The 56180-nt window shown below is 66.5% G+C and carries 52 protein-coding genes (2 of these 52 running past the window's edge); 29 read left to right on the plus strand and 23 right to left on the minus strand.

The window, feature by feature from the left end:
• Positions 1-560, minus strand: partial view of a hydantoinase B/oxoprolinase family protein gene (locus AC1DE3_RS13660; protein ID WP_476797027.1) — the 5' end (the start) only. The gene continues 3289 nt to the left of window position 1, outside the view; 560 of the gene's 3849 nt are visible here — the first part of the coding sequence; its start codon is at positions 558-560; its stop codon lies off the left edge, out of view.
• Complete coding sequence (locus AC1DE3_RS13665; protein ID WP_476852443.1) at positions 557-1342, minus strand: IclR family transcriptional regulator; 786 nt, start codon at positions 1340-1342, stop codon at positions 557-559. The genes AC1DE3_RS13660 and AC1DE3_RS13665 overlap by 4 nt, the downstream gene beginning before the upstream one ends.
• A gap of 203 nt (positions 1343-1545) precedes the next feature.
• Between AC1DE3_RS13665 and AC1DE3_RS13670 the strand changes: the two genes are divergently transcribed.
• A complete protein-coding gene (locus AC1DE3_RS13670; protein WP_476797029.1) occupies positions 1546-2514 on the plus strand; it encodes an ornithine cyclodeaminase family protein in 969 nt (322 codons plus the stop codon).
• Positions 2515-2516: 2 nt separating this feature from the next.
• On the opposite strand, the gene AC1DE3_RS13675 is transcribed toward AC1DE3_RS13670, so the two are convergent.
• The gene (locus AC1DE3_RS13675) at positions 2517-2945 is read right to left on the minus strand and encodes a DUF1810 domain-containing protein (protein WP_476797030.1); all 429 of its coding nucleotides are present in this window, start codon (positions 2943-2945) and stop codon (positions 2517-2519) included.
• Between the two features lie 131 nt (positions 2946-3076).
• Between AC1DE3_RS13675 and AC1DE3_RS13680 the strand changes: the two genes are divergently transcribed.
• Positions 3077-4114 (plus strand): DmpA family aminopeptidase, encoded by a 1038-nt coding sequence (locus tag AC1DE3_RS13680; RefSeq protein WP_476797031.1) that lies wholly within the window; start codon positions 3077-3079, stop codon positions 4112-4114.
• Positions 4115-4248: 134 nt separating this feature from the next.
• On the opposite strand, the gene AC1DE3_RS13685 is transcribed toward AC1DE3_RS13680, so the two are convergent.
• Together AC1DE3_RS13685 and AC1DE3_RS13690 are read right to left on the minus strand one after the other, a co-directional pair.
• A complete protein-coding gene (locus AC1DE3_RS13685; protein ID WP_476797032.1) occupies positions 4249-5499 on the minus strand; it encodes an aminopeptidase in 1251 nt (416 codons plus the stop codon).
• Between the two features lie 107 nt (positions 5500-5606).
• Entirely contained in the window at positions 5607-6497 is an 891-nt protein-coding gene (locus AC1DE3_RS13690) for a GntR family transcriptional regulator (RefSeq protein WP_476797033.1), read from the minus strand.
• Positions 6498-6579: 82 nt separating this feature from the next.
• Between AC1DE3_RS13690 and AC1DE3_RS13695 the strand changes: the two genes are divergently transcribed.
• The 3 genes from AC1DE3_RS13695 (at position 6580) to AC1DE3_RS13705 (ending at position 11124) form a co-directional block, all read left to right on the plus strand.
• Entirely contained in the window at positions 6580-7722 is a 1143-nt protein-coding gene (locus tag AC1DE3_RS13695; protein WP_441511613.1) for a C45 family autoproteolytic acyltransferase/hydolase, read from the plus strand.
• Between the two features lie 213 nt (positions 7723-7935).
• Positions 7936-9489 (plus strand): ABC transporter substrate-binding protein, encoded by a 1554-nt coding sequence (locus AC1DE3_RS13700; RefSeq protein ID WP_476797035.1) that lies wholly within the window; start codon positions 7936-7938, stop codon positions 9487-9489.
• A 93-nt stretch (positions 9490-9582) separates the two neighbouring features.
• On the plus strand, positions 9583-11124 hold the full coding sequence (locus AC1DE3_RS13705; protein ID WP_476797036.1) for an ABC transporter substrate-binding protein: 1542 nt from the start codon (positions 9583-9585) through the stop codon (positions 11122-11124).
• A 19-nt stretch (positions 11125-11143) separates the two neighbouring features.
• Here the strand turns inward: AC1DE3_RS13705 and AC1DE3_RS13710 are convergent, their stop codons facing one another.
• The gene (locus AC1DE3_RS13710) at positions 11144-11809 is read right to left on the minus strand and encodes a GntR family transcriptional regulator (protein WP_441511610.1); all 666 of its coding nucleotides are present in this window, start codon (positions 11807-11809) and stop codon (positions 11144-11146) included.
• Positions 11810-11916: 107 nt separating this feature from the next.
• Here AC1DE3_RS13710 and AC1DE3_RS13715 point away from each other — a divergent pair, with 107 nt between their 5' ends.
• Genes AC1DE3_RS13715 through AC1DE3_RS13735 form a run of 5 tightly spaced genes read left to right on the plus strand, consistent with a single transcriptional unit; the run spans position 11917 to position 17961 of the window.
• Positions 11917-12801 carry an alpha/beta hydrolase family protein gene (locus AC1DE3_RS13715; RefSeq protein WP_476779593.1) on the plus strand — a complete coding sequence of 295 codons (885 nt, stop codon included), beginning with the start codon at positions 11917-11919 and terminating at the stop codon, positions 12799-12801.
• A 29-nt stretch (positions 12802-12830) separates the two neighbouring features.
• Positions 12831-14372 (plus strand): ABC transporter substrate-binding protein, encoded by a 1542-nt coding sequence (locus tag AC1DE3_RS13720; RefSeq protein ID WP_476852444.1) that lies wholly within the window; start codon positions 12831-12833, stop codon positions 14370-14372.
• Between the two features lie 60 nt (positions 14373-14432).
• Positions 14433-15377 carry an ABC transporter permease gene (locus AC1DE3_RS13725; protein ID WP_476779595.1) on the plus strand — a complete coding sequence of 315 codons (945 nt, stop codon included), beginning with the start codon at positions 14433-14435 and terminating at the stop codon, positions 15375-15377.
• 50 nt (positions 15378-15427) lie between these two features.
• The gene (locus tag AC1DE3_RS13730) at positions 15428-16246 is read left to right on the plus strand and encodes an ABC transporter permease (protein WP_441511862.1); all 819 of its coding nucleotides are present in this window, start codon (positions 15428-15430) and stop codon (positions 16244-16246) included.
• Positions 16243-17961 (plus strand): ABC transporter ATP-binding protein, encoded by a 1719-nt coding sequence (locus AC1DE3_RS13735; protein WP_476797038.1) that lies wholly within the window; start codon positions 16243-16245, stop codon positions 17959-17961. Before AC1DE3_RS13730 ends, AC1DE3_RS13735 begins: the two co-directional genes overlap by 4 nt.
• 105 nt (positions 17962-18066) lie before the next feature.
• On the opposite strand, the gene AC1DE3_RS13740 is transcribed toward AC1DE3_RS13735, so the two are convergent.
• Genes AC1DE3_RS13740 through AC1DE3_RS13750 form a run of 3 tightly spaced genes read right to left on the minus strand, consistent with a single transcriptional unit; the run spans position 18067 to position 21066 of the window.
• Entirely contained in the window at positions 18067-19260 is a 1194-nt protein-coding gene (locus AC1DE3_RS13740; RefSeq protein WP_476779597.1) for an extracellular solute-binding protein, read from the minus strand.
• 31 nt (positions 19261-19291) lie between these two features.
• Positions 19292-20326 (minus strand): N-acetylglucosamine-6-phosphate deacetylase, encoded by a 1035-nt coding sequence (locus tag AC1DE3_RS13745; protein WP_476797039.1) that lies wholly within the window; start codon positions 20324-20326, stop codon positions 19292-19294.
• A gap of 2 nt (positions 20327-20328) precedes the next feature.
• Entirely contained in the window at positions 20329-21066 is a 738-nt protein-coding gene (locus AC1DE3_RS13750) for a glucosamine-6-phosphate deaminase (protein ID WP_476797040.1), read from the minus strand.
• Positions 21067-21191: 125 nt separating this feature from the next.
• Between AC1DE3_RS13750 and AC1DE3_RS13755 the strand changes: the two genes are divergently transcribed.
• The 11 genes from AC1DE3_RS13755 (at position 21192) to AC1DE3_RS13805 (ending at position 32760) form a co-directional block, all read left to right on the plus strand.
• Positions 21192-22376, plus strand: coding sequence for an ROK family transcriptional regulator (locus AC1DE3_RS13755; protein WP_476797041.1), 1185 nt, complete (start codon positions 21192-21194; stop codon positions 22374-22376).
• A 149-nt stretch (positions 22377-22525) separates the two neighbouring features.
• Positions 22526-23701: an extracellular solute-binding protein gene (locus AC1DE3_RS13760; protein ID WP_476779601.1), complete on the plus strand. Its 1176-nt coding sequence runs from the start codon at positions 22526-22528 to the stop codon at positions 23699-23701.
• Positions 23702-23703: 2 nt separating this feature from the next.
• Positions 23704-24726, plus strand: coding sequence for a Gfo/Idh/MocA family protein (locus AC1DE3_RS13765; protein ID WP_476797042.1), 1023 nt, complete (start codon positions 23704-23706; stop codon positions 24724-24726).
• A gap of 12 nt (positions 24727-24738) precedes the next feature.
• Positions 24739-25749, plus strand: coding sequence for a Gfo/Idh/MocA family protein (locus tag AC1DE3_RS13770; protein WP_476797043.1), 1011 nt, complete (start codon positions 24739-24741; stop codon positions 25747-25749).
• 167 nt (positions 25750-25916) lie between these two features.
• Positions 25917-27443, plus strand: a complete 1527-nt coding sequence (locus tag AC1DE3_RS13775; protein WP_476852445.1) for a xylulokinase — start codon at positions 25917-25919, stop codon at positions 27441-27443.
• Between the two features lie 12 nt (positions 27444-27455).
• A complete protein-coding gene (locus AC1DE3_RS13780) occupies positions 27456-28268 on the plus strand; it encodes an SDR family NAD(P)-dependent oxidoreductase (protein ID WP_476797045.1) in 813 nt (270 codons plus the stop codon).
• A 1-nt stretch (position 28269) separates the two neighbouring features.
• Entirely contained in the window at positions 28270-29226 is a 957-nt protein-coding gene (locus AC1DE3_RS13785; RefSeq protein ID WP_441511596.1) for an ABC transporter permease, read from the plus strand.
• A gap of 32 nt (positions 29227-29258) precedes the next feature.
• Positions 29259-30221 (plus strand): sugar ABC transporter substrate-binding protein, encoded by a 963-nt coding sequence (locus AC1DE3_RS13790; protein ID WP_476797046.1) that lies wholly within the window; start codon positions 29259-29261, stop codon positions 30219-30221.
• A 159-nt stretch (positions 30222-30380) separates the two neighbouring features.
• Complete coding sequence (locus tag AC1DE3_RS13795) at positions 30381-31145, plus strand: ATP-binding cassette domain-containing protein (RefSeq protein ID WP_476797047.1); 765 nt, start codon at positions 30381-30383, stop codon at positions 31143-31145.
• Between the two features lie 152 nt (positions 31146-31297).
• A complete protein-coding gene (locus AC1DE3_RS13800; RefSeq protein ID WP_476797048.1) occupies positions 31298-32227 on the plus strand; it encodes a nucleoside hydrolase in 930 nt (309 codons plus the stop codon).
• An 11-nt stretch (positions 32228-32238) separates the two neighbouring features.
• Positions 32239-32760 carry a hypothetical protein gene (locus AC1DE3_RS13805; RefSeq protein ID WP_476797049.1) on the plus strand — a complete coding sequence of 174 codons (522 nt, stop codon included), beginning with the start codon at positions 32239-32241 and terminating at the stop codon, positions 32758-32760.
• A 27-nt stretch (positions 32761-32787) separates the two neighbouring features.
• On the opposite strand, the gene AC1DE3_RS13810 is transcribed toward AC1DE3_RS13805, so the two are convergent.
• A complete protein-coding gene (locus tag AC1DE3_RS13810; protein WP_441511591.1) occupies positions 32788-34608 on the minus strand; it encodes an ABC transporter ATP-binding protein in 1821 nt (606 codons plus the stop codon).
• Between the two features lie 120 nt (positions 34609-34728).
• On the opposite strand from AC1DE3_RS13810, the gene AC1DE3_RS13815 reads away from it, so the two are divergent.
• Together AC1DE3_RS13815 and AC1DE3_RS13820 are read left to right on the plus strand one after the other, a co-directional pair.
• The gene (locus AC1DE3_RS13815; RefSeq protein WP_441511590.1) at positions 34729-35865 is read left to right on the plus strand and encodes a DSD1 family PLP-dependent enzyme; all 1137 of its coding nucleotides are present in this window, start codon (positions 34729-34731) and stop codon (positions 35863-35865) included.
• A 66-nt stretch (positions 35866-35931) separates the two neighbouring features.
• Positions 35932-36708 (plus strand): hypothetical protein, encoded by a 777-nt coding sequence (locus AC1DE3_RS13820; protein ID WP_476797050.1) that lies wholly within the window; start codon positions 35932-35934, stop codon positions 36706-36708.
• A 133-nt stretch (positions 36709-36841) separates the two neighbouring features.
• On the opposite strand, the gene obgE is transcribed toward AC1DE3_RS13820, so the two are convergent.
• Together obgE and AC1DE3_RS13830 are read right to left on the minus strand one after the other, a co-directional pair.
• The gene (obgE, locus tag AC1DE3_RS13825) at positions 36842-37885 is read right to left on the minus strand and encodes a GTPase ObgE (protein ID WP_476852446.1); all 1044 of its coding nucleotides are present in this window, start codon (positions 37883-37885) and stop codon (positions 36842-36844) included.
• A gap of 147 nt (positions 37886-38032) precedes the next feature.
• Positions 38033-38899: a LysR family transcriptional regulator gene (locus AC1DE3_RS13830; protein ID WP_441511587.1), complete on the minus strand. Its 867-nt coding sequence runs from the start codon at positions 38897-38899 to the stop codon at positions 38033-38035.
• Positions 38900-39065: 166 nt separating this feature from the next.
• On the opposite strand from AC1DE3_RS13830, the gene AC1DE3_RS13835 reads away from it, so the two are divergent.
• Positions 39066-39968 (plus strand): DMT family transporter, encoded by a 903-nt coding sequence (locus AC1DE3_RS13835; protein ID WP_476797051.1) that lies wholly within the window; start codon positions 39066-39068, stop codon positions 39966-39968.
• 9 nt (positions 39969-39977) lie between these two features.
• On the opposite strand, the gene AC1DE3_RS13840 is transcribed toward AC1DE3_RS13835, so the two are convergent.
• Positions 39978-40535, minus strand: coding sequence for a dihydrofolate reductase family protein (locus AC1DE3_RS13840; RefSeq protein WP_476797052.1), 558 nt, complete (start codon positions 40533-40535; stop codon positions 39978-39980).
• 98 nt (positions 40536-40633) lie between these two features.
• Between AC1DE3_RS13840 and AC1DE3_RS13845 the strand changes: the two genes are divergently transcribed.
• The 3 genes from AC1DE3_RS13845 (at position 40634) to AC1DE3_RS13855 (ending at position 42989) form a co-directional block, all read left to right on the plus strand.
• On the plus strand, positions 40634-41137 hold the full coding sequence (locus tag AC1DE3_RS13845) for a winged helix-turn-helix transcriptional regulator (protein WP_476852447.1): 504 nt from the start codon (positions 40634-40636) through the stop codon (positions 41135-41137).
• 68 nt (positions 41138-41205) lie between these two features.
• Complete coding sequence (locus AC1DE3_RS13850; RefSeq protein WP_476852448.1) at positions 41206-42327, plus strand: hypothetical protein; 1122 nt, start codon at positions 41206-41208, stop codon at positions 42325-42327.
• 83 nt (positions 42328-42410) lie between these two features.
• Complete coding sequence (locus AC1DE3_RS13855; protein ID WP_476797055.1) at positions 42411-42989, plus strand: hypothetical protein; 579 nt, start codon at positions 42411-42413, stop codon at positions 42987-42989.
• 4 nt (positions 42990-42993) lie between these two features.
• Here the strand turns inward: AC1DE3_RS13855 and AC1DE3_RS13860 are convergent, their stop codons facing one another.
• From AC1DE3_RS13860 to AC1DE3_RS13870, 3 genes are all read right to left on the minus strand, one after another.
• Complete coding sequence (locus AC1DE3_RS13860) at positions 42994-46215, minus strand: efflux RND transporter permease subunit (RefSeq protein WP_476797056.1); 3222 nt, start codon at positions 46213-46215, stop codon at positions 42994-42996.
• Positions 46216-46226: 11 nt separating this feature from the next.
• The gene (locus AC1DE3_RS13865) at positions 46227-47414 is read right to left on the minus strand and encodes an efflux RND transporter periplasmic adaptor subunit (protein ID WP_476797057.1); all 1188 of its coding nucleotides are present in this window, start codon (positions 47412-47414) and stop codon (positions 46227-46229) included.
• Between the two features lie 76 nt (positions 47415-47490).
• Complete coding sequence (locus tag AC1DE3_RS13870; protein WP_441511579.1) at positions 47491-48129, minus strand: TetR/AcrR family transcriptional regulator; 639 nt, start codon at positions 48127-48129, stop codon at positions 47491-47493.
• 247 nt (positions 48130-48376) lie between these two features.
• Between AC1DE3_RS13870 and AC1DE3_RS13875 the strand changes: the two genes are divergently transcribed.
• Together AC1DE3_RS13875 and AC1DE3_RS13880 are read left to right on the plus strand one after the other, a co-directional pair.
• Positions 48377-49180 carry a glutamine amidotransferase gene (locus AC1DE3_RS13875; protein WP_476797058.1) on the plus strand — a complete coding sequence of 268 codons (804 nt, stop codon included), beginning with the start codon at positions 48377-48379 and terminating at the stop codon, positions 49178-49180.
• Positions 49177-50418 (plus strand): NAD(P)/FAD-dependent oxidoreductase, encoded by a 1242-nt coding sequence (locus tag AC1DE3_RS13880; RefSeq protein WP_476797059.1) that lies wholly within the window; start codon positions 49177-49179, stop codon positions 50416-50418. The genes AC1DE3_RS13875 and AC1DE3_RS13880 overlap by 4 nt, the downstream gene beginning before the upstream one ends.
• Positions 50419-50685: 267 nt before the next feature.
• Here the strand turns inward: AC1DE3_RS13880 and AC1DE3_RS13885 are convergent, their stop codons facing one another.
• From AC1DE3_RS13885 to AC1DE3_RS13915, 7 genes are all read right to left on the minus strand, one after another.
• Positions 50686-51483, minus strand: coding sequence for a succinate dehydrogenase iron-sulfur subunit (locus tag AC1DE3_RS13885; RefSeq protein WP_476797060.1), 798 nt, complete (start codon positions 51481-51483; stop codon positions 50686-50688).
• A gap of 1 nt (position 51484) precedes the next feature.
• Entirely contained in the window at positions 51485-51730 is a 246-nt protein-coding gene (locus tag AC1DE3_RS13890) for a hypothetical protein (protein WP_476797061.1), read from the minus strand.
• A gap of 32 nt (positions 51731-51762) precedes the next feature.
• Positions 51763-53595 (minus strand): succinate dehydrogenase flavoprotein subunit, encoded by a 1833-nt coding sequence (sdhA, locus tag AC1DE3_RS13895; RefSeq protein ID WP_476797062.1) that lies wholly within the window; start codon positions 53593-53595, stop codon positions 51763-51765.
• Positions 53596-53599: 4 nt separating this feature from the next.
• Entirely contained in the window at positions 53600-53992 is a 393-nt protein-coding gene (gene sdhD, locus AC1DE3_RS13900; RefSeq protein WP_476852449.1) for a succinate dehydrogenase, hydrophobic membrane anchor protein, read from the minus strand.
• A gap of 11 nt (positions 53993-54003) precedes the next feature.
• Positions 54004-54405, minus strand: coding sequence for a succinate dehydrogenase, cytochrome b556 subunit (sdhC, locus tag AC1DE3_RS13905; RefSeq protein ID WP_476797063.1), 402 nt, complete (start codon positions 54403-54405; stop codon positions 54004-54006).
• A gap of 151 nt (positions 54406-54556) precedes the next feature.
• On the minus strand, positions 54557-55618 hold the full coding sequence (locus AC1DE3_RS13910) for a MaoC family dehydratase (protein ID WP_476797064.1): 1062 nt from the start codon (positions 55616-55618) through the stop codon (positions 54557-54559).
• A 93-nt stretch (positions 55619-55711) separates the two neighbouring features.
• On the minus strand, positions 55712-56180 hold the 3' portion of the coding sequence (locus AC1DE3_RS13915) for a threonine/serine dehydratase (RefSeq protein ID WP_476797101.1). It continues 485 nt past the right edge of the window; 469 of the gene's 954 nt are visible here — the last part of the coding sequence; its start codon lies beyond the right edge, outside the window; the stop codon is at positions 55712-55714.

Consider the following 56180-nt stretch of genomic DNA (forward strand, 5'->3'; position numbering starts at 1 on the left):
TCCGGGCAGGTCTCGCGGACGATGCGGCCGGCTTCCTGCTCATGCGCCGGATTGCGGTAGCTGTTGAGGAAGCAGATCGCGATCGCCTCGCAGCCAGCAGCTTCGAGCTCGCGGGCGGCCTTGCGCACCGCTTCCGCATCGAGCGCAGTCACGACCTTGCCGTCGCGGTCGATGCGCTCGGCCACTTCGAGGCGATGCTCGCGGGAGACCAGCGGGTCGGGGAAGGTTAGGAACAGGTCGTAGATGTCGTAGCGCTGCTCGGTCCCCATTTCGAGGATGTCGCGGAAGCCCTTGGTGGTGATCAGGCCGAGCTTGGAGCCCTTGCGCTCGATCACGGCGTTGGTGACCAGCGTCGTGCCGTGGACGATGTCGCCGACATCGGCGAGCGTGATCCCGGCCATATCGACGAGCTCGCCGAGGCCGATCAGCGCGGCTTCGGAGGGATCGTGCGGCGTGGTCAGGCGCTTGTGCAGCCGGACCGAGCGCTCCTGCGAGTCGTAGAGGATGAAATCGGTGAAGGTGCCGCCGATGTCGAAGCCGATGCGCCAACGATTGCTCATGGAGCGGTCTCCGYGATGGGAAGGTTCAAGGGAAAGAAGCGCTTGTCCTGGGTCAGGGCCGCGATCTCGGCGCCGCCCTCCCCCAGCGAACGGATGATGGCGAGGCGCTCGGCCGGCTCCACCGTGGCGGCTGGGAAGGAGATGCAGATCGCCACCTCGTCGCCGCTGACGGGATCGCCGACGGCGACCGAGATGGCTCGCACGCCGCGCACCGCCTCGTCATGGGATTCGGCAAAGCCCGCGCTGCGGACGACCGCGAGGCGCGCCAGAAGCTCGTCCATGGTCTGCGGTGCGGTCTCTGAGGGCGCGGTGAAGCCGGCCGGATAAAGCGCGCGAACCTCGTCGTCCGAGAGCCGAGCGAGCAGGGCGCGGCCGGTGCTGGAGGCGAAGGCGGGGATGCGGTCGCCGATCGCGGTGACGACGCGCAGCGCATGGCTGCCGGGATGGGCGGTGACGCCGACGATCTCGTTGCCGCGCCGGACGCTGATATAGCCGGTATGGCCGATCTGATCGGAGATTCTGCCGACCACAGCATCGGCGCGGTCGATCAGCGAGGCCGCGAAACGATAGAGATGCCCGACCTGATTGAGCAGCAGCGAAGGGCGATAGCGCTTGCTGTCGCCGACGGTTTCCAGCAGCCCCTCGTCCCGCATCGCCCGCAGCAGCCGCGAGGCGTTGCTCTTCGGCATGCCCAGCAGCGACACGAGATCGGTCACCGTCACATCGTGACGCGTGCTGGAGAAGCAACGAAGCACATCCACGGCCGACGACAGGATGGACATCGGGATCGGTCCTAAAAGTTCCATTAAACGGAACTTGAGTTGCAATAAAAGGAACGATACGCCGGTTAATGAAGATGTCAATCCTGTGATCCCGCCCGATCGCAACGCGCTCGGCCGTCTCGACGCCGGCCAAGCTCGGCTGTATCCCCCCGTTTACGCGGGTTTTTCCCGCCGCCGCGCCTTGCCGTTACGGAGCTCTCGGGATGAGCGAAACCCTGCTTTATCTGTCGCGCGAGAACGTCCGGGCGCTGTCGATCCCGGCGGCCGCGGCGCGCGAGGCCGTCCTCCAGGGATTTCGCGACCATGGCGCCGGCCTGAACCGCAGCCTGCCGAAGAGCACGCTGACGCTCGGCCCCGGCCATGGCTTCCAGGCGATGACAGCCGCCTCCTCGGCGCAGGGGATCGCCACGGTGAAATGGGTGGCGATGGCGCCCGTCGCTGCCGGCTCACCGCTGCCGGCCGTGAGCGCGCTGATCTGCGTCAGCGACTATGAGACCGGCCAGCCACTCGCCGTCCTCGACGGCGACGAGATCACGCTGATCCGCACCGCGGCGATCAGCGCCGCCGCGGCATCGCTACTGGCACCCGCTGCGCCGCAGACCATCGGCTTCGTCGGCTGCGGCCTGCAGGCCCACGCCCATCTCGCCGCCTTCCGCGATCTCTATCCCGGCCTGACCCACGCGCTGATGCTCAGCCGCAGCCGCTCCTCCGCCGAACGCCTCGCCGAAGCGGCACGCGCAGCCGGGCTCGCCACCGAAATCCTCGACGAACCTGATGCGCTGCTCGCCTGCAGCGACATCGTGATCTCGATGGTGCCGGGCGCGGCGGGCATGACGCCCTTCCTCGATGCGCAGCGCCTTAAGCCGACCGCCCTGGCAGTAGCAGTCGACACCGGCCGCAGCTGGAAGCCGGAGACGCTGCCGGCCTTCGACCTGCTCGCAACCGACAGCCTCGAACAATCGCGCGCGCCCTACGGCGCCGACGGCACCCCCGTCACGACCGTCGCCTTCCAGCACGATTTGATCGGATTGGCCGCTGCACCGCAGCCGAACTCGGCGGTGGGGCGCTCCCTCTTCGCCTTCCGCGGCGTCGCCTTCGCCGACCTCGCCCTCGCCCATCTCGCCGTCGCGCAAGCCCGCGCGCAGGGGCTCGGGACGGTGCTGCCGCGCTGAAGCTAGGTCTTGCCAAGCAGTTCCAAGGTGCGTGGATCGGGACCGTCGAAGAAGCGGCTCAGCACCGCGCGATAGGCGTTGGCGCCGTCCCCGCTCGCGGCATCGAACAGCGTCATCGAGGAGCACAGCTTCCTGTCGTCGGGCGAGCCGAAGATCGCGTTTGCACTGCGTCCCTCATGCGCAAGCACCGCCTCCACGATCGCTGCGAGCCTCGGCCCCAGAACCGGATGTGCCAGATAGGCCCGCGCCTCGTCGAGCGAGCCGATGCCGTAGAACTCCGAATTCGGGGACAGGCCGAGCCCGCGCATCTGCGGAAACACGAACCAGATCCAGTGGCTGCGCTTGCGCCCGGCCTTCACCTCGGCGAGCGCATCGTCCCAGACGGGCTCTTGCGCATCGAGAAAGCGCTGCAGATGGAACGGATCGGACATCGGCGCACTCCCTGCTTCGCCATCTCAAACGCGCGGACTGCCCTGCCGTTCATTCCGCCCCGCGCCTGACGCGCTTGAGCCGGCACGCGCCCATGCTATTCCCGCCGAACGATCCATCGAGACCCGGCACCATGACCCAGCGCCTGCGCGATTTCGGCCTTTCCTGCGGCATCATGCAGCCGGGCCCGCTCAATGCCATCACCGACGTGGCGGGGGTGAAGCTCGGGCACTGCACCCTGCGCGACGGCGACATCCTGACCGGCTTCACGGCGCTGTTGCCGCATGACGGCAACCTCTTCCGCCGCAAGATGCGCGCGGCGGTCGAAATCATCAACGGCTTCGGCAAGAGCGCGGGGTTGATGCAACTCGCCGAACTCGGCCAGATCGAGACGCCCCTCCTGCTCGGCAACACGCTGAGCGTCGGCACCGGATTCGACGCGCTGGTGACGCGCGCGCTCGCCGACAATCCCGACATCGGCCGCGAGACCGGCACGGTCAACCCGATCGTGCTCGAATGCAATGACGGCTATCTCTCGGACATCCGCGCCCGCGCGCTGACGCAGGTGCATGCCTTCGCCGCGCTCGACGCTGCCACTTCAGGCCCAGTCGCGGAAGGCGCGGTCGGCGCCGGCACGGGCATGAGTGCCTTCGGCTTCAAGGGCGGCATCGGCACAGCCTCGCGGTGCTTCGATCTCGACAGCGCCGATTACACGCTCGGCGTGCTCGCGCTGGCGAATTTCGGCAATGCGGGCGATCTCGTCCTGCCCGACGGGCGCCGCCCCGTCCCGCCGGAGGCCAAGCCGCAGAGCGAGCGCGGCTCCGTCATCCTCGTCATCGCGACCGACGTGCCACTGGAATCGCGGCAGCTGCAACGGGTCGCGCGGCGTGGCGGCGCCGGTCTCGCCCGGCTCGGCGCCTTCTGGGGCAATGGCAGCGGCGACATCGCGGTCGCCTTCTCGACGGCTGATCCGATCGACCACGATCAGCCGAACGATCTCGTGCCGCTTCGCGCCCTCAACGAGAACCGCATCGACACGCTCTTCCGCGCAGCCACTGAAGCGACGCAGGAAGCCGTGCTCAACGCGATGGCCGCCGCCCCCGCCACGACCGGTCGTGACGGTCAGCATCGCCCGTCGCTCGGGGATTGGCTCAGGACGAACCCGGCCTGACGAGGAAACACACCGTCATGCTCGCCCTTGTGGCGAGCATCCACGTCTTGAACACCGCATTCCACGAAGGGAGACGTGGATGGTTGGGACAAGCCCGACCATGACGGAAGGTGCGTCGGCTAGACGTTCGCGCTTCAGGCCCACTCGCCCTTGCGGAACACCGGCACGCGCCGGCCGTCAGCATGCACACCGTCGATATCGACCTCGCCGGAACCAATCATCCAGTCGATATGGATCAGGCTCTTGTTGCCGCCTTGCGCCGCGATCTGCTCCGGCGTGAGGTTCGCGCCGTCGACGAAGCATTTCGAATAGCACTGGCCGAGCGCGATGTGGCAGGAGGCGTTCTCGTCGAAGAGGGTGTTGTAGAACAGGATGCCGCTCTTCGAGATCGGCGAGGAATGCGGCACCAGCGCCACCTCGCCGAGACGGCGCGCGCCCTCGTCCGTGTCGAGCACCTTGTTCAGGACCGCCTCGCCGCGCGAAGCCTTGGCCTCTGCGATCCGGCCGCCCTCGAAGCGCACCTGGATGCCGTCGATCAGCGAGCCCTGATAGGAGAGCGGCTTGGTGCTCGAGACATGACCCTCGATGCGGCGCGCATGCGGGGTGGTGAAGACCTCCTCGGTCGGGATGTTCGGGTTGCAGACGACGCCGTTCTTGGCCGGCGAGGCGCCGCCCTGCCAGTCATGGCCGTCAGCGAGCCCGACGACGAGATCGGTGCCCGGCCCGGTGAAGTGCAGAGAAGCGAAGCGCTGGCCGTTCAGCCAGTCGCGGCGGGTCCGCAGTGCCGCGTTGTGCGCCGCCCAGGCGGCCACCGGATCGGCCTCGTTGATGCGCGAAGCGGCGAAGATCGCCTCCGCCAACTTGCCGACCGCCACCTCCTCGGCATCATCCGGGAAAACCTGCTTCGCCCAGGCCGCGCTGGGATAGGCCAGGATGTTCCAGTTGATGTCGAAGCCGGCGATCTTCTCCAGCGCCGGCTGATAGGCGACGGAATTCGCCTTGCTGGCGCGCCCGACCTTGGCCGGGTCTTCGTTCGCCAGCAGCATCGGATTGTCGCCGACCACGGCGAGCCGCGCGGTGTTGGCGGAGAAGGCCTTGGCGACGCCCTCATAGAGCCAGGCCGGCGCCTTGTCGAAGCTCGCATCCGGCGCATAGCGATAGCGCGCGAGCGTGATCTCCTCGTCGGCAAGCATCGGCGTCACGATGCCGGCGCCGGCCTTGTAGGCGTGCTCGGCGATGCGCCGGACCAGCGGTAGCGCCGCGACCGGCGCGGTCAGGAACAGGTCCTGCCCCGGTTGCAGATTGAGGCCGACGCGGATGGCGACCTCGGCCAGCTTGTCGAGCTTCGCGGGATCGATGGCTTGCGGGCGCTGGTGAACAGTCATGGCACTCGACCTGTCGGATTCGGGATATCGGCCATTGCGGGCCCAAATCGCGGCCGGGTCAACCGCCTCGGCGGCAGGGCAGCCATCTCGGGCCCGGACAGGCTGGCTCACTCGGCCTCATCGACCTGTCGCGTCCCCAGCTTGAGCTTACTGGCCCGGAACAAGTGGCTCCGCATCAAGGCTGAGGCGACTTCGTTCTCTCCTGCTTCCAGATGGTCGAGCATGGCCAAATGCTCCGTGCAATTCACCTGCACGCGCTCGAAACCGAGACCCCAGTCATAGTTCGAGAGGCGCCGGAGCTGGTTCTGGCGACGCACGGCAGAGTGGAAGTAGCGATTGCCCGTCGCCCCGGCCAAGCCTTCATGGAAAGCGGCATTCATCTCGTAGAACGCGATGCTCGAAGACTCGCGCCACGGGCTTTGCAGATATTCGAGATGGCGCGCCCGCATCTCGGCGATCCAGCCGGGCTCGAGGTGAAAGCCCGGTTCGAGCATGCACATCGGCTCGATGACCAGACGGAAGCGATAGCTCTCGTCGCGCAGACGCTTGTCGCGCGGCTCGTGCAGGAAGCGCCAGCCATAGCCCGGCTTGCGCTCGACCATGTCGAGATCGGCGAGGCGCGCAAGCAGCTTCTGCGCCTCGGGCCGGCCAAGTTCATAGCGCCGCATCACTTCGAGTTCCGAAACCTCGTCGGGCAGCAGCCCGTTCTCGCGCTCATGCGCCAGCCGGATCATGGCGAGGTCGATCGCCTCCGGCGGCAGAGCGCTATCGCTCGCGGCCGGCAGCTTCACGATCTCGATGCCCTTGTTGAGATGACGGCGAACGATGCCCTGCTCGGCGAGATGGTCAAGCGCTGCGCGCACTGGCGTGCGCGAGACGCCGAGGCGGCGGGCCGTCGCATTCTCGTTCAGCCAGGCGCCCGCGCCGAGCGCATCATCCCGCACCAGTTGCAGGATGCGCCCGGCAATCTCCTGCTGCAACCGGGTCGGAACGGTCATCGGAAAGCCCTTGCTTGTTTTAGTTGACGATGAAATACATTACAGATCAATGTCACGCCAGCATATCGGAAAGTTGCGCGCCATGGTCCAGCCCTGCCCCTTCGTCGACGTTTCGGGCTCGCCCTATGAGCGCGGCCGCCAGCACGGCGCGGCCGTGCCTCAGCGCGTGAAGCGCTCGATCGAGCTCTATGGCGGCCAGCTTGGCGACCTCGGCTACGACGCCAAGGCCAAATCCGCCCTGATCGGCGAGTTCGCCAGCGAGATCGAGGCCTTCGGCGCGCATTACATCGAAGAGATGCGTGGCATCGCCGACGGCGCCGGCGTCGCGCTCGAAGACATCATCATGGTCAACGCCCGCACCGAGGTCATCGCCAAGGCGCGGATGGTCAAGAACAAGCCGGTCGAGGCAACCGAAGAACTCGACGATGGCTGCACCGGCGCCATCATCCTGCCCGAGCGCAGCGCCTCGGGCGAGCTTATCCACGGCCAGAACTGGGACTGGCGTGCCGAATGCGCGGAGACCGCGATCGTGCTGCGTGTGCGCCGCGACGACGGTCCGGATTTCCTGACCTTCGTCGAGGCCGGCGGCCTCGCCCGCTGCGGCATGAACGCGGCCGGCATCTCGATCACCGCCAACTATCTCGAATGCGAGCGCGACTTCACCCAGACCGGCGTGCCGCTCGCCCTGATCCGCCGCAAGGTGCTGGAGCAGGAGCACCTCGCCTTCGCGATCAAGGCCGTGGCCGCGACGCCGAAGGCCTGCTCCAACAACATGATGCTCTCGACCGTGAAGGGCTTCGGCATCGACTTCGAATGCGCCCCGGACGAGGCGTTTCCGATCTATCCGGAAGACGGCATGATCGTGCACGCCAACCACTGGGTCGGGCAGGTCGCGCTGACCAAGGTGAAGAACACCAGCATTCCGCGCGTGCCTGAGAGCTTCTACCGCGACTGGCGGGTGAAGAAGCTGCTCGACGAGGCCGGCCGAAAGCTGACGGTCGACGATCTCAAGCAGGCTCTCTTCGACGATTTCCTCTCGCCCTATTCGGTCTGCCGGCCGGCCCGCCCGAACGAGCAGGGCAACCTCTCGGCGACCGTCGCGATGGTGATCATGCAGCCCGCCAAGGGGATCATGGAGGTCGCACCGCTGCCGGCCGAGAACCGCGTCTTCACCCGCTACAGCCTGACCGAGGAGCCCGTCCTGCTCGCCGAAGCGGCGGAATAAACAGACGACAAAGGCTGCTTGGAAGCCCACTCAGCCCTCATCCTGAGGAGCCATTCCCGAGGGAACGGCGTCTCGAAGGATGGTCCAGGAGACTCGGGAGATATCTGGAACTCCCTTCGAGACGGCCCTGACGGGCCTCTTCAGGATGAGGTCTCACATTGAAGAACGGCCTCCGGGCACCGCGTCACAACCGAATAAAAACAGGGGAACATGATGCGTCGAACCACTACCACCGCCCTCGCCGCCGCGCTGTTGTGCGGCGGCTTGGTCCAGGCCGCCGAGGCCAGCACGCTCAAGATTCAGCTGCGCGCCGACATCCGCTCGATCAATCCCGGCGTCAATCGCGACGCCAATACTGACGGCGTCGTCGTTCAGATGGTCGAGGGCCTCGTCGCCTATGGCGAGGACGCGCTGCCCAAGCCCTTGCTGGCCGAGAAGGTCGAGATCTCGCCGGACGGCAAGAACTACACCTTCACGCTGCGCCCGGGCGTGAAGTTCCACAACGGCGCCCCCCTGACCGCAGCCGATGTGCTGTGGAGCTGGAATCGCTACATGGACCCGAAGACCGACTGGCGCTGCCTCTCGGAGTTCGACGGGCGCGGCCAGGTCAAGGTCGAGAAGGTCTCGGCGCCGAACGAGAAGACCGTTGTCTTCGAGCTCGACAAGCCCAGCGCGCTCTTTCTTTCCGCGCTCGCCCGCACCGATTGCGCCATGACCGGCATCATCCACAAAGACTCGGTCAAGACCGATGGCAGCTTCGACAAGCCGATCGGCACCGGCCCGTTCAAATTCGGCGAATGGAAGCGCGGCGAGTACATCAAGCTCGAGCGCTTCGCCGACTACGCCTCGCTGCCCGGCAAGATCGACGGATTGACCGGGGCCAAGAAGCCGCTGGTCGACGAAGTCCACTTCCTCATCATCCCCGACAACGCGACCGCCAAGGCAGCGCTGCTGCGCGGCGACATCGACATCGTTCCCGACATCGCCAATACCGACATCGCCGAGCTGAAGAAGAACGACAAGGTCAAGACCTCCGTCGTCACCAGCATGGGCCTGGTCGGCCTGATCATCCAGACGCGCGACCCGCTGCTGCAGAACGTCAAGCTGCGGCAGGCGATCGCCGCCGCGGTCGACACCAAGGAGCTGGTCGCCGCCGTCAGTGACGGCATCGGCACGCCCAACAACTCGATCGTCCCGGCGCTCTCCGCCTATTACGGCCCGGTGCAGAAGCAGGGTTGGAAATACGACCCGGCCGCCGCCAAGAAGCTCATCGCGGAAGCCGGCTACAAGGGCGAGAAGATCGTGATGCTCGCCAACAAGCGCTATCCCGAGAGCTTCGATGCCGCCGTGGTCGCCCAGCAGATGCTGCAGGCGGTCGGACTCAACGTCGAGATCGAAGTCCTGGAATGGGCGACGCAGCTCGACCGCTACAGCAAGGGCAACTACCAGATCCAGGCCTTCCCCTATTCCGGCCGCATGGACCCCGCGCTGAGCTACGAGTCGATGACCGGGCCGAAGGACAAGCAGCCGCGCAAGCTCTGGGACAATCCCGAAATCCAGGCGTTGCTCGACAAGTCGATGGTGGTGAACGACCGCTCCGGGCGTCAGGCGATCTTCGACGAGTTGCACAAGCGCTTCCTCGGCGAGGTGCCGATGGTGATGCTCTATAACGGCATCGTCGGCGGAGCGATGGGCGCCAAGACCAAGGGCTATGTCTCGACCGTCAGCTCGCTGCCGCGGGCCTGGGAAGTCACGGTCGACGAATAGCGATCGAACCGCTCCATCTTCGGGATCTCCCGCGACATCGAGGCATGCCCGCACAGGGCGTGCCCTGACGGCATAACGGCAAGGGGAACGAGAATGATCCGCATTTCGGCGCCTGCTCTCGCACTCGCGCTCATCGGCGGCGCGGTCCAGGCGCAGACGATCAATGTCGCGCTCAACGCCGACATCCGCTCGACCAATCCGGGCGTCAACCGCGACGACAACACCGACGCCGTGGTGCTGCACATGGTCGAGGGCCTGGTCGGGTATCGCGAGAATGGCGCCGTCGCGCCGCTGCTCGCCGAGAAGATCGAGATCTCGCCCGACGGGCTGACCTACACCTTCCACCTGCGCAAGGGCGTGAAGTTTCACAACGGCGCCGAGATGACCTCAGCCGACGCGCTGTGGAGCTGGAACCGCTACATGGACCCGAAGACGGACTGGCGCTGCAAGCCTGAATTCGACGGCCGCCTCGGCCTCAAAGTCACCGAAGCGACCGCCCCGGATGCCAGCACCTTCGTGATGAAGCTGGAGAAGCCGAGCGCGCTCTTCCTCGACACCATGGCCCGCACGGACTGCGCGATGGTCGCGATCATCAACAAGGACTCCGTCAAGGCCGATGGCGGCTGGGACAAGCCGATCGGCACCGGACCGTTCCAGCTCGCAGACTGGCGCCGCGGCGAATTCGTCCTGCTCAAGCGCTTCGACAGTTACGTCTCGCCTGTTGGAGACAAGCGCGACGGCTATGTCGGCTCCAAGCGCCCGCTTGCGCAGGAGGTCAAGTTCCTCGCGATCGCCGATGGCGCGACCGTCAAGGCCGGCCTGATGTCGGGAGCGCTGGATGTCGCCGACGTTCCGGACGAGGACGTGCCGGAGATGAAGAAGAGCGGCCTGCAGGTGCTGACCGCGCCGAGCGCCACCAAACACACGATCCTGCTCCAGACCCGCGACCCGGTTCTGAGCGATGTGCGCATGCGCCAGGCGATCGTCTCCGCACTCGATCTCGACGAGATTGTCGGCGCCGCCTCGAGCGGCCTCGGCAAGACCAACAACTCGGCGGTCTACATCACCTCGCCCTTCTATGACGAGGTCCAGAAGAGACGCTACAGCCACGACCTCGCCCGCACCAGGAAGCTACTCGCCGAAGCCGGCTACAAGGGTGAGACGATCAGGCTGATCGCCAACAAGCGCTCGACCGTGCCAAGCTATCCCGTCGCGATCATGGCGCAGGCGATGCTGCAGGCCGCCGGTATCAAGGCCGAGATCGAGATCCTCGAATGGGCGACGCAGCTCGACCGGTTCTCGAAGGGCAACTACCAGATGATGTCCTTCAGCTATTCCGCCCGCATCGACCCCGCCCAGAGCTACAATCAGTTCTCCGGCCCGAAGGACAAACTGCCCTCGAAGGTCTGGGACAATGCACAGGCCAACGCCCTCATCGAGAAGGCGACGCTGGTCAATGACGAGGCCGAGCGGAAGAAGATCTTCGACCAGTTGCATGTGATGATGCTGGCCGATGCGCCGCTGGTCTTCCTCTACAACCAGGTCGATACGGCGGTGGTCTCCAAGCGCCTGCAGGGCTTTTCCCCCTGGGTCGCCTCCAAGCCGCGCCTCTGGGAGGTCGGCATCGCCAAGTGAACCTTGCGGGGCGAGGCGATCAGCCCGGCGCCGCTGCCGCCAGCCCGCGTGTGCCGCCCGTCAATATGTGGTCCGCGATCACCTTGGCGAGGCGCGGCGCATCCCCGGCCTTCAGGGCCTCGATCATCGCATAGTGCTCGCGGTCGCTGCGCAGGAGCGATTCATGCGAGCTCCAGACCGTCATCTGCGTGCCGCGCTCGCGGTCGCGCAGCCCCCAGATCATCTCCTCCAGCACGGCATTGCCGCAGAAGGAATAGAGCAGTTGATGGAAGGCACGGTTGATCTCGCTCTGCTCGGTGCGGCTGCCGGTGAGCACAACGGCGGAGAATCGTTCCGCGGCCTCGGTCAAGCGCGCGACCGCCGCCGTGTCGATACGCGCGGCGATGCCGTCCGCCGCCGCCGTCTCCAGAACGATCCGCGTTGCCTGGATCTCCCTGTAGGTCTTCATATCGACTTCGGCGACGCGATAGCCCCGGTTGGGGACATGCTCGATCGTCTTCCGCACGGCGAGCTCGTCGAGCGCGCTGCGCACGTCGAAGCGCGTCGCCTGGAAGCGTTCCTCCAGGTCGATTTGGCGCAGCCACTCGCCCGGCCGGAATGCGCGCAGCCGGATCGCCTGCGCGATCTCGTTGGCGAGGATGGCCCGCCGGGTGCCGGCGTTTTCGCGTTTCCGCTGGGATGTCATGGTTGGCTCTCTAGCAGGATTCGGGCGGCGCGACAGAAGTTGGTTGCGAAGCCAACCATAACATGCAACAAAATTGGCGCCAATAATTTCGCCAGAGGAGAGAGCCCGTGAGCGCCGTGGCAGAACAGACCGCTAAGCCGGAAATCGAGGCGGCCGCGCGCGCCAAGGCGCTTTACGAATACGGTCCGACCTCGATCTACGCCGCGAAGCACGATCCGCGCTTCCCCTATTGCCTCTATGTCCCGCCGAGCCTCGGCGAAGGCGGCGAAAAGCCCGAGCTGATCGTCGCGATGCACGGCACCGGTCGCGGCTTCACCGGCTATCGCGACGCCTTCTCCGCCTTCGCGCGCTGGAACAACTGCATCATCCTGGCGCCGCTCTTCCCGATCGGCGTGATGGGCGACGGCTATCGCGACGGCTTCAAATACATGCGCGAGGGCAAGCTCCGTTACGACCATGTGCTGCTCGCCATCGTCGAGGAGGTTTCCGAGCGCTATGGCATCGCCTTCGACCGCTTCGGCCTTTTCGGCTATTCCGGCGGCGGGCACTTCGCCCACCGCTTCCTGATGCTCCAGCCGAACAAGCTCTGGGGCGTCTCGATCGGCGCGCCGGGTTCGGTGACCTTGCTCGATCCGACCCGCGACTGGTGGGTCGGCACGCGCGACTTCGCCACACTCTTCGGCCAGGAACTCGACATCCCCGCAATGCAGAAGGTCGCGGTCCAGATGGTCGTCGGCGCCGCCGATCTCGAGACCTGGGAGATCACCCATAAGCCGGGCGGCCGCAACTGGATGCCCGACGCCAACCATGCCGGCGCCACCCGCCCCGAGAGGCTGGCCAAGCTGCGCGACAACTTCGCGGAGAACGGCATCGCCGCGCGCCTCGACCTCGTGCCGAACACGCCACATGACGGGGTCAAGGTCGTGCCGGTCGTCGAGGATTTCTTCGCCGGCGAACTCCGCCGTATCCGCGCCGCCCGCAAGGCCGGCTGAACGATCACAACGACAACAGGGGAACCATCATGAAGCGCCTCCTTGTCTCCGCCGCTACGCTCGCCCTCTCGGCCGGCGCCCTGCAGGCCCAGACGCTGACCGCCGTGCTCAATGCCGACATCCGCTCAACCAACCCCGGTGTGAACCGGGACGGCAATACCGACGCGGTCGTGCTGCATATCGTCGAGGGCCTCGTCGGCTATGCCGAGGACGGCTCGGTCGGCCCGCTTCTGGCCGAGAAGGTCGACCTCTCGCCCGACGGCAAGACCTATACCTTCCGCCTGCGCAACGGCGTGAAGTTCCACAACGGTGCCACGATGACCTCGGCCGATGTGCTGTGGAGCTGGAACCGCTACATGGACCCGAAGACCGATTGGCGCTGCCTGTCCGATTTCGACGGGCGCAACGGCCTCAAGGTCGTCTCGGCCACGGCCCCGGATGCCAACACCTTCGTCATGGAGCTCAACGCGCCGAACGGCCTCTTCCTCGACACGCTGGCCCGGGCAGATTGCGGCGGCACGGCCGTGATCCACAAGGATTCGGTGAAGGCCGACGGCAACTGGGACAAGCCGATCGGCACCGGCCCCTTCATGCTCGGCGAATGGAAGCGCGCCCAGTCGGTCCAACTCCTCGCTTTCGACCAGTACACCTCGCCGAAGGGCGACAAGCGCGACGGCTATATCGGCTCGAAGCGGCCGCTGGTGAAGGAAGCGCGCTTCATGGTCATCCCCGACGCGGCGACAGTGAAGGCGGGTTTGCTTGCAGGTTCGCTCGACATGGCGCTGATGCCGGAATCCGATGTGCCCGACCTCAAGGGCGCACCCAACGTCGCGCTCGCAATCGCGCCTAACCCGGTCCGGCACAGCCTCATCATCCAGACCCGTGATCCGGTGATGAAGAACCAGGCCCTGCGCCAGGCGATCGCCGCCGCGATCGACTTCCCCGAACTCGTCGCCAACGTCTCCAACGGCCTCGGCAAGCCCAACAACTCGCCGGTCTACACGACCTCGAAATACTATGGCGACGTCGAGAAGCAGGGCTTCAAATACGATCCCGCCGCGGCCAAGGCCCTGCTCCAGAAGGCCGGCTACAAGGGTGAGAAGATCGTCATCCTCGCCAACAAGCGCTCCAGCGTGCCGAGCTTCAACACCGCCGTCATCGCCCAGGCAATGATGCAGGCAGTGGGCATCGACGCCGAGATCGAAGTGCTGGAATGGGCGACGCAGCTCGACCGCTACAACAAGGGCAACTACCAGATGCAGGCCTTTTCCTATTCGAGCCGCTTCGACCCCGCTCTCGGATTCGAGCAGATCGCCGGCCCGAAGGACAAGCAGCCGCGCAAGGTCTGGGAAGACCCGGAAGCGCTCGCCCTGATCGACAAGTCGATGGTTGTGACCGACCCGGCCGAGCGCCAAAAGCTCTTCGATGAGCTGCACAAGCGCTTCATCGACCAGGTGCCGACCATCTTCACCCATAACGACCTCGACATCATCGCCCATTCCAAGCGCCTGACCGGTGTGACGCCGTGGGCGTCGCAGCTGCGGCTCTGGGAGGTTGGCGTCGCCAAGTAAGGGGGCGCCTCCGGCCCTGGCTTTGGCCGGGGCCGGTATTGAGGCTTGGGAGGGCCTTCGATGTTTCGTTTCGCGCTGACGCGGATCGCAATGGCGTTGCCGACGCTGCTGATCGTAGCAGTCTCGGTCTTCGTCCTGATCCGCCTGATCCCTGGCGACCCCGCGCAGCTAATGCTGGGTGATCTGGCGACGCCGGCAAGCCTCGCCGATCTGCGGGCCCGGCTCGGCCTCGACCAGAGCCTGCCGGCGCAGTTCGGCATCTGGTTCGGCAAGGTGCTGACCGGCGATTTCGGCCAGTCGATCTCGTCGCAGCAGGCGGTTCTGCCGCTGATCCTGCAGCGCTTCGCCGTCAGCGCCCAGATCGTGCTCGTCGCGGTGCTGCTGGCGAGCCTCGTCGCGGTGCCGGCCGGCGTGATCGCCGCCTGGAAGCAGGATACCCCGGTTGATCTCGGCCTCGTCGCCACCGCGACGCTGCTGCTCTCGATCCCCACTTTCTGGCTCGGCCTGCTGCTGCTGCTGTTCTTCGGCCTCAAGCTCGAATGGCTGCCGGTCGTCGGCTATGTCTCGATCGCCGAGAACCCCTGGGCCGGCATCCTCTATCTGATCATGCCGATCATGACGCTGTTCCTGCACGAGATCGGCGTGATCCTGCGCATGGCCCGCGCCTCGACGCTCGAGGTGCTCCGGCTCGACTACATCACCCATGCCCGCGCCAAGGGCCTCTCGGAGAGCGCCGTGCTCTGGCGCCACGCCTTCAAGAACGCCTTCGGCCCGACCTGGACGCTGATCGGCCTCGTGCTCGGCAATCTGCTCGGCGGCATCGCGGTGGTCGAGACCGTCTTCACCATCCCGGGACTGGGGCGCCTGCTCGTCGATGCGATCTTCGCCCGCGACTATCCGGTGATCCAGGGCTGCATGCTCTTCGTCGCCTTCACCTATGTGCTGGTGAACCTCGTCATCGACCTCTGCTACCCGGTCTTCGATCCAAGGGTGACCGCGCAATGAGCAGTGACAGCACCATGAGCACTGGCGGCTCCGTGAAGAAGGCCAGCCGCATGAAGCTCCCGGCTCCCAACGCGATCGTCGGCGGCACGCTGATCGGCATCCTGCTCGCGACCGCCGGCACCGGCGCGCTGTGGACGCCCTACGACCCGCTCAAGCTCTCCTTCCGCGAGAAGCTGGCGGCGCCGAGCGCCCTCCACTGGCTCGGCACCGACGAGTTCGGCCGCGATGTGCTCTCGCGCCTGATGGCGGGCGCTGCGACCTCGGTCTGGATCAGCCTGCTCACCGTTACGCTCGCGGTCGTGCTGGGCACGCTGATCGGCCTGTTCTCCGGCTATATGCGCGGCTGGACCGACCGCATCATCATGGCCTTCAACGATGCGCTGCTCGCCTTCCCCGGCATCCTGCTGGCGCTCGGCCTGCTGGCCGTCGTCGGTGCCAACAAATACGGCATCATCGTCGCGCTCGGCATCGCCTACACGCCCTCGGTCGCTCGCGTCGTGCGCGGGGCCGTGCTCTCGCTGCGCGAGCGCGAGTTCATCGCGGCCTCCCGCGTCATGGGCAATTCCGAAGCCTTTACCATGGCCCGCCACATCCTGCCGAACTGCATCGCGCCGCTGACCGTGCTGGCGACCTCGATGTTCGGCTATGTCCTGCTGGCGGAAAGCGCGCTCTCCTTCCTCGGCCTCGGCGTACCCCCGCCGGCCCCGACCTGGGGCAACATGCTCGCCGGTTCCAGGCCCTATATCGGGCAGGCGGTCTGGCTCGGCATCTTTCCGGGCCTGTGCATCTCGCTGACCCTGCTCGGCATCAACCTGCTCGGCGACGCCGTGCGCGACAAGCTCGACCCGCGGATGAGGGGCTCGCGATGACCAAAGCGTCTTCAAGCGCAGTGGACACCGGTTCGCGTCAAGAAAGCGCGTCGAGCAAGACTGCTGCCCCGCTTCTCGATGTCGCCAATCTCACATTGAAGATCGGCGGCTCCGGCCGCACCGTCGTCAACGACGTCTCCTTCCAGGTCTTCCCCGGCGAGATCGTCGGCATCGTCGGCGAATCCGGCTCTGGCAAGACGCTGGCCGCCCGGGCCGTGATGGGCTTCATCCCGCCCGCGGTCGCGCTCACCTCCGGCACGATCCGCTTCGACGGGCAGGATGTGATGGCGATGTCGGGCAAGGATCTGCGCGCCATGCGCGGCGCCAAAGTCGGCATGGTCTTCCAGGAGCCGATGACCTCGCTCAACCCGTCGATGCTGATCGGCCGCCAGCTCGACGAGGGCCTGGCGCTGCATCGCAAGCTCGACGCACCCGCCCGCCGCGCGCTGATCCTCGACATGCTCCGGCGCGTCGGCCTGCGCGATCCGGAGGGCGCGCTCGCCGCCTATCCGCACCAGTTCTCCGGGGGCATGCGCCAGCGCATCATGCTGGCCTCGGTGATGCTGCTGAAGCCCGCCCTGCTGCTGGCCGACGAGCCGACGACGGCGCTCGACGCCGTCGTCCAGCGCGACGTGATGGAGCTGATGGTCGAATTGACCCAGGCCAACAACACCGCCGTGCTCTTGATCTCGCATGATCTCGGCATGGTCGCGCGCTATTGCAGCCGCATCGTCGTGATGTGCCAGGGCGATGTGGTCGAGCAGGGCAAGGCCGAGGACCTGCTCGCCCGGCCGCAGCACCCCTATACCCGCAAGCTGCTCTCGGCGATGCCGCATCGACTGCCGGCGCGATTGCTGCCTGTGGCCAAGACGCCGATCGTGGCGGTGCGCGACCTCGTCGTCGAATATCCCGGTCGGCAGGGCTTCTTCCGCAAGGAGCAGGCGAAGCGGGCGCTACACGGCATCAGCCTCGACGTGAAGCCGGGCGAGGTCGTCGCCGTGGTCGGTGGGTCCGGCTCGGGCAAGACCACGCTCGGCCAGTCGATCGCGGGCCTGGTCAAGCCGGCCGGCGGCGAGATCCGCTTCAACGGCAAGCCGATCACGAAGAGCGAGACGGCCTATTGGGACTACCGGCTCAACTGCCAGATGGTGTTCCAGGACCCCTACTCCTCGCTCGACCCGCGCATGACGATTCAACAGCTCGTGGCCGAGCCGCTGCGCCTGGTGCCGGACATGACCCCGGCCGACCGGAAGGCGCGCGTCGCCGAGGTTCTGACCGAGGTCGGCCTGAAGGACGGCTTCGCCGAGCGCTATCCGCACGAGCTCTCCGGCGGCCAACGCCAGCGCATCGCGATCGCCCGCGCGATCGTGCGCCGCCCGAGCTTCGTCATCGCCGACGAGCCGGTCTCGGCGCTCGACGTCACGGTCCGCGCGCAGGTGCTCGAGCTCTTCGACGAACTCCAGAAGAAGCACGGCTTCTCCTGCCTGTTCATCAGCCATGATCTCGGCGTGGTCGAGCAGGTCGCCGACCGGGTCATCGTCATGCAGGATGGCCGCATCGTCGAGGAAGGCCCCCGCGACGACATCTTCGACAATCCGCAGCACGCCTATACCCGCAAGCTCCTCGCCGCGGTGCCCGGCCTCGAAAGCACTGGCGACGGCGGTGTCCGGCTCTTCTGGAGGCTCGGCGAGGCCGAAGCTCCGATCCCGGCCTGATTGCCCGCAACGGAAACGGCCCGGAATCCATCGTCGGTGGCGGCACCGTGCGATGGCTTCCGGGCCTCTCTCGCTCCACGGAGTGAGAGTTGATCGCACGTTCCGTCAGCGCTTGCGCTTGGCGCCGACCAGCTCGTCCCATTTGCGGAAGGCGACGACCATCTTGTCGGGCTTCAGCGGCAGCTCGATCGGGTTCTTGGCGATGAGATCGGCGTATTCCGGCCGGCCGAACTCCGCGATCACCTCTTGGCTCCGCTTCGGCGCCAGCGAGAGCGGCACATCCTTCACCGCCGGCCCCGGATAGAGATAGCCCTCGTCATAGGAATAGGCCTGCATCTTCGGCGTCAGCACATGCGCCATGATGTCGAGCACGACGGCGAGGCGATCGTTCGGGATGCCCTTCGGCACGCACATGAAGAAGGCGTCCGAGACCCAGTGGAAGCCCTTCAGCGTCTGGATCTTCGCTTCCTTCGGCACGATGCCGAGCGCGCGCGGGTTGATGTCCCAGCCCGTGGTCGAGATGATGATGTCGCGCGAGCCGTCGCCGAACTCCTTCATCGTCGCGCCGGTGCCGGCCGGGTAGTATTCGATGTGCTCGCCGAGCTCCTGCAGATAGGCCCAGGTCTTGTCCCACCCATTGACCGGGTCCTGCGGGTCCTTGTCGCCGAGGATATAGGGCAGGCCCATCATGAAGGTGCGGCCGGGGCCTGAGTTGGTCGGGCGCGCATACATGAACTTGTTGGGATTGGCCTTGGCCCAGGCCAGCAGCTCCTCGGCCGTGGTCGGCACCTGCTTGACGCGGTCCGGCATGTATTCGAGCAGCGGGCCGGACGGATAGTAGTTCACCACCGTGCCGAAGCCGGCGCCCTGGACCTTGTGCAGGTTGAGCGCCGCCGGCTCGTAGTTCTGCTCGATGTTGGGGAATTTCTCGGCGAAATCGGGGAAGATCTTGAGCCAGAGATTCTGCTCGAGACCGGCCGCGAGGCCATCCGAGCCGGTCAGCACGAGGTCGAGATCGGCGCGGCCGGCATCCTGCTGTGCCTTGATCTTGCTCGCCAGCTCCGGTGCCGGCGCCTTCACATAGGTGATGCGCGAGACCAGCTTGGGATTGGCGTTGCGGTAGTCGTCGAAGGCCTGCTGCATCAGCGCCAGAGCACCGCCGACATCGATGATGTTGATGCCGACCGGGGCCGAGGGCAGCGGCGGCGCGGCGGCGAAGGCGCCGCTTCCTCCGATGGTCAGCGCGCCGAGACCGCCCAGGACGGTGCGGCGATCGACGCCTTTCGAGAATTCGCTCATTGTTTTCCCCTCTTGCTTGTTGGTGAGGTCGTCAGGCTGCTGCCCCGGCGGCGAAATCGCGGCGCTCGTTGCCGATGCGCACGCCGCGGATGCGGAGTTCCGGCGACCATTCGATCGCGTTCTCCGGCAAGGTGATACCAGCGGCGACCAGCGCCCCGGCGATGCAGGCAAGCGCATGGGTCGAGGCCATGGCGATCGCTTCCTCGGGCGAGGCAATCCCCCAGGCCACGAGATTGCGCACGGCATCGTCGAGCTTGAGCGCCGAACCCGCCAGCGAGGCGCCGCCCGGCTGGCGCACCGAGCCGTCCGCGGCGAGATCGACCGGCATGCCGGCGAAGCTATAGCGGCCGGGCGCGGCGCCCGCCGCGACCACCGCATCGGTGACGAGGATCGAGCGCTCAAAGCCCTTCGCCCGGATCAGGCTCTTCAGTGCCTTCGGGTGAATATGGATGCCGTCAGCGATGAAACCGGCCATCAATCGATCCTCGGCGAGCTGCGCGAAGAGCGGATTGACGAGCTTGTGCATCTGTTGCGGCAGGCCGTTGCCGAGATGGGTCGAGAGCGTCGCGCCTGCATCGGCAGCGGCGGCGACGGTCCCGAAATCGGCGGCGGAATGGCCGATGGCAACGACCTTGCCCATGCGAGCAAGTTGACCGGCGAGCGCGACGCCGCCTTCGACCTCCGGCGCCAAAGTCACCATCAGGATCGGCCGCGACAGCAGCTGGTCAAGATGCGCGACCAGTTCGGCCGTTGCTGCCGTCATCGCCTCCGGCGGGTGGCAGCCGGAATAACCTGCGGTCGGATTCAGGAACGGGCCTTCGAGATGGTAGCCCGGGCACATCAGCGGCCCGAGCCGGCTGCCGCTCACCGCTGCGTCGAGCGCGCGGAAGCGCTCTTCCAGCTCATGCGGATGCGCGGTGATGATCGTCGGCAGGCAGGTGGTCACGCCCGTCGCCAGCATCGCCTCCAGCGCCCGGTCGAGCTCATCAGCCGTGATCGTGCCGGAGTTGAAATCCACCCCGGCGAAGCCGTTGACCTGGAGATCGACGAGACCGGGCGTGCGCATCGTCAGCCCTTCCGGCTCAGCAGCGACGCGGCCGGCGGATCGATAAACAGCACCGTGCGCTTGTGCGTCTGGAGGATGGAGGCCGGCGCCAGGTTGCTGACCGGCCCCTCCAGCGCGGCCTTGGTCGCCTCGGCCTTGCGCGTGTCGGAGACGGAGAGGACGATCAATTCGCTCTTCAGGATCTGGCGGATGCTCATCGAGATCGCCTGCTGCGGCACGTCCGCGAAGCTCGGGAACCAGCCCTCGCCGAATTGCTGGCGCCGGCAAGCCTCGTCCAGATTCACGATGAGATAGGGATCTTCCGCGTCGAAATCGGCCGGTGGATCGTTGAAGGCGAGGTGGCAGTTTTCCCCGATGCCGGCAAAGCAAACGGCGATGCGCTTGCCGGCGATCAGCGCGTTGAGCTGCTTCACCGCCGCCGCGGCATCGCCCTCACCATCGACGGGGATGAAGGTCGGCGCGTTCTTGAGCGGCGCCATGAAGCGCTCGCGCAGATAGCGGCGGAAGCTCGCCGGATGGCTCTCGGGCAGGCCGACATATTCATCAAGATGGAAGGCCGTGACCTTCTTCCAGTCGATACCCTCGGCCACCACGAGATGGCTCAGCATCTCGAACTGGCTCGCCCCGGTCGCTACGATGATCGTCGCTTCGCCATGGCGGGCAAGCTCCTCGCGGATCGCCTGTGCGCCAAGCGCTGCCGCCTGCCGGCCGAGCCCGTCTTTGTCAGAGGCAACATGCATCTCGATCATCAATTTTTGAACCTTTTCCGTCAAAAAATTTCCGATATTCTGCTACCGAGCTTATGAAGCTTCGGCTGAAACGCAACGATTAATTTTGAACGCAACCGTTCTGAATAGAGCCTGCCTTGTCCCTGCTGACGATCGACGAAAGCCGCCTTGCGCTTGCCCATGACCGGGACTGCGCCCGCATCTACCGGCTGATCCTGAACGGCGAGGCTCATTCCCGTGCCGATATCGCCCGCATCCTCCAGCTCCGCTCGACCAGTGTCTCGCGCGTCGTCGGCGAGCTCATCGCCCGCCGCCTCGTCATAGAGACGGTCGGCGAAGCAAGCGGGCGCGGCCGTCCTCCCGCGATCCTCGTCGCCCATACCCGCCGCATCGGCGCCTCCGTGATCTATGTCTCCAGCCAGTCGCTGTCAGGCGCGCTGGTTGATCTGAATGGTTATCTCGTCGCCGAGCGCCGCCGTCCCATTGCGAGCGATGCCGACAACGCAGCCATCGCCGCGGCGATGGCTGAACTGGCGCGAGACCTCCTCGACGCGATGCCGCCGGGCATGAGCCACGCCGGCACCGCCGTCTCGCTCTCCGGCCTGATCGACCTGAAGCAGGGCCAATGGCTGCTAGCCTCGCGCTGGCCGCGCATGCGCGGGCTCGACATCGCCTCGATCCTCGCCCCCGTCGCCGGACCCGTCACGGTCTGCCGCAATCTCGACGCCGAACTGCGCGCCCGGGCCGCCCGCGAGCCTGAGAATTTCACGGGCGGCACCATCCTGCTGCATTGGGGTTGGGGCGTCGGGCTCGCCTATGCGATGGACGGCGAGCCCTTCGCACCGACCGGCTCCTTCGGCGAAATCGGGCATTGGCGGCTCGCCGCGCTGCAAGATCGCCCTTGCGGCTGCGGCAACACCGCCTGCCTCGAAACCGGCGCCGCGCTCTGGTCACTGCTCCCGGCGCTGCGCCGGCACTGGGCCGATCTCGATCAGGATGAGATCCGGCTTGCGCGGCAGCTTGCCGGGCTGGACCTCCTGTCCTTGCCGGAAATCGACATGGCAGCGCAGCTGCTCGCCCGCGCGCTCGCCAATGCCTGTCGCCTGCTCTTTCCCGCCCGCATCGCGGTGAGCGGTCCCTTCTCCGCCAACCCGCAGCTCTGGGCCCGGTTCAACACGCTGTTCCGGGCGGAAGGCACGATGGACGGCTTTGCCGTCCCGGACCTCTCCGGCGCGGCCGCCAGCCACCTTTACGAGATCCACGGCGCGGCCTCGCCGCTGCTCAGCCGCGCGGCGGAGTCGCTCCTCCTCGAACAAGTCTGATCCGCCCGTTCATCGCATGCTCCGAAATGGTGCCGCCCATGCCAGCGAATGCGCTGGCGTGCCACAACGTGGTGCACTAGTATCCCAGGCAAGAGCTCCTGATGCCGATCATGGCACGCCAAAAGAGAGCCAAACCCCAGGGAGAGACCATGAACCATCCGACACGCCGAACCATCATGGCCGGAGCAGCCGGCCTTGCCGCATTGAAAGCCGGCGGCGCGCTGGCACAGAGCGCCCCGGTCGCGCTCAACATCATCGACGTCGCCGGCAATCTGCAGCTGACGCAGGTCGCCATCGAGCGCTTCGCCAAAGAGAATCCGAAGCTGATCTCGCGGCTGAACTTCTCGCGCGCGCCCTCGCCGGAGCTGCCGGCCAAGCTCAAGGCGCAGCAGGCGGCCAACCGCGTCGACATCGACCTTGTGCTGACCGGCCCCGGCGCCATGTCGGACGGCATCCAGCAGGGGCTCTGGGTCGATGTCTGGAAATCCCACGCCAAGGACCTGCCGAAGCCGGAAGAGGTCTATCACGAGCAGGCGCTGATGATGCAGCGCAACTTCGGCCAGAACGAGGGCGTCGCGGTCGTCTATTCCCCCTCCGGCCCGCTGTTCGAGTACGCGCCGGAGCGTCTCAAGGCCGTTCCGAAGACCGCCGAGGAGCTGCTGGCCTATGTCAAGCAGAACCCGAAGCGCTTCACCTATGCCCGCCCCGTCAATTCCGGCCCCGGCTGGACCTGGCTGCAGGGCCTGCCCTACATCCTCGGCGACGCCGACCCCACCGATCCGATGAAGGGCTGGGACAAGAGCTGGGCCTATCTCAAGGAGCTCGGCACCGGCATCGACTACTATCCGGGCGGCACCGCCGCGACGATGAAGGAGCTTGGCGAAGGCACCCGCGACGTCATCGTCTCGACGCTGGGCTGGGACATCAACCCGCGCGTGCTCGGCATCGTGCCGAAGGAGGCCAAGGTCTTCGTGCTCGCCAACACGCACTGGATCCCGGACACCCAGTTCATGTGCATCCCAAGGGGCGTGACGGCCGACAAGATGCCGGCCCTCGTCGCGCTGATGGCCCATATGCTCAAGCCGGAGGCACAGGCCGTGACCTACGACAAGGGCTATTTCTATCCCGGCCCGGCCGTGAAGGGCGTGACGCTCGCCATGGCGCCGCAGGAAAGCCGCGATGTCCTCGCCGAATATGGCCGGCCGGAATATGACGGGCTGATCACCAGCCTGCCGACCAAGCCGCCACTGACCCCGGAGCGCCTCGTCGCTGCCTTCCGGCGCTGGGATCAGGAGATCGGCGTCGGCCACGGGGCGCCGCAATAGACATGCGCTTCGCCGCCATCGGCCTCGACCACCGCCACATCTACCATATGGTCGGTGGCCTCCTCGAAGCCGGCGCGACCTGCGTCGGCTTCGATCCCGCGACCAGCGACGAGCGCGTCCTCGCCGGCTTCCGCGAGCGCTTCCCGGACCTGCCGGAAAGCACGGCCGAGCGGCTGATCGACGACCCGTCGGTCGAGCTGATCGTCTGCGCCGCCGTGCCGGCGGACCGGGCCGCCATCGCCATCCGCGCCATGCAGGCCGGCAAGGACGTGATGGTCGACAAGCCCGGCGTCACCAGCTTCGACCAGCTCGGCGCAGTGGAAAAGGCGGTCGCCGAGACCGGCCGCATCTTCTCGATCTGCTTCTCCGAGCGCTTCATCGTTCCCGCGACGATAATAGCCAGCAAATTGATTGCCGACGGGGCAATCGGCCGCGTCGTTCAGACGCTGGGCATGGGCCCGCACCGCCTCAACCGCGGGATCCGACCCGGCTGGTTCTTCGATAACAGCCACTTCGGCGGCATCCTCACCGACATCGCCTCGCACCAGATCGACCAGTTCCTGCATTTCACCAGCTCGAATGATGCAGAGATCGTGGCCTCAGGTGTCGGCCATTTCGGCGGCCCCGACCTGCCCGATTTCGAGGATTTCGGCGAGGTCCTGCTGCGCAGCGACAGGGCCGGCGGCTATATCCGCGTCGACTGGTTCACCGCCGACGGCCTGCCGACCTGGGGCGACGGCCGCCTGACCATCCTCGGCACCGAAGGCACGATCGAACTGCGCAAATATGTCGACATCGCCGGCCGCCCCGGCACCGACCATGTCTTCCTCGTCGACAAGAACGGCACCCGCCACATCGACGCCTCACGCGAGCCGCTGACCTATTTCCGCGACCTGATCGCCGACATCGGCGCCCGCAGCGAAACCGCGATGAGCCAGCGGCACGCCTTCACCGTCTGCAGGCTCGCGCTGGAAGCCCAGGCCAAGGCCGCCTGGCTGCCCGCGAAACCTGCTGCTCGTGCCTGAGGATCGCCTGACATGAGACGCAAACTCGGTATCGCCGTGATCGGGCTCGGCCCCGCCGCCCTGCCGCACTCCAAAAGCCTTCTCGATCTCGCCGACCGTGCGGATGTTTGCTGGGCGGTGAGCCGGACGCCCGATCGGGCCAAGGCCTACGCCGCCCAGTTTCCCTTTCCGACGACCACCGATCTCGACGCCGTTCTGACCGATCCTGCGGTTGACGCCGCCATCGTGCTGACGCCGCCGAGCAGCCATCTCGACGTTTCCGCCCTGTGTCTCGAAGCCGGCAAGCATGTTCTCGTCGAGAAGCCGCTCGAATTGACGAGCGAGCGCGGCCAGCGCCTCGTCGACACCGCCCGCCGGACAGGCAGGACCTTCGGCGTCGTGCTGCAGCATCGCTTCCGCCCCGCCAGCCTGCGCCTCAAGGCCGCGCTACAATCGGGCGAACTCGGTACCATCGAGGCCGCCTTCCTCTCCGTGCCCTGGTGGCGCCCGCAGAGCTACTATGACGAGCCCGGCCGCGGCACGCTCGCCCGCGACGGCGGCGGCGTATTGCTGACCCAGGCGATCCACTCGCTCGACCTGTTTCGCTCGCTGGTCGGCGTCTCCAGGGTCGTCGCGGCTCAATCCCGCACCACTGCCCTCCACCGCATGGAGACCGAAGACTACGTCTCCGCGCTGCTGGAGACCGGCGACGGCGCCCCCGCCACGCTGGTCACGACCACCGCCGCCTATCCCGGCTATCCCGAGCGCATCGAGATCACCGGCGCGAAAGGCTTCGCGGCCCTGATCGGCGGGCGGCTGCGCCTCGCCTTTCTCGACGGGCGCGAGGAGATCGTCGAAGCCGAGGGCTCGACCGGCAGCGGCGCCAATATCATGGACTTCCCACACGACGCCCATCGCGCCGTCATCGCCGATTTCCTCGACGCAATAGAACAAGGCCACGACCCGGTCGTCACCGGCGAGGAAGCGCTGGCGTCGCAACGCCTCGTCGACGATATCCTCAAGGCTGCACGCGGTGCGGCCTGACGGCGTCCGCCTCCTTGACTTCGGCGCGATTTGGCTGCCGATGACCCGACCGCCGTCCTTCCGGGCTTGACCCGGAATCCATCGTAGAGCACCGGAGCCCGTCGGTGGATTCCGGATCGACGCCGCCAACGCGGCTTGTCCGGAATGAGGGGTGTGGTTCTATCCTCATGCAGCAGATCAGCGTCGTCCTCGCCTGCGATCTCGGCGGCAGCAGCTTCCGCGCTGCGCTGATCGATCCGAATGGCGCGGTTTTGGCCGAAAGCGCCGCCGCCGGTCCCGCTCTCGACGATCGCCTCGGGCATTCGCAGGTCGCGGCCGAGGGCTGGTGGACGCTCCTCCTCGAGACCGCCGGCGATCTGGCGCAGCAGGAGCCCGATCTTTTCGCGCGGATCGAAGCCATCGCGATCTGCGGCGTCACCCGCACGCAGATCTTCCTGGGCCATGACGGCAACGAGCTTCGCCCGGCATTGACCTGGAAGGATGCCCGCTCGGACGCGGTCGCAACGAAACTTCGGGAAGCGCTGGGCAGCCATTCGGAAGCAGGGCGCATCAACGCCTTCCATCCGCTCGCGCGGCTCGCCTGGCTGGCGGAAGCGGAGCCGGAGAATTTTCGCGCTCTCGCCCGCGTGCTCGAACCGAAGGACTATCTGAATTACCGCCTGACCAGCCGTCAGGCGAGCGACCCGGTTTCGATGGCGCGGCTTATCACCTGCGCGGAAACGCCCGACGAGGCCTCGGCGCTCGACGCCATCGGTCTGTCGCCGGCCGTGATCCCGGCGATCCTCGAACCCTGCGACGCCGTCGATCCCGTTCGGGCCGGCTTGCCCGCGCCATTCGATCGGCTCGCCGGTATTCCGGTCTTCTGCGGTTGCAACGACACCTGGGCAGCAGTGGCCGGGCTCGGCGCCCTGCGCACGGGCTATGCCTACAACATTTCCGGCACGACCGAGGTGCTCGGCGTGCTCGGTCCGAAACAGGCCGAGGCCGAGGGCCTCATCACCGTCGACTGGCGCGGCCTCTGGCATCTCGGCGGCCCCAGCCAGAACGGCGCCGACACAGCCGCCTGGCTGGTCGATCTGCTCGGCGGTTCGGATAGCGTCGGCGGCAGCATCGATCGCCTGCTCGCCGGCGAGCGTCATCCCCAGCCCGTCATCTTCCTGCCCTATCTGCAGGGCGAACGCGTGCCCTACTGGAACCCGAACCTGCGCGGCGCCTTCATCGGGCTCGGCCGCCGGCATGGGCCGACCGACCTCGCCTATGCCGTGCTGGAAGGTGTCGCCTGCCAAAATCGCCTCGTTCTGGAGCGTGCAGAAGCGGCGCTCGGCAGCCGTGTCGGCGAGATCCGTTTCGGCGGCGGCGCGGCTGCCAATCCGGTCTGGGCGCAGATTAAGGCCGATCTCTGCGACCGCCCGATCGTGGTCGGCCGTGCCGGGGAACCCGGTCTGCTCGGCGCCGCGATCATCGCCTGGACAGGACTCGGGCGCTTCGCTTCGCTGGAAGCGGCCCAGGATGCGCTGGTCGAGGTCTCCAGCCGCTACGAACCGGATCCCGCCCGGCGCGCAGCCTACGACGCGCTCTACCGCCTCTATCGCCGCAGCGAGGAAGCGCTCGCCGCGATCTCGGCTGACCTTACGGCGCTGGCGCAGACCTCGGCTGCGTTGCCCGGCCTTACCAACCCGAAATCGACCCCGTAAGAACGCTTCCCCATGCCGACGCGACCCGCCATGAACAGCCCGCAGCAAAGCGCTCCCATCACGCTCCTGACCGGCGCCTCGGGAGGCATCGTCGGTGCGCTTGCCGTAACTCTCGCACGCGCTGGCCACAGGCTGGTACTCTCCGGTCTCGACCAACCTGGTCTCGACGCAGTGGCGGCGGACGTCGCGGCAGCCGGCGGCGAAGCGGTGACGCTTGCCGGCGATGTTCGCGAACGCGATCTCGCCCAATCCCTCGTCGATCTCGCCGTGTCGAAATTCGGCCGGCTCGACCATCTCGTCACCGGCGCCGGCGCCTCGCGGCCGGTGCCTATGGTCGAAATGGAGGACGAGGAGTGGGACCAACTGGTCGACGTCAATCTCTCGGCAGTGTTCCGCATCTCCAAAGCCGCCGCGCGCCGGATGATCGCCCAGAGCGAGGGCGGTGCGATCGTCCATATTTCCTCGATCGCCCACAGCAATGGCGGCGCCAATCTCGCTTATGGCTCGGCCAAGGGCGGCGTCGCGACGCTGACCTACGGCATGGCCCAGCAGCTCGGCCGGCATGGCATTCGCGTCAATGCGGTTGCGCCCGGCATCATCGATACGCCAATGGTACGAAACGGATTCGCGCAGCAGTTCAATGCGCTGGTCGAGGGTGCGGCGGTGCGCACGCCGCTGGGGAGGCTGGGACGGCCCGAGGATGTCGCCAACGTGATCGCATTCCTGCTTTCGGACGGCGCCGCCTTCGTCACCGGCGCCCTGATCCCGATCACCGGCGGCATCGAGATACTCCAGCCGATCTCCACCATCGCCAGGGGAGCCTGAGTTGGGCCGCATCGACCCACGCGAACTGATCGGGCGCTATGGCACGGCGATCGCCGGCCTGGCGCTGATCCTGTTCTTCCTGATCTTTGCGCAGAACTTCGCCAGCGCCACCAACATCGTCAACGTCCTCAAGGATACGAGCTTCCTCGCCATCCTCGCGCTCGGCTTCGCGCTCGCCTTCACCGTGGCTGAACTCGACCTCTCCGTCGCGGAAATGGCCAGCCTCGCCGCCGTCGTCTGCGGCTGGCTGGTGCAGCTCCAGTACCCGCCGGCCGTTGCGGTGGCGGCGGCGCTCGGCGTCGGCATCGTGCTCGGCTCGCTGAACGGCTACGGCGTCACCGTTCTGCGCATCCCCTCCCTGATCATGACGCTCGGCACCGCCGCCATCGCCAAGGGCCTCGCCTTCATGATCACCCAGGGCGTCGCTTTCGTCGGCCGCTGGCCGGTCGGATTCACCGGGCTCGCCCGCGGCTACACCTTCGGCATTCCCAATCTCGTGCTCTGGATGGCCGGCGCCACGCTCTTCGCCTGGGGTCTCGTCAAATGGACCCGGACCGGCGCCCATATGGTCGCGACCGGCGAGGCGGACGAGGCGGCGCGGCTCGCCGGCATCGCCACGGCTCGGATGAAGCGCATCGGCCTGCTGCTGGCCGGCGTCTTCGCCTCCATCATGGCCGTTCTGCTTGCCGCCAACCTGTCCTCGGCCGCCCCGAATATGGCGGGCGATTATCTGCTCTATGCCATCGCCGCCGTGCTCCTCGGCATGACCATGTTCGATCCCGGCAAGCCCAACGTGCCCGGCACGGTCTTTGCGGCGCTGGTGCTCAAGGTGCTCGGCAACGGCTTGGTGCTGCTCGGCGCGCCCTACTACATTCAGGACATCGTGCTCGGCGCGATCATCATCGGCTCGGTCGCCTTCTCGGCGAGCGCGATGAAGAAGGCGGCGTTCAAGGTCTAGGCGATACAGAACAACAACAGGGGAGAGTTCACATGTTCGGCAAGAATGGGTTCGGCCTGAGGAAGATGCTGCTGGCCGCCGCCGCGCTCGTCGCGCTCGGCCAGTCGTCGGCTGAAGCCTTCGAGGTCGGCATCATCGGCTTCCAGTTCTCGTCGGAGACGCACGCACGCGTCGCCAATGCCGCGGCCGCCGCCGCCAAGGCCAAGGGCTGGAACGTCACGCTGCTGAACTCCGAAGGCGCGCTGCCCAAGCACGCCGAGCAGTTCGATGCGCTGATCGCCAAGAAGGTCGACGCGATAATCATCGCCATGGGCAAGCCGGTCGAGGCCGACGCGCAGTTCAAGGCCGCGAAGGATGCCAAGATCCCGGTCATCACCGTGCAGTCCGGTGCGAGCCCGCATGCGCTCTTCGACATCCAGACCAACGAGTACAAGGTTGGCGCCGACGCCGCGCTCTACCTGCTCGGCCAGCTCGGCTACCAGGGCAACATCGTCTCGGCCCGCTTCGATCTCAACGTCGCCTCGCGCATCCGCGGCCGGCTGCTCGATGCCGTCCTCGCCGAGAACCAGGCGGTGAAGGAGCTCGGCAAGTTCTCGATGGCCCGCACCCAGAGCTGGCGCGACGACGTCCGCGCCGGCATGCAGGCGCTGCTGCTGCAGAATCAGGGCAAGATCAACGGCATCTGGGCTTCCTTCGACGGCCAGGCCTATATCATCGACGACCTGCTGCAGGCTCAGGGCGTGAAGAAGGGCCAGATCCCGCTGATCTCCGTCGATGGCGGCAAGGAGAGCTATGAGCGCATCGCCGATCCCGCCTCGACCTTCGTCGCCACGGTTGCGATCCCCTTCGAGGAGATGGGCAAGCAGGCGGTCGACGCGATCCAGGCGATCGTTGTCGAGAAGAAGCCGAAGGAGAGCATCACCTCTGGCCCCTATCTCTTCACGGAAGCCGTACTGGTCGACAAGAACAACGTCCAGCAGTTCCTGAAGAAGTGAGGGCGTGCGCCCTTTCCGCGTCATGGTCGGGCTTGTCCCGGCCATCCACGTCTTCCGTGATCGAAGACCATGTTCAAGACGTGGATGCTCGCCACAAGGGCGAGCATGCCGTGGCGCCAACCATTCGGACTCTTGACAAGCGCTGAAGCCATGACCGGAATGACCACTCCTACCCCTCTCCTCTCGCTGCGCGGCATCGGCAAGAGCTACGGCCCGGTCGTCGCCGTCAGAGACGTCGATCTCGACATCTTCCCGGGCGAGGTCGTCGCGCTCTGCGGCGACAACGGCGCCGGCAAGTCGAGCCTGATCAAGGTGATCTCCGGCGCCGAGGACGCGACGAGCGGTACGATCAGGCTGCGCGGCAAGCCACTCACCTTCAGCTCGCCGCATGATGCGCTGGAGAACGGCGTCGCGACGATCTATCAGGACCTCGCGCTCGCCCCGCGCCTCTCCATCGCCCAGAACGTCTTCATGGGCTCGGAGCTGACGAAGCCGGTGCTGCTGCCCTTCCTGCGCATTCTCGACAAGAAGAGGATGATCGCGGAGTCGCAGCGCTACCTCTCGCAGCTCTCCGCCGCCGTCACCGATATGACCCGCCCCGTCGAACGGCTCTCGGGCGGCCAGCGGCAGGCGGTCGCGATCTCCCGGGCGCTACGCTGGAACGCCGAGATCATCATCATGGACGAGCCGACCGCTGCGCTCGGCGTCAAGGAGAGCGCGCTCGTCCTCGACCTCATCCGCAAGCTCAAGGCCGACGGGCGCACCGTCATCCTGATCAGCCACAACATGCGCGACGTCGTGGCATTGGCCGACCGGGTCGTGATCATGGGCGCCGGCCGCAAATACGTCGACCGGCCGCTCGGCGATCTCGCCGCGGACGACATCGCCCATATGATCATGGCCGGCAACGCCAAGGCGGCCTGACATGCGACTCCATTTCTCAGCCCTCATCCTGAGGAGCGGGCACAGCCCGCGTCTCGAAGGATGTTTCGGGAGGCTCGGGAACCATCTGGAGCATCCTTCGAGACGCCGCTGCGCGGCTGCTCAGGATGAGGGCTGAGTTGGTGGAAATGGGTATGCACGAACCGATCATCATCGACACCGATCCGGGGCAGGACGATGCCGTCGCCTTGCTGCTCGCTTTCGCCAGCCCGAGCGAAATCGACCTCAAGGCGATCACCACCGTCGCCGGCAATGTCCCGGTTGGGCAGACGACGGCGAACGCCCTGCGTATCCGCGACCTCGGCAAGCGCCGCGACATCCCGGTCTATCGCGGGGCCGAGGGACCGCTCGTCTTCCCGCTCGAAACGGCCGAATTCGTTTGCGGCCCGGATGGCCTTGCGGGCGCGGGCCTTCCCGCCCCCACGAGCGAGGCGGCACCTGGCCATGCCGTGCAGGCCATCATCGATCTCTGCCGAGCGGCTCCCCCGGATGGCATCACGCTCTGCCCGCTCGGGCCGCTGACGAATCTCGCACTGGCTTTCCGGCTCGCGCCGGACATCCTGCCCAAGGTCAAGCGTATCGTCCTGATGGGTGGCGCCATCGGACTCGGCAACATCACGCCGGCCGCCGAATTCAACGTCCATGTCGACCCGCATGCGGCGGCGATCGTCTTCGGCTGCGGCCGGCCGATCGTGATGTTCGGCCTGGGCGTCACCCTGCAGGCCATCGCCAGCCACGCCCAGATCGCCCGCATCGGCGCGCTCGGCAACGCCGCCGGCCGTTCTGTCCACGGCATGCTGACCCGCCCGCGCCCCGGCGGACTCGGCAGCGACGGGCATCCGATGCATGACCCCTGCGTCATCGCCTATCTGCTCTGGCCGGAGCTCTTCGAGGGGCGCGACTGCTTCGTCACGGTGGAAACCGATGACGGGCCCCTGCGCGGACGTACCACCATCGACTGGAATGGCCGCCTCAAGCGCGAGCCCAACACCCATGTCGTCGCGTCCGTGAAAGCCCAGGAGCTGTTCGAACGGATGATCGAACGGCTCGCCACCCTGCCCTGAAGGATCGCCCCATGCCGCATTTCGTCGAAGCGCTGCAGCAGGAGGCGGCCGAGGCCATCGCGCAGATGCAGGAGGCGGCGCTACGCGCCCGCCACGCCCATGCTCGCGCCGAGCTGATGCGCCACATGCTAACCACCGCTCGCAAGGTGAAGGACAAGCCCAAGGCGGAGGCGGTCGAGACGGTCGTACGCGAGTGGATGGACGCCTGGAACCTCGCGCGCACCGACTGGCCGCATATCGCCCGGGAAATGGAAGCGTTCACCGAGGCCTTCCACGATTATGCCAATGATCCGAGCGACGCCCATGACGAGCGGCTGCGCGCGATCTGCGCAGCGCTCGACATCGTCCTGGAGAAGGAAGGCACCTCGATCTCCGACCAGATGGCCTTCCGCTCGCAATGCGCCCATGGCTGGTGGGAGCTGGTGAGTCCGGTCCCCGAAAACCTGCCCGGCCGCAAGCCGCGGCCCTCGATTCCGCCGCTTGAATCCGGCAAACCATTCTGGGAAGCCGGCTGCGCCGCATTCTGCCGCTAGGCTGCGACCGCCGGTCTGGCCAGCGTCTCAGCTTTCGAGGAACTGCATCCGGTGCAGCCGGGCATAGGCGCCGTCGCGCGCCAGCAGTTCGTCATGGCTGCCGGTCTCGACGATTTTGCCTTCGTCCATCACGACGATCAGGTCGGCCTCGCGGATGGTCGAGAGCCGGTGTGCGATGACGATGGTGGTGCGGCCCTTCATCAGCTTCGCCAACGCCTGCTGCACGAGGCGCTCCGACTCTGTGTCGAGCGCACTGGTCGCCTCGTCGAGCAGCAGGATCGGCGCGTCCTTCAGCATGGCGCGGGCGATGGCGATGCGCTGGCGCTCGCCGCCGGAGAGCTTGTGGCCGCGCTCGCCCACCGAGGCATCGTAGCCGCCCGGCATCGCCATGATGAAATCATGCGCCGCCGCGGCCTTGGCGGCCGCGACGATGTCATCATGCGTCGCGCCGGGGCGCCCGAAAGCAATGTTGGCGCGCACGCTGTCGTCGAAGAGCACCACATCCTGGCTGACGACGCCGATCTGATGGCGCAGGCTTTCGAGCGTCACGCTGCGCAGATCCTGTCCATCGATCTCGATCCGCCCGTCGATCGGATCGTACAGGCGCGGCACCAAGGCGAGCAGCGTCGACTTGCCGGAGCCGGAACGGCCCACCAGCGCGGTCGTCTTGCCGCCGCGGGCGACGAGATCGATGCCCTCCAGCGCACGCTGGTCCTCGCGATAACGGAAGCGCAGATGCCGAAATGCGACTTCGCCGGCCGTGATGGCCAGAGGCTTGGCAGTCGGCCGGTCGACGATGCGCGGCTTCTCGTCGAGCAATGCGTAATAGCGCTTCAGCGAGGCACCGGCCTCCTGGACGATGGCGTTGAGGTTGCCGAGCGAGCGCATCGGCTGTGCCGCCAGCAGCAGCGCCGAGACATAGCCGGTGAAATCGCCCACGGTGGAGGCGCCCGAGGTGATGCGCACGCCGATGGCAGCGAGCACGCCCGCGACCGCGATGCCGCCGGCGACCTCAAGCAGCGGGTCGAGCCGGCCACGGGCATTGGCCGCCTTGACCTTCAGCGTCCGGATCGTCTCGAAGGCGCTGGTCGCACGCTGCTTCAAATAGGGCTCGAGGGAATCCGTCTTGGCCACGCGGGCGCCCTGCAGGCTCTCCGTGACGAGGCTCGCCATGATGCCCGTCTGCTCCTGCTGCGAACTCGCCATGCGCCGGAGCTTCTTGCCGATCCGGCCGATCGGATGGGCGATGACCGGCGCGATCAGCACCACCACCAGCGTCATCTGCCAGTCGATCCAGAACAGCGCGCCGACGAGCGCGAGCGCCGTCACCACGTCGCGGATCGCGATATTGACGATGCGCGTCAGCGCCTCCTTCACGAAAGTGAAATCGGTGGTGAAGCGCTGGGTGAGAGAGGCGGGATTTTCCTTCTGGAGCTGCGCCAGATCGGCATCGATCAGATGCCCGTAGAGCGTCGACTGCATGTCCGCCTCGATCCGGCTGACGACCTTGTTGGTCATCACCGTCTGGGCGAGCAGCGAGAACCCCTTGATCGCAGTGACGATGACCACGACCGTCGCGACCGCATTGACGACCCCGATCTCGTAGCCGATCGACTTCGAGACCAGCCTCTCCATGCGGCGCACGAAGCCGGTCGATTCGGCCGTCAGCGGATCGGCGAAGGCATCGAAGGCCGCCTTGATCAGCAGCGGATAGAAGCTCGTCGTCGCGGCGATGACCACGACGAGACCGAGAATCATCAGCATCTGCGGAAGGTAGGATTTGATCTGCTCGCGCCAAACGCGGGCGAAGAGCGCGAGGGTATCGTCGGTGACGCGGCCGATCTTCATGGGCCGCGCCTATCACGGCAAGGCGGCAAGCGCCACTGGCGCATGGCCGCATCCAGAAGGCAGGCCTTGCTCAGGACACGAAGCTGTCCTCCCATGGCCACAACCGACTCAGGAGACTCCATGTCGCTATCGCCGCCGGCGCAGCCCGGTCAAAGCCTCGCCGAAATCGAGACACCCTCCCTTGTGCTCGATCTCGATGCCTTCGAGCGCAACCTTGTCGCCATGGCAGCCTTCACCCAGGCCCATGGCGTCAGGCTGCGCCCCCATGCCAAGACGCATAAGAGCCCCGAGATCGCCCTGCGGCAGATCGCCAACGGCGCCGTGGGACAGTGCTGCCAGAAGGTTGCGGAGGCTGAAATCCTGGTCGCGGGCGGCGTCGGCGACGTGCTCGTCACCAACGAAATCGCGAGCCCCGCCAAACTCGACCGGCTGGCGCGTCTCGCCCGCAGCGCCCGCATCGGCCTCTGCGTCGACCATCCCGACGGCGTGCGCGACGCGGCCGAGGCTGCCGCGCGCAACGATGTCGTGCTCGATGTCCTCGTCGAGATCGATGTCGGCGGGCGGCGCTGTGGCGTGGCGCCCGGCGAGGGCGCGGTCCGGCTGGCGGAAGCTATCGCCCGCTCCAACACGCTGCGCTTCGCCGGCATCCAGGCCTATCACGGGTCCGCCCAGCATATGCGCTCGATCGACGAGCGGCGCGAGGCAATCGAACGCGCTGGATACGGCGTGCGCAACACTGCCGAGCGCCTCGCCCAGGCCGGCCTCAATTGCGAGATCGTCAGCGGCGCCGGCACCGGCACCTACGAGCTGGAAACGCAATCCGGCATCTGGAACGAGATCCAGGCCGGCTCCTACATCTTCATGGACGCCGACTACGCCCGCAACCGCCAGGCCGACGGCACGCCCTTCCGCAGCTTCGAGCACGCACTCTTCGTGCTCGCAGGTGTGATGAGCAAGCCGGTGCCGGACCGCGCCATCGTCGATGCCGGCCACAAGGCGGTCGCCATCGATTCCGGCATGCCCGTCCCGTTCCGACGCGAAGGCGCGATCTACACCAAGCCCTCGGACGAGCACGGCATCCTGACGGGCGAGCCTATCGCCCTGCCGCATCGCGGCGACCGGCTGCTGCTAATACCCGGTCATTGCGACCCGACGGTCAATCTGCACGACTGGTATGTCTGCGTGCGCGGCTTGCACGGTCCCGACGCCCATGTCGAAGCAGTCTGGCCGGTGGCGGCGCGCGGCGCGCTGATCTGACGCAACGGTCCGAAAAGTGAGAACCGGTTTTCGGAAGCAGTCGATGCCAAGCGCTGGCGCATAGCCATGCTGGCGGAACTGGCCTTGCATCTGGCGACACCGGCCTCGCGCATGACCCGCCAGCTCGGCCTCGTCGGCGAGAGCGTCGCGCTCTGGTCGCGCGGCCTTCGCCAGCGCCGGGCCTGGGCCGGGCATCACGCCCGCTGCCGGGACATCGTCGCGCAGGCCGTCGCCGAGCTGCCGGAGCGGCGGACTGCCGTCATTCTGGGGTCCGGGCTGCTGCGCGACATCCCGCTCGGCCTGCTCGCGGCCAGTTTCGAGCGCGTGCTGCTGGTCGATGCCGTGCACCTCCCGCAGGTCCGGCTCCGCATGCACCTGCGCGGCAACGTCGCATTGCTCACCCGCGACCTCACTGGCGTCATAGGCTGGCTCGCCGGCGAGAGTGGCGGCCGGAGCGATCCGCTCGCCGACCTCATCGCCGATCCGGCAGTCGATCTCGTCGTCTCCGCCAACCTGCTCTCGCAGCTCGCCTGGCCGATCGAGGATTGGCTTGCCGACAATCCCGCCGAAGCCGCGCAATTGCCGGCCGATCTGCCTGCCCGCTGCATCGCCTGGCATCTCGACGATCTCCGCCGCTTCCACGGCCGCGTGATCTTGCTCAGCGATGTCGAGATGATCGAGCGTGATCGAACCGGCAAGATCACCGACCGGCTCGACCTGATGCGCGGCGCCGCGCTGCCCAACCCCGACGAGGGCTGGGACTGGCCGGTCGCGCCCTTCGGCGAAGCCGCGCGCGACCTGGAGAGCATCCACCGTGTCGGCGCCTGGCGGGATTTCCGCTAGATAGCGGCCTGCTCTTGCGTAGCGACGCGAGTCATTCCGGCCGCAGCGCAGCGGAGAGCCGGAATCCATGCCCGAGCTTTCACAGGCGTCGTTCCACAAAAAACAACAGCCTCAAGCACCGAGGCCACCTGGCTCAGGGGTGCCAGCCGGTCTCCGCGGCCGGAGCGTTCTCGCGCTCCTCCTCGCGCCGGGCTTCCTCGACCACGGCGAAGAGAGCCCTCAGCGCCGCATCGACCCCCTCGCCCGAGGCGGAGGAGAGGATGATCGGCATGCGCTTCGCCGCACGCTTCAGCCGCGCGACCTGCTCCTTGAGCACTTCCGGCGTCAGCGCATCGACCTTGGAGAGCGCGACGATCTCCGGCTTGTTGGCCAGCCCCCCGCCATAGGCCTCCAGCTCCTCGCGCACGGTCTTGTAGGCCTTGCCGGCATGCTCGCTGGTGCCCTCGACGAGATGCAGCAACACGCGGCAGCGCTCGATATGGCCGAGGAAGCGATCGCCGAGGCCGTGGCCCTCATGCGCGCCCTCGATCAGCCCGGGAATATCGGCCAGCACCATCTCGCGCGCGTCGACGCGCACGACGCCGAGGCCGGGATGCAGCGTGGTGAAGGGATAATCCGCGATCTTGGGCTTCGCCGCCGTGACGGTGGCGAGGAAGGTCGACTTGCCCGCGTTGGGCAGGCCGACGAGCCCGGCATCGGCGATCAGCTTCAGCCGAAGCCAGACCCAGCGCTCCTCGCCCGGCAGGCCGGGGTTGGCATGGCGCGGCGCCTGGTTGGTCGCGGTCTTGAAATAGGCATTGCCGAAGCCGCCATTGCCGCCCTTGCACAGCACGAAGCGCTGACCGGGCTCGGTCAGGTCGGCGATCTTGGTCTCGCCGTCCTCGTCGAGGATCTCGGTGCCCGGCGGAACCTTCAGCACGATCGCCGGCGAATTCGCGCCGTGGCGATCCTTGCCCATGCCGTGCTCGCCGGTGCGGGCCTTGAAGTGCTGCTGGAAGCGGAAATCGATCAGGGTGTTCAGCCCCTGCACGCATTCGACGACGATGTCGCCGCCGCGCCCGCCGTCGCCGCCGTTCGGCCCGCCGAACTCGATGAATTTTTCGCGGCGGAAGGAGACGCAGCCCGCGCCGCCGTCACCCGCCTTCACATAGATTTTGGCCTGGTCGAGGAATTTCATGAGATCGAATCGTGTCTGAAACCGGAAGCTGAGACAGGCCGCCATCCCGGGCACCACGCATCAGTGGCGCCGAACCGGGATCCATGCCTGAAGGAAAGAAGTCCCCTTGGCTTTAAGCCCGCGCGCGCTTTTGGGCAATGCGCTGCGTCAGGCTGCGTGCCTCAGCAGGCTCATTTCCTCGCGCAGGGCGTCGGCGAAGCGTCGCGCGGCGAGATCGGGCCGCGGCGCCATGATCAACCCCACAGTGAGTTCGAAAAGCGGCGGCAAGCCTTCTGCCGGGCCGATCCGGCGCAGTGAAGGCGGCACGGCGCTCTCGGTGATCGCCGCCACGCAGAAGCCCGCCTCCACCGCTGACAGCACGCCCGACGTGTGCGAGCAGGAGAAGACCAGCCGGTGCGCCTTGCCGGCCGTGTTGAGCGCGGCGAGAATGCGCGGGCGCGCCCGACACCCCTCCGCGAAGAGCGCGAGCGGCAGCATCTCCTGCAGCTCCGGCCGGTGGCCCCGAGCCGCCACCCAGACCAGCGGCTCGCGGCGCAGCACCTCGCCCATCGGCTTGTTCGGATCCTGCGTGACCACGGCAAGGTCGAACTCGCCCGCCAGCAGTGCCGGCTCGATGCGCTTAGACAGGTCGCAGCGCACTTCGAGCTCCACCTTCGGATGCTCGGCGGCGAAGCGCGCGATCAGCGGCCGCAGATAAGCGTCCATATAGTCGTCGGGGATGCCGATGCGCAGCCGGCCGGAGGGCGTGTCGCCGGCGAGATCGGCGAGCGCCTCGCGTTCGACCGCAAGGAGACGCCGCGCATGGGCAATCAGCCGCTCGCCGGCATCGGTCGGCGTGACACCGCGCCGCGAACGTTCGAGCAGCTTGTGGCCAAGCTGGTTCTCCAGATCCTGGATGCGCACGGAGATCGCGGATTGCGTGCGGCCGAGCCGCGCGCTCGCCGCGGTGAATCCCCCGGTTTCCGCCACCGCCACCAGCATGCCGAGGGCGGCAAGGTCGAAATGAACAGTCATGCGGTGCCTCCTCGGAACGCGCAACATCGATCGATTTTAAGAATGGTTAAATCAGAATAATCCGTTTTTCCGATGCAAGGAAGGGCCCTATATCCGCCCGTGAACGAGGCTGAGCCGGCCGCGCCGCCGCGACCGGAGCTGGCCATACCATCCGTCAGAAAACACCATGTCCGCTCCCGCTATTCCCGTCCGGCCCGCATCGCCCGCTCTCGCGATGTTCCTCACGCTGCTTGCCGGCGCGACCTTCATCGGTTTCTCCGGCATCTTCGTGCGCCTTGCCGATGTCGGCCCGGCTGCCGCCGGCTTCTGGCGCATGCTCTTCGCCCTGCCGGTCCTCGCCGTCTGGACGGCGTTGGAGCAGCGCAAACCGGTGGGCGGCAAGGTTCGTGGCGGCGCCTTCGGCGCGGTCGCACTGGCGGGCCTGACCTTCGGCATCGACGTTACGCTCTACAATGCCGCGCTCGGCCATACGACGATCGCCAATGCGTCGCTGCTCGGCAATCTCGCTCCGGTCGGCGTCGTGCTCGGCGGCTGGCTGCTGCTCGGCGAGCGCCCGTCACGGCGCATTCTCGGCGCACTGATGCTGGCGATCGCCGGCGCGCTCCTGCTCGTCCTGCCGAAATTCACCGGCGGGGCGCAGGTCTCGGGCAATCTGCTCGGCGACAGCCTCGCCGTCGGCGCCGCGATGTCCTACGCCACCTATATACTCGCCGTTCGCCGTGCCCGCGACCGGGCCGATGCCGGCTATGTCAGCCTCGTCTCCAGCATCGTCTGCGCCGTGTTCTGCCTCGCGGCTGCGCTTGCGCTCGGCGAGGTCGTCGTCCCCGCGAGTCTGCAGGGCTGGTTCGCTGTCGCCGCGCTCGGCCTCGTCTCCCATGCGCTTGGCCAGGGACTGATCACGCTCTCGCTCGGCAGCTATGGCGCCAGCGCCGCCTCGCTCGTCATGGTCTGGCCGGCGCTGGTCAGCGTGCTCGCCGCCTGGGCACTCTTCGGGGAGCAGCCGACGCCTGTGCAGGCCTTCGGCGGCGTCGCCATTCTCGCCGCCGTGCTGATGGTCCGGCGCGGCTGAGCCGCGCGCTTAAGCTGACTTGACGCCATAGTGCAGGATCACGGTGCCGTTCTTCAGTGGGCGGGCCGCAACCAATGTGAAACTGCGCTTCTCCGCGCTCGCCTTGAACAAGGGCGTGCCCTGCCCGATCGTGACCGGCGCGACCGCGAGCATGATCTCGTCGACCAACCCGGCCGCCAGCAACGACTCCGTCAGTTCCGCGCTGCCGAAGACATAGATGTCCTTGCCCGGCGCGGCCTTGCGGCGCGCGATTTCCCCGGCGATGTCCGCGGTCACGGTGGTGTTGTTCCAGTCCGAGCCGGTCAGGCTGCGTGAGGCGACGAGCTTCGGCAGGGCGTTCATGAAGACTTTGGTCTCGCCCTCTTCCTGGGCCGACGTCCAATAGGCTTTCATCCCCTCATAGGTGACGCGGCCAAAGACCAGCAGCCCGGCCTTGCGTCCGAATTCGCTGCTCAGCTCAGCCAGTTCCTCACCCCAGGCATCGCCGTGGAAACTGAGATCCCACTTCTCCTTGCCTTCGAAGAATCCTTCCAGCGTCATCACATTCCAGACGATCACCTTGGCCATCCCACCCTCCTGTCAGGCTCGTTTAGCTAGTTGTGAATTGCAATCGGTTGCTGACACGTCGAACCGATTTTATATTGCAAGCAGTTCTGGAGACAAGCATGCGCGAGACCGGCCGTTCGGGCTGTCCGATCAATCTGACGCTTGAGATATTGGGGGATCGCTGGAGCCTGATCGTCCTGCGCGACATCATGTTCGGCAACCGCCGGCATTTTCGCGAGCTCATGGCGAAATCGGACGAAGGCATCGTCTCCAACATCCTCGCCGACCGCCTGAAGCGCCTCGTCGAGAAGGGCCTGCTCTCGCGCCGCGACGACGCCAGCCACAAGCAGAAGGCGATCTACAGCCTGACCGAGATGGGCATCGCACTCGTGCCCGTCTTCGCCGCGATGGGCGACTGGGGCCGCCGTTTCCTCCCGGTCACGGAAGAGCTCTCGATCCGCGCCGAGTTGCTGAGCGAAGGCGGCCCGGCGCTATGGGAGCGCTTCATGCAGGAGCTGAGACACCTGCATCTCGATGCGCCCAAGCCCGAGCAATCGGTGCTGGACGAGCTGACGCAGGCCTATCGGGACGCGCTGGCGCGCCGGCAAGCCATGGCGAAGTGATGCCCACGCGAACTTATCCCCCCATGCCGTAGCGGCACGACACTTGGGCTCCCCGTCAGGAGCCCCTCATGCCGATCCTCCATCGCCCATCCGCCGATCGCGAGCTTCGCGCCGCACGGCTTCGCTTGTTGCGGCTGCGCGACGAGCTTTGCCTGATCCGGCGTGACCATCTCCTCCGCAAATACAACCCGAACCAACCGCGCGTGCCCTCCGGCAATGTCGGCGGCGGCCAATGGACCAGCGGCACAGGCGGAGGCGGTGGCTCAGGCGGCGGAAATCCGGATTCGCCCGATGGCACCTCGCTCGACGCCGATACCGGCTGGTCCTCGTTGGGCGAAGGCTGGAACGAGGACGGCTCCATCTTCGAGCAGGCCGTCACCGACGGCGCGGGCACGACGATCCAGTCGGAATATGCAGCCTCGCGCGCCGCCGGCTTCGACGAACGCCAGACGGTCATCGAGCCCAATGGCCAGACCACAAGCTTCGAGACCACCGCCGACGTCCAGACGATCCGCGATCGTGGGCCGGATGGCGAGGTCATCAGTCAATCGGTCTGGAGAGAAAACGGACCTGAGTCGACCGCGGAGGTGGTCGAGGCCAGATGGCGGCGCGGCCGAGGAACAGGCGGCTCCCCGTTGCAGGCGGCCGGCAAGCTATTCGATTGGTTGAACAGCCTAGGCGAGGCGAATGGCCCTCCGCCTATCCTCGGATTTCGCGCCCATGATTACACTCCCGGGAAGGTCGATTCGTTCACCACGTCGTGGGTCGGCACAGTCGAACGCGACGAGGTCGAAAAAGCTTGTCCGTACATGCCGAAAATTCAAGAGATGCTCGATGACGCAGCACGCGAAGCAGGGCCACCGAGCAACTTCCCTTCGATGCAAGCGTACGGAACGGTTGTTCATCTTGGAGTCAAGAAACGCGTCGATACCTGGAATAACCCTGATGTCCAAGCAGAACGATCATACTTCAAAGAACTGCGAGAATATGGAGAACAGGTTTACGGAACCCTCGGAACCGCACGATTCGATGTCATGGAAAAAGGGCGCGATGGTACTCGCTGCCTTTATGATATAAAGGTCGGTCGCCCGTTGTCCCGATCGCGCTCAGATGTACTTGCGGATGCAGGTCTTCGCATCCGAGGACTTGTAAGCCGGCTTCTTGTGATCGAAATGAGGCCACGATTTTGACAACCAGGCGGCAAGTCGACGACCTGCTTCGGCCTTATCGGCCATGCGAGGGTCTTTGGATCCGTGGGCATGAGGTTTACCTCGTGCCTATCCATCACGTCGTCCGCGGGTTCAGAATTTATCGGACGAGCGAAGCCGATCGTTTCGACATTGGCTTGTTCGTCGGCACGAGCTTTGATCCGCAATTAGGTTCGCCACGAGCAGTGTCAGAGGTTTTTCGGTACGAAAACTGGCTGGCCCGCTGGACGCAACCCAACCTCCGGCAGCAATTCGAACGCATTCTCCGAGAATACGCGTTGCCGTCACTGCGACCTTTGAGTCTGCAGGCGCTGGTTCTCAAAGAGAATCCGCTCGTGCAAGGGCCGGAGCTCCCATTCGAGGAATCGTTCAGGCCAGGGCATATGAGGGCCTTGCTTCACACGGCACTCGGTAACTTCGATGAGGCCGCTGCAAATCTGGATCTTCTCACTGACCTCCCGCGCGACCACCGCATAATGGGGCCTCTCCTGCTCCTTCTAGACGATCTTCGGCCGCTTATTCTGGCCAACGACCGTGCCGCTGTCGCCGCAATGCTGCACGCCTGGGAAGCCGGCTCGATCGCGCGTTGGGGATTGTCCGAGCATCACGAACGCACGCCCTTCCCGCTCGAACTCCAGCCCTGACGCCTCACTCCGCCGCCAGCCGCGGCGCGGCCGGCTTCGACATCGCTTCCGCCGTTGCGATCGCCGGTGCTGCGTGTTCGTCGATCGGCTCCCAGCTGCTTTCGTCTTCGGCCTTGCCGAAGAAGCGGCCGAAGAGCCAGCCCGTCGCCCGCGAGAGATCGTCCATCACCATGTAGAAGGACGGCACGAAGATGAGCGAGAGCACGGTCGAGACGAGCAGGCCACCGATCACCGCGATCGCCATCGGCGCGCGGAACTCGCCGCCATCGCCGACGCCATAGGCCGAGGGCAGCATACCCGCCGCCATGGCGATGGTCGTCATCAGGATCGGGCGGGCGCGCTTGCGGCCGGCTTCCAGCAGCGCCGTCATCCGGTCCTTGCCGCGCCCGACCTCCTCCACCGCGAAATCGACCAGCATGATCGCGTTCTTGGTGACGATGCCCATCAGCATCAGAAGGCCGATATAGACCGGCATCGAGACGGCGTTGCCCGTCGCCAGCAGCGCGATCACCACACCGCCGAATGAGAGCGGCAGCGAGAGCAGGATGGTGATCGGCTGGAAGACCGAGCCGAAGAGCAGGATCAGCACGGCCAGCACCAGCATCAACCCGGTCGTCATCGCGGTGAGGAAGCCCTGGACGACCTCTCCCTGGATTTCCGCGTCTCCGGTCGCAGCGATCCAGACTCCATCAGGCAGGCCGACTTCCTCGACGATGTCGTGGAATCTGTCCTGCGCGGTGCCGAGCTCGAAGCCGCGCTTGAGGTCGGCGCCGATCTGGGCGCGGCGCACGCGGTCGTAGCGGTCGATGGAACTCGGGCCTTCGCCGAAGCCGATATCGGCCACGGCAGTCAGCGGGATCGAGACGCCGTTCGTGTTGGTCACGCGCAGCGCCGCGATGTTGCGCATGTCGGTACGCGCGGCTTCGTCGAGCTGGACGCGGATCGGCACCAGCCGGTCGCCGGCATTGAACTTGGCGAGGTTGGCGCCGACATCGCCGATGGTGGCGACGCGCACGGCCTCCGAGATCGCCTCCGGCGTCACGCCGAGATTGGCGGCTTCCTCCAGCTTCGGCGTGACGCGCAGCTCGGGGCGGCTGAGCGAGCCTGCCGTCGCGACGTTGAGATAGCCGTCGACCTGGCGCATCCGCGCCTCGATCTTCGCGACGGCGGCATCGAGCGCCTCGCCGTTCTTCGACAGGATCGAGAAGGCCATCTCGCGCTCGCCGCGTTCATTGACGTACCAGGCGCGAACGTCCGGCACGCTGGCGAGCTTCTCTGCGATGGTGACCTTGAGCTCCTTCTGCTTGATGTCGCGCTCGGCCTTCGGCTTGAGCAGGATGAAGACCGCGGCGCGGCGCACCTCTCGCTGGCCGGTCGGCGATGCCCCGCCGAGCACGAAGACGTCGCGCACTTCCGGAATGGTCTTCAGCGCATCGACGAGCTTGTCGGTGGTGACGCGCGTGTCCTCCAGCGTCGATCCCGGCGGCAGCTCGACCGAGGCGACGACGCGAGAGGTGTCCTCGTCCGGGATAAAGCCGGTCGGCAGCATCTGCGTCGCCTGAATCGAGCCGATCAGGAACATGAAGCCGACCACCAGCGTCGCATAGGCCGTGTTGAACGGCATGCTGCGCCAGCGCCCCGTACCGTCGAAGCGCGGGAAGAACGGGATGCGCCGCTTCTTCAGCGTGCCCTTCAGCAGGCCGACATAGGCGCCCATGATCAGCCCGTCCTTCGGATCGGCATGGTCGACCGGCTTCATCAGATAGGCCGCCATCATCGGCGTGATCAGCCGCGCGACCAGCAGCGAGAACAGCACCGCGGCTGCGACGGTGAGGCCGAACTGGCGGAAATACTGGCCGGCAACGCCGCCCATGAAGGAGACCGGCGCGAAGATCGCGACGATGGTCAGCGTGATCGCGATCACCGCGAGGCCGATCTCGTCCGCCGCCTCCATCGCGGCGCGATAGGGCGATTTGCCCATCTTCATGTGCCGGACGATGTTCTCGATCTCGACGATGGCGTCGTCGACCAGGATGCCGGTCACCAGCGTGATGCCGAGCAGGCTGACGAGATTGAGCGAAAAGCCCATCAGCTCCATCGCCCAGAAGGTGGGGATGGCAGAGAGCGGCAATGCAACCGCCGTGATCAGCGTCGCGCGCCAGTTGCGCAGGAACAGGAAGACGACGATGACGGCGAGCCCAGCACCCTCCAGCAGCGTTTCCATTGCTGCCTTGTAGTTGCCGTAGGTATAGGCGACGGCGTCGTCGATCGGCGTGATCTTGATGTCGGGGAAGCGCTTGTTGAGATCGGCCACGCGCTGCGCCACGACATCCTTGACCGAAAGCTCGCTCGACCCCTTCGAGCGGAAAACGGCGAAGGTCACGACCGGGCTCTTGTTCAGCCGGCCGAAGGCGCGCGGCTCCGAATTCGAATCCTCGACGCGGCCGAGTTCCTTCAGGCGTACCTCGCGCCCGCCGGTCAACGTGATCTTGGCCTCGGCAAGGTCCGCGACGGTGCGCGCCCCGGCAAGCGTGCGGATCGCCTGCTCCTGGCCACCGACCTCACCACGCCCGCCGGCGAGATCGACATTGGTCGCGCGAATCTGGCGGTTGACCTCGCCGGCGGTGATGCCGAGCGCGAGCAGCCGGTCCGGATCGAGCGAGATGCGGATCTCGCGATCGACGCCGCCATAGCGCTCGACGCGCCCGACGCCCTTCAGCCCCTGCAACTCGCGCGCGACGACATCGTCGACGTGCCAGGAGAGCTGCTCCAGCGTCATGCCCGCCGAGGCGGCGCCATAGGTCAGGATCGACTGGCCCTCGACGTCGATGCGCTGGATCACCGGCTCGTCGATGGTGCGCGGCAGGTCGGCCCGGATCTTGGCGATGGCGTCCTTGACGTCGTTGACCGCGCGGTCGGTGTTGGTCTCGAGCCGGAACTCGATCAGCGTCAGCGACTGGCCGTCGGTCAGGGTCGAGGTGACATGCTTCACCCCTGTAATGTTGGCAACGGTATCCTCGACGCGCTTGCTGACCTGGCTCTCGAGCTCGGCCGGCGCCGCGCCGGACTGCGTCACGGTGACGGAGACCAGCGGGATGTCGATGTTCGGAAAGCGCGTGACCGGCAGCTTCGAGAAGGCGAGCAGCCCGAGCACGCAGAGCACGACGAAGAGCAGGATCGCCGGAACCGGCTTTCGGATCGACCAGGCGGAGAAATTCACATTCATGGCCGCATCCGTCAGTTCATCGCGACGGGAGTCACGAGGTCGCCGTCGCGCACGAAGGTGCCGGCGCGCGCCACCACGGTCTCACCTGCCGCAATGCCGCTGGCGATCTCGGCGCGTCCGCCTCCGACAAGGCCGAGCGTGACCGGCTTGGTTGCGACGCGGCCATCCTTGACCGTCTGCACGCTCGGGCCCGAGCGGCTATAGGTGATGGCCGAGAGCGGCAGGGTCACCGCGCGCTTGCGGCCAGTCTCGATGATACCGCGCGCAAAGGCGCCGATCGCGACCGGCGGATTGCCGTCCAGCGCGACGCGGACGCGGCCAAGCCGCGAGGCCTTGTCGACCTCCGGCGCGATCAGCCGGATCGTGCCGGCAAGCGCGTCCTTCGCCCCGGCCGGCAGCACCGAAACCGGCTGGCCGACCTTGAGGCCCGGCAGCTCGACCTCGGCAACCTGCGCTTCGAGCTCGATGGCGCCATCGGCGATGATGCGGAACAGCGGGTCCGACGTCGGCAACATGCTCGCCGTCGCGCCCAGCCTGGCCGTCCGGCGGCTGACGATGCCGGCGCGCGGAGCCTTGATCTCGGTCCGGGCGAGCCTGACCGCAATGTCCTTGCCCTGCGCCTGGGCGAGCGCGAGATCGGCGGTCGCGATCGCCAGCAGCTGCCGAGCGGCATTGGCGCGTGCCTGGCCGGAACGCGCGGCGGCAGCGCGCTGATCGAACGTCTCCATGCTGGCATTGCCACTGTCGCGCAGCGCCTTGGTGCGGTCGAAGGCGTTGTTGGCCTGGACCAGATTGGCGTCGGCCTCGGCGATCTGGGCGTTGGCCTGAGCGACCGCAGCCTCGGCGCGGGCGATCTGGGCGTCGTTCTGGATCTTCTGGACTTCGAGCGTCGTCCGGTTCAGGCGCGCGAGCACCTGGCCCTGCGCGACCTTGTCCCCTTCCTCGGCCAGAAGCTCGATGATCGACAGGCCGTCGACCTCGGGAGCCACCAGGATCTCATCGCGCGCAACCATGGAGCCGGACACGACGACGCTCTGGACGATCTCGGTCTGCTCGGCCTGTGTGACCGTGACGGAGGGGCCTGCAGCGGGCGCGGCGGCAGGTGACGCCTTTGCCTGGGTCTGCGCGGCGAGCGGCAGCGGCGCCGCCAGCGCCGTGGCAAGCGCCAGCGAGGCAGCCGCCAGACGCGGAACGGTCATGCGAACGATCATCGGAAACGATCCTGTTGCGGCGTTGAAACCGAAAGAAATGGGAAGAGCCCGGCGGGAGCAGAGATCACGGCTGCATCTCCGTTTCAGGCAGGAGCATGGTCCGGGCGAGCTGGCGCATACCGGCGAAGAGCGTTTCCGCGGCAACGGCCTCGTCGAAGTTCGGATCCATCGCCCGCCGGCAGAAATAGCCGTCGGCCATCATCGAGACCGCCAGCAGGAAGCGGTGCTCATCGAGCCGCGGCGGCAATTCGCCATTGCGCTTGGCTTCGCTGATCGCGGCCGCCAGCCCCTCGATCACGGTGCCGTCGATATCGGCACACATGCGGGCCATCGCGGGATTGCGCGCGGCCTCGGCCCAGATCTGCACGGCGATCACGGCCTTCTCCCGCGGCTGGCGGACCAGATGCTTGCGGCCGAGCTCCTCGAGTTGGTCGAGCAGCGAGCCGTTATCGGGACAAAGGCTGCCGAAATCCTCCGCGATCAGGCTGCGGTCCCGCTCGGACATGCCGGCGATGATCGCGTCCTTGGAGCTGAAATAGCGGTAGAGATTGCCCGGGCTCATGCCCGCCTCGGCCGCGACATCCTGCATCGTCGCGGCGTGGAACCCCGCTCGCGCGAAGACGCTCTCGGCCGCATCGAGGATGCGGATATGGCGCTCCGACAGGGCGGAATCGGACTGCGATGCGGGAACCAGAGGTGGCATCAGAACTCGGCACAATGAGAATGAACGTTCATTCTCATCTCAGATCGGCAACCTAAGGTCAAGCGAAACGCCTCCATCGCCTGCCCGATCCGGCATGATCGAACAACCTTGCCCGATCATTGCAGCGTTTCCGGCGCATAAATTGCTTGCTTCGTCCCGTCTGGAACCTCATTCTGAAGAGCGACCTGTCATGGCTTGGCGTGCCTTTCTCCCGCCTGCCGGTGCGCGAGCGATTTTGAAGCCCGTGATGAACGACCACGCCTTCGCCCTCCGCGCTGCCCGCAGAACGCGCTCCCCCCTCGCCGCCCGGCCGAGCCTCCCGGCACCCAAGCCGGTGCTCGTCGTGCTGCATCAGGAGCATTCGACCTCCGGCCGCGTCGGCCGGCTGCTGCAGGCGCGCGGGCATGCGCTCGACATTCGCAAGCCGCGCTTCGGTGATCCCTTGCCGCAGACCATGCGAGGCCATGCCGGCGCCCTGATCTTCGGCGGCCCGATGGGCGCCAACGATCCCGAAGATTTCATCAAGGCCGAGATCGACTGGATCGGCACCTGCCTGAAGGAGGATGCCCCCTTCCTCGGCATCTGCCTCGGCGCGCAAATGCTGGCTAAGCATATGGGCGCACGCGTCTACACCCATGGCGAAGGGCGGGCCGAGGTCGGCTACTATCCCCTTGCCGTGACCGAAGCCGGCGCAGCCCATGCCGACGCCGCGCAATTCGTCTGGCCAGGCACGGTCTATCAATGGCACCGCGACGGCTTCGACTGCCCAGCCGGCGCCGAATGCCTCGCTACGGGCGGGGATTTCCCCGTGCAGGCCATTCGCGCCGGTTCGAAGGCCTATGGCGTCCAGTTCCATCCCGAGGTGACGCCGGCGATGATGTATCGCTGGTCGGTGCGCGGCCATGAGCGCACGCTGATGCCCGGCGCCCAGCTCGGCCACACCCATCTGCCGGGCTGGTTTCAGCATGACCCGGCAGTCAGGCTCTGGCTCGACGCATTTCTCGATCACTGGCTGGAGGAGCCGGCCGCAGCCGGCCTGCAACGCACTTGACCCGCATAGCTCTTGTCCTCGGCGCCGGCATGGTCGGCGTCTCCTGCGCGCTTGCCCTGCAGAAGCGCGGCATCGCCGTCACGCTCATCGACCGCAAGGAGCCGGGGTGCGAGACCTCCTATGGCAATGCCGGGGTGCTCGCCAGTTCCTCGATCCTGCCGCTCAATAACCCCTCGCTCTACGCGAAGATCACGGATTATCTCGGCAATCGGCACCCCGCGCTCAATCTGAGCTGGCGCCGCGCCCTGGCCCGGCCGGGCTGGCTGCTGCGCTTTCTCTGGGAGGCCCGCCCCTCGCAGGCGTCCGCCCGCATCGCCGCGCTCGCATCGCTCACCGCCAGCACGGTCGAGCGCCACCGAGCCCTGATGAACGAGGCGGGAGTCGCGCATCGCCTGCGCGAAACCGGCACGCTCAAGCTCTGGCGCACCGAAGCCGGCCACGCGGCGGCCCAGGCCGAGCATGATTTCCTGAAGCGGCACGGCATCAAGTCGCAGATCCTCGACCGGCAAGGCCTCTCCGCCGTGGAGCCGAGCCTGAACCCGATCTTCCCGGTCGCGCTGCTGATCCCTTGCGTCGGCTCGGTCGATTCCCCCGGCGCCGTCACCGCTGCCTATGCCGCGCTCTTCGCCGGCCGCGGCGGGCGCGTCGAGCAGGCCGCGGTCACCGGTCTCGCCCGCCACGGCGCCGGCTGGCGCGCGAACACCGCGAAGGGCAGCTTCGACGCAGATATCGCGGTGGTCGCGCTCGGCCCCTGGAGCGGCGATCTGCTGAAGCCGCTCGGGCTCGATCCCTGGCTCGACGTCGAGCGCGGCTATCACCGCCATCTCAAGCCGGGTGCCGGCACCCGGCTGTCGCGGCCGGTCTATGATGTCGACGGCGCCTATTACATGGCGCCGATGGAGCAGGGCTTTCGCATCACCAGCGGCGTTGATCTCGCGTTCCGCGATGCCCCGGACGACCACCGCCAGATCGACAGCGCCACGGCATCGGCCCGCGAGGCCTTTCCGCTCGGCGAGGTCGTCGGCGAGACCTGGCGCGGCGCGCGGCCGACCTTGCCGGATTCCTTGCCGATGATCGGCGAGGCACCCCGCAATCCCGGGCTCTGGCTCGCCTTTGGCAACCAGCATATCGGCTTCTCGACCGGCCCGATCACCGGCGAGATGATCGCCGCCATGGTCTGCGGCGAGACACCCCCCGCTGATCCGAAGCCGTTCAGGCCGGAGCGGTATATCTCCTGACGGCTGCCCCTCCGTCATGGTCGGGCTTGACCCGGCCATCTCTGGCCGAAGGAGGCTCCAGCGCCTTCCTTCATGAGATTCTCGGGTCTGCGCTTCGCTCCGCCCGAGAACGACGCCTCATCGGCCGCCAATGAGGCGCAGCGAAAATTCGCCAGCGTGAGTCAACTGGCGTGATCGGAGAGAACCGGAGCGGAGCGGGCTTCCGTCCGCGAGCACCGGAAGCGCAGCCGATCGTGTCAGACGGCCGCGCTCGCGGATTTTCGCGCCTCAGACCTGGCGCGCCACCATCATCTTCTTGACTTCCGCGATCGCCTTGGCCGGGTTCAGCCCCTTCGGGCAGGCGTTGGCGCAGTTCATGATGGTGTGGCAGCGATAGAGCCGGAAGGGGTCCTCCAGATTGTCCAGCCGCTCGCCGGTCGCCTCGTCGCGGCTATCGATCAGCCAGCGATAGGCCTGTAGCAGCGCGGCCGGGCCGAGATAGCGGTCGCCGTTCCACCAATAGCTCGGGCAGGAGGTCGAGCAGCAGGCGCAGAGGATGCACTCATAGAGGCCGTCGAGCTTCTCGCGATCGGCCTTGGCCTGGCGCCATTCCTTCTCGGGAGCCGGCGTCGTGGTCTGCAGCCAGGGCTCGATCGAGGCATGCTGGGCGTAGAAGCGCGTCAGGTCAGGCACGAGGTCCTTGACCACCGGCATATGCGGCAGCGGGTAGATCGCGACCCTGCCGGCGTTCTTGCCGGTGCCGCCGCACTCGTCGATGCCGGTGGTGCAGGCGAGACCGTTCTTGCCGTCCATGTTCATGGCGCAGGAACCGCAAATGCCCTCGCGGCAGGAGCGGCGGAAGGTCAGCGTCGGGTCGACCTTGTTCTTGATCCAGATCAGCGCGTCCAGAACCATCGGCCCGCAATCGTCGCGGTCGACGTAATAGGTGTCGGTGCGCGGATTGGCGGCGTCGTCCGGATTCCAGCGATAGACCTTGAACTCGGTCAGTTTCTTGGCGCCGGCCGGCTTCGGCCAGGCCTTGCCCTCGGTCACGCGGGAGTTCTTCGGAAGATTGAATTCGGCCATATCAGATTGCCTTCATCGACTGGCGTGTGCGCATTCGAGAGCGCGCCAAGAAAATGAGGAAGCCGCTCACACCACCGACGGCGAAGCCAGCAATCCCGATCTTTGAATAAAACTCTGCTCTCGCGGCCTGCTCAACCCCCTCATCAAGCGGGTATTGAAGAGGAAAAACTACTTCCCCAACAAATCCGCTGATGTTTGCCGCAAGCAGCGCGCAAGCCAAACCGGCGCCGAAAGTCCACATGCTCAACGCAAGAACTGCCTGCACCCGCCGCCCTAGCATCAGTACACCCGCGCTTTGGGCTTGATGTACTCGATATCGTTGGACATCGTGTAAGTGTGCACCGGCCGGTCATCGAGGGTGACCGTGCGCTTCTCGTCGTCGATCCAGGCCAGGGTGTGCTTCATCCAGTCCTTGTCGTCGCGGTTCGGATAGTCCTCGCGGGCATGCGCGCCGCGGCTTTCCGGACGGTTCAGCGCCGAATCCATGGTAACGACCGCCTGGGTGATCAGGTTGTCGAACTCCAGCGTCTCGATGAGATCGGAGTTCCAGATCAGCGAGCGATCCTTGGTGCCAATGTCGGTGATGCCGCCCCAGACCTCGTGGATGAGCTTGTGGCCCTCTTCCAGCGTGTCGCCGGTGCGGTAGACAGCGCAGTTGTTCTGCATCGTCCGCTGCATCCGGTCGCGGAGCTCCGCAGTCGGCGTCTTGCCCGCAGCGTTGCGGTACTTGTCGAGGCGTGTGAGCGCCAGATCCGACGAATTCTTCGGCAGTTCCGGCTGCTTCTCGCCAGCCGTCACCGTATCGGCGCAGCGCAGGCCGGCCGCGCGGCCGAACACCACGAGGTCGATCAGCGAGTTCGAACCGAGGCGGTTGGCGCCATGCACCGAGACGCAGGCCGCTTCGCCCAGCGCCATCAGGCCGGGAACGACCGTGTCCGGATCGCCGCCGACCTTGGTCAGCACCTCGCCGTGATAGTTCGTCGGGATGCCGCCCATGTTGTAGTGGACGGTCGGCAGCACCGGGATCGGCTCACGCGTCACGTCCACCCCGGCGAAGATCTTGGCGCTCTCCGAGATGCCGGGCAGGCGCTCGTGCAGGATCTTCGGATCGAGATGGTCGAGATGCAGGTAGATGTGGTCCTTGTCCTTGCCGACGCCGCGCCCGGCCCGGATCTCCATCGTCATCGAGCGTGAGACGACGTCGCGCGAGGCGAGGTCCTTGGCCGAGGGGGCATAGCGCTCCATGAAGCGCTCGCCTTCGGAGTTGGTGAGGTAGCCGCCCTCGCCGCGCGCGCCCTCGGTGATCAGGCAGCCGGAGCCGTAGATCCCGGTCGGGTGGAACTGCACGAATTCCATGTCCTGCAGCGGCAGGCCGGCGCGCAGCACCATGCCGCCGCCGTCGCCGGTGCAGGTATGGGCGGAGGTCGCGGAGAAATAGGTGCGGCCATAGCCGCCGGTGGCCAGGATCGTCTGCTGGGCGCGGAAACGGTGCAGCGTGCCGTCATCGAGCTTGAGCGCGATCACGCCGCGGCAATGCCCGTCCTCGTCCATGATCAGGTCGATGGCGAAGTACTCGATGAAGAACTCGGTGTTGTAGCGCAGCGCCTGCCCGTAGAGCGTGTGCAGCATGGCATGGCCGGTGCGGTCGGCCGCCGCGCAGGTGCGCTGGGCCGGCGGGCCCTCGCCGAATTCAGTGGTCATGCCGCCGAAGGGGCGCTGGTAGATGCGGCCATCCTCGGTGCGCGAGAACGGCACGCCCCAGTGCTCGAGCTCGTAGACGGCGGCCGGCGCGTTGCGCACGAGATATTCGATGGCGTCCTGGTCGCCGAGCCAGTCCGACCCCTTCACGGTGTCGTACATGTGCCACTGCCAGGTGTCCTTGCCCATATTGCCGAGCGAAGCGGCGACGCCGCCCTGGGCCGCGACGGTGTGCGAGCGGGTCGGGAACACCTTGGTGATGCAGGCCGTGCGCAGGCCGGCCTGCGAGCAGCCGACGGTGGCGCGAAGCCCGGCGCCGCCGGCGCCGACGACGACGACGTCGAAGGTGTGGTCCGTGATCGGATAGGCGGTGCCGGTATAGGCCGGGACCGGGCGGGACTTGGTGATCGCCATCGGATCAGCCTCCAAAAGACAGCTTCAGCACCGCGTAGACGCTGGCCGCGCCGACCGCGATGGCAAAGAAGGTGTTGGCCATGACGGCGAGGATCTTGGGCCCCTCCTCATGGATATAGTCCTCGATGATGACCTGCATGCCCAGCCGCATATGGATGCAGGCCGAGAGGATGAAGAGCAGCATCAGGATCGCGACGCAGGGGTTCGCCAGCAGCGCGACCGCAGCCGGATAGGGCCGGCCGACGAGCGCGATGACGACGCCGATGAAGATCACCGTCAGGATCAGGTTCGAGACGGCGGTAACGCGCTGCAGCCAGAAATGGCCGGTGCCGGACTTGGCGGAACCGAGGCCGCGAACGCGGCCGAGCGGGGTGCGCATCGAGGAATTGGACAGCATGGACGTGCTCCTCAGCGCAGGACCAGGGCGACGATCCAGACCAGGACCGTCAGGCTCGCCGAGGCGACGAGCGAGAACTTCGCCATGTTCATCCGGGTCTCGGGTTCGTAGCCCTTGCCCATGTCCCAGACGAAATGCCGGAGGCCACCGACCATATGGTGGATGAGCGAGAAGCTGTAGAGGAACAGCACGAGGCGGCCGAGGAAGGAGCCGGCGACCGCCTGTGCCGTATCGAAGGCGGCGGGGCCGGAAGCGGCGGCCACCAGCCAGCCGGCGATCAGCAACGTGCCGAGATAGAGCCCCGTGCCGGTGACGCGATGGGCGACGGACATCGCCATCGTCCAGGACCAGCGATAGATCTGAAGGTGCGGCGAAAGCGGGCGAGCCGCGGGCTTGACCTCGGCCAATATCATTCTCCGATCAAGCGGCCCGCAAAAGGAGGCGGACCCAATTGGGATCATTCTAGAGTGACTGGTTCTCTAACGAAACCGTTCCGGCGCTGCAATGCGGCACGCGCAGAACGAAGTTACAGATTCTGAAAATCGTCATTTCGTTACAAAAAGCTTAGCGCGGCAGCAGCACCCAGTAGTCGAAATCGAGGATGACGCTGGGATCGTACTGATCTCCTGCCTTCAGCGGATGGTCCGCGCAAGGCCGGTTCTTGACCGCGACGAGCCTGAGCCTGACAGCACCGACATCGCTGCGCCCCGGCAATTCCGCACTCGCCAGCACCTCGCTCCAGGCATAGACGGTGTCGCCGGCGAAGAGCGGCGCGACATGCCGCCCGCCATTGATCGCGGCAATGTGGAAGGCGTTGCCGAGGCCGTTGAAGGAAAGCCCACGCGCCAGGCTGATGACGTGGCCGCCATAGATCAGGCGCTTGCCGAAGCGGCTGCTCTGCGCGGCATGAGCGTCAAAATGAACCTTGGCCGTATTCTGGTAGAGCCGTGTCGCAATCTGATGTTCGGCCTCCTCGACGGTCATGCCGTCGACATGGTCGATCCGTTCTCCGACGTCGTAGTCGCTCCAGCGGAACGAGGAACCGGCCAACGCATCGTCATAGGCCGAGAGTTCGACCGCGGGGCAGCCTTGCCCCAGTTCTTCCGGCTGCACCGCCCTCGCCAGCTCCGGCACCTGTTCGGCATGGGCTGGCGTGCCCGGGCTGCGCTTGCGCACCAAGACCCAGCGCGCATAGCTCAGCACGATCTCGCCATGCTGGTTGCGCCCGATCGAGCGGACATAGACGATGCCGGCATCCCCAGCGGAAGCCTGCTTCAGCCCGATCACCTCCGAGGTGGTCGAGAGCGTGTCCCCCGGGAAGACCGGCTTGAGGAAGCGGCCGTCGGCATAGCCGAGATTGGCGACGGCATTGAGCGAGACATCCGGCACGGTCTTGCCGAAGACGATGTGAAAGACGAGCAGATCGTCGACCGGCGCTGCCGGATACCCGATCGCGCGGGCGAAAGCCTCCGAGGACTGCACGGCGAAGCGCGGTCCATAGAGGGCCGTATAGAGCGCAACGTCGCCGACCGTGACCGTGCGCGGCGTCGCATGGACGATGACGTCCCCGAGCTGGAAATCCTCGAAGAAACGGCCGGAATTGGTCTTGGGCGCGGAGCCTGACATGCATCGCCTCCTGATCGCCTGCGATTTTGCGCTGCAACGAAGGCGATCGTCCAGCCCCGACGAAAGCAGGAGCGTCCGCGATCGACGGTGGCGTCAGCCCACGATGGCGGCGAGTTTCGTCAGGTCGACATTGGCGCCGCAGACCAGCACGCCAAGCCGCTCGCCCTGCGCGGGCTTGTAGGCGCCACACAGAAGCGCGCCCAAGGCCGCCGCCCCGCCCGGCTCGACCGCGAGGCGGAAATCGCGCCAGAGCACGACCTGCGCCTCGGTAATCGCCGCATCAGGCACGAGCGCGACATGATCGACGCTGTTCTTCGTCACGTCGTAGACGAGCTGGCCGACATTGCGGGCGCCCAGCGAATCCGCCGCGACCGACGCGACCTTGACCTCGATCGGCCCCTTGGCATCGAGCGCCGCCTGCAGGGCGCGCGAACCCTCTGGCTCCACGCCAACGACCTTGACCTTGCTACCGGCGAACCAGCTCGCAATGCCAGAGATCAGGCCGCCGCCCCCGACCGCGACCAGCACGGTATCGAGATCCGGCTCCTGCAGATCCCATTCG

The organism is Allobosea sp. 10L417 (genome assembly GCF_056395485.1).

Excerpts from the sequence above, each read along its gene's own strand:
- AC1DE3_RS13765 (WP_476797042.1), top strand. The coding sequence starts at position 23,704 with ATGCGCTTCGCCGCCATCGGCCTCGACCACCGCCACATCTACCATATG.
- AC1DE3_RS13870 (WP_441511579.1), bottom strand. The coding sequence starts at position 48,129 with ATGCCACCTCTGGTTCCCGCATCGCAGTCCGATTCCGCCCTGTCGGAG.
- AC1DE3_RS13740 (WP_476779597.1), bottom strand. The coding sequence starts at position 19,260 with ATGAGCGAATTCTCGAAAGGCGTCGATCGCCGCACCGTCCTGGGCGGT.
- AC1DE3_RS13815 (WP_441511590.1), top strand. The coding sequence starts at position 34,729 with ATGTCGCTATCGCCGCCGGCGCAGCCCGGTCAAAGCCTCGCCGAAATC.
- AC1DE3_RS13820 (WP_476797050.1), top strand. The coding sequence starts at position 35,932 with ATGCTGGCGGAACTGGCCTTGCATCTGGCGACACCGGCCTCGCGCATG.
- AC1DE3_RS13780 (WP_476797045.1), top strand. The coding sequence starts at position 27,456 with ATGCCGACGCGACCCGCCATGAACAGCCCGCAGCAAAGCGCTCCCATC.
- AC1DE3_RS13885 (WP_476797060.1), bottom strand. The coding sequence starts at position 51,483 with ATGGCCGAATTCAATCTTCCGAAGAACTCCCGCGTGACCGAGGGCAAG.
- sdhA (WP_476797062.1), bottom strand. The coding sequence starts at position 53,595 with ATGGCGATCACCAAGTCCCGCCCGGTCCCGGCCTATACCGGCACCGCC.
- AC1DE3_RS13745 (WP_476797039.1), bottom strand. The coding sequence starts at position 20,326 with ATGCGCACGCCCGGTCTCGTCGATCTCCAGGTCAACGGCTTCGCCGGG.
- AC1DE3_RS13760 (WP_476779601.1), top strand. The coding sequence starts at position 22,526 with ATGAACCATCCGACACGCCGAACCATCATGGCCGGAGCAGCCGGCCTT.
- AC1DE3_RS13680 (WP_476797031.1), top strand. The coding sequence starts at position 3,077 with ATGACCCAGCGCCTGCGCGATTTCGGCCTTTCCTGCGGCATCATGCAG.
- AC1DE3_RS13800 (WP_476797048.1), top strand. The coding sequence starts at position 31,298 with ATGCACGAACCGATCATCATCGACACCGATCCGGGGCAGGACGATGCC.
- AC1DE3_RS13770 (WP_476797043.1), top strand. The coding sequence starts at position 24,739 with ATGAGACGCAAACTCGGTATCGCCGTGATCGGGCTCGGCCCCGCCGCC.
- obgE (WP_476852446.1), bottom strand. The coding sequence starts at position 37,885 with ATGAAATTCCTCGACCAGGCCAAAATCTATGTGAAGGCGGGTGACGGC.
- AC1DE3_RS13850 (WP_476852448.1), top strand. The coding sequence starts at position 41,206 with ATGCCGATCCTCCATCGCCCATCCGCCGATCGCGAGCTTCGCGCCGCA.
- AC1DE3_RS13710 (WP_441511610.1), bottom strand. The coding sequence starts at position 11,809 with ATGACATCCCAGCGGAAACGCGAAAACGCCGGCACCCGGCGGGCCATC.
- AC1DE3_RS13775 (WP_476852445.1), top strand. The coding sequence starts at position 25,917 with ATGCAGCAGATCAGCGTCGTCCTCGCCTGCGATCTCGGCGGCAGCAGC.
- AC1DE3_RS13795 (WP_476797047.1), top strand. The coding sequence starts at position 30,381 with ATGACCACTCCTACCCCTCTCCTCTCGCTGCGCGGCATCGGCAAGAGC.
- AC1DE3_RS13730 (WP_441511862.1), top strand. The coding sequence starts at position 15,428 with ATGAAGCTCCCGGCTCCCAACGCGATCGTCGGCGGCACGCTGATCGGC.
- AC1DE3_RS13675 (WP_476797030.1), bottom strand. The coding sequence starts at position 2,945 with ATGTCCGATCCGTTCCATCTGCAGCGCTTTCTCGATGCGCAAGAGCCC.
- sdhD (WP_476852449.1), bottom strand. The coding sequence starts at position 53,992 with ATGCTGTCCAATTCCTCGATGCGCACCCCGCTCGGCCGCGTTCGCGGC.
- AC1DE3_RS13725 (WP_476779595.1), top strand. The coding sequence starts at position 14,433 with ATGTTTCGTTTCGCGCTGACGCGGATCGCAATGGCGTTGCCGACGCTG.
- AC1DE3_RS13700 (WP_476797035.1), top strand. The coding sequence starts at position 7,936 with ATGCGTCGAACCACTACCACCGCCCTCGCCGCCGCGCTGTTGTGCGGC.
- AC1DE3_RS13705 (WP_476797036.1), top strand. The coding sequence starts at position 9,583 with ATGATCCGCATTTCGGCGCCTGCTCTCGCACTCGCGCTCATCGGCGGC.
- AC1DE3_RS13735 (WP_476797038.1), top strand. The coding sequence starts at position 16,243 with ATGACCAAAGCGTCTTCAAGCGCAGTGGACACCGGTTCGCGTCAAGAA.
- AC1DE3_RS13790 (WP_476797046.1), top strand. The coding sequence starts at position 29,259 with ATGTTCGGCAAGAATGGGTTCGGCCTGAGGAAGATGCTGCTGGCCGCC.
- AC1DE3_RS13720 (WP_476852444.1), top strand. The coding sequence starts at position 12,831 with ATGAAGCGCCTCCTTGTCTCCGCCGCTACGCTCGCCCTCTCGGCCGGC.
- AC1DE3_RS13875 (WP_476797058.1), top strand. The coding sequence starts at position 48,377 with ATGAACGACCACGCCTTCGCCCTCCGCGCTGCCCGCAGAACGCGCTCC.
- AC1DE3_RS13845 (WP_476852447.1), top strand. The coding sequence starts at position 40,634 with ATGCGCGAGACCGGCCGTTCGGGCTGTCCGATCAATCTGACGCTTGAG.
- sdhC (WP_476797063.1), bottom strand. The coding sequence starts at position 54,405 with ATGATATTGGCCGAGGTCAAGCCCGCGGCTCGCCCGCTTTCGCCGCAC.
- AC1DE3_RS13865 (WP_476797057.1), bottom strand. The coding sequence starts at position 47,414 with ATGACCGTTCCGCGTCTGGCGGCTGCCTCGCTGGCGCTTGCCACGGCG.
- AC1DE3_RS13750 (WP_476797040.1), bottom strand. The coding sequence starts at position 21,066 with ATGCATGTTGCCTCTGACAAAGACGGGCTCGGCCGGCAGGCGGCAGCG.
- AC1DE3_RS13835 (WP_476797051.1), top strand. The coding sequence starts at position 39,066 with ATGTCCGCTCCCGCTATTCCCGTCCGGCCCGCATCGCCCGCTCTCGCG.
- AC1DE3_RS13690 (WP_476797033.1), bottom strand. The coding sequence starts at position 6,497 with ATGACCGTTCCGACCCGGTTGCAGCAGGAGATTGCCGGGCGCATCCTG.
- AC1DE3_RS13670 (WP_476797029.1), top strand. The coding sequence starts at position 1,546 with ATGAGCGAAACCCTGCTTTATCTGTCGCGCGAGAACGTCCGGGCGCTG.
- AC1DE3_RS13695 (WP_441511613.1), top strand. The coding sequence starts at position 6,580 with ATGGTCCAGCCCTGCCCCTTCGTCGACGTTTCGGGCTCGCCCTATGAG.
- AC1DE3_RS13685 (WP_476797032.1), bottom strand. The coding sequence starts at position 5,499 with ATGACTGTTCACCAGCGCCCGCAAGCCATCGATCCCGCGAAGCTCGAC.
- AC1DE3_RS13860 (WP_476797056.1), bottom strand. The coding sequence starts at position 46,215 with ATGAATGTGAATTTCTCCGCCTGGTCGATCCGAAAGCCGGTTCCGGCG.
- AC1DE3_RS13830 (WP_441511587.1), bottom strand. The coding sequence starts at position 38,899 with ATGACTGTTCATTTCGACCTTGCCGCCCTCGGCATGCTGGTGGCGGTG.
- AC1DE3_RS13840 (WP_476797052.1), bottom strand. The coding sequence starts at position 40,535 with ATGGCCAAGGTGATCGTCTGGAATGTGATGACGCTGGAAGGATTCTTC.
- AC1DE3_RS13810 (WP_441511591.1), bottom strand. The coding sequence starts at position 34,608 with ATGAAGATCGGCCGCGTCACCGACGATACCCTCGCGCTCTTCGCCCGC.
- AC1DE3_RS13805 (WP_476797049.1), top strand. The coding sequence starts at position 32,239 with ATGCCGCATTTCGTCGAAGCGCTGCAGCAGGAGGCGGCCGAGGCCATC.
- AC1DE3_RS13910 (WP_476797064.1), bottom strand. The coding sequence starts at position 55,618 with ATGTCAGGCTCCGCGCCCAAGACCAATTCCGGCCGTTTCTTCGAGGAT.